The 57,671-nt window shown below is 61.5% G+C and carries 48 protein-coding genes and 1 riboswitch (1 of these 49 running past the window's edge); of the genes, 17 read left to right on the top strand and 31 right to left on the bottom strand.

The features are described from left to right. Window positions 1-1,570 carry the end of a glutamate synthase large subunit gene (gene gltB, locus O9K64_RS16275; RefSeq protein WP_275099163.1) on the top strand. Its footprint begins 4,385 nt before the window's first position, so only the last 1,570 of its 5,955 coding nucleotides appear in the window; its start codon lies off the left edge, out of view; its stop codon occupies window positions 1,568-1,570. A gap of 256 nt (window positions 1,571-1,826) precedes the next feature. Continuing rightward, window positions 1,827-2,426, top strand: a complete 600-nt coding sequence (locus tag O9K64_RS16270) for a short chain dehydrogenase (RefSeq protein ID WP_275099151.1) — start codon at window positions 1,827-1,829, stop codon at window positions 2,424-2,426. Window positions 2,427-2,614: 188 nt separating this feature from the next. Here O9K64_RS16270 and O9K64_RS16265 read toward each other — a convergent pair whose 3' ends face one another. The 10 genes from O9K64_RS16265 to atpD all read right to left on the bottom strand — a co-directional run bounded on the left by O9K64_RS16265 (window position 2,615) and on the right by atpD (window position 12,310). Beyond that, on the bottom strand, window positions 2,615-5,161 hold the full coding sequence (locus O9K64_RS16265; protein WP_275099150.1) for an EAL domain-containing protein: 2,547 nt from the start codon (window positions 5,159-5,161) through the stop codon (window positions 2,615-2,617). Window positions 5,162-5,167: 6 nt separating this feature from the next. Next, on the bottom strand, window positions 5,168-5,935 hold the full coding sequence (modA, locus tag O9K64_RS16260) for a molybdate ABC transporter substrate-binding protein (RefSeq protein WP_275099149.1): 768 nt from the start codon (window positions 5,933-5,935) through the stop codon (window positions 5,168-5,170). A gap of 243 nt (window positions 5,936-6,178) precedes the next feature. Continuing rightward, window positions 6,179-7,039 carry a F0F1 ATP synthase subunit gamma gene (locus O9K64_RS16255; RefSeq protein ID WP_275099148.1) on the bottom strand — a complete coding sequence of 287 codons (861 nt, stop codon included), beginning with the start codon at window positions 7,037-7,039 and terminating at the stop codon, window positions 6,179-6,181. Then, entirely contained in the window at window positions 7,023-8,516 is a 1,494-nt protein-coding gene (locus O9K64_RS16250; RefSeq protein ID WP_275099147.1) for a F0F1 ATP synthase subunit alpha, read from the bottom strand. The genes O9K64_RS16255 and O9K64_RS16250 overlap by 17 nt, the downstream gene beginning before the upstream one ends. Beyond that, window positions 8,506-9,255: a F0F1 ATP synthase subunit delta gene (locus O9K64_RS16245; protein ID WP_275099146.1), complete on the bottom strand. Its 750-nt coding sequence runs from the start codon at window positions 9,253-9,255 to the stop codon at window positions 8,506-8,508. The genes O9K64_RS16250 and O9K64_RS16245 overlap by 11 nt, the downstream gene beginning before the upstream one ends. Before the next feature lie 12 nt (window positions 9,256-9,267). Continuing rightward, complete coding sequence (gene atpE, locus O9K64_RS16240; RefSeq protein ID WP_275099145.1) at window positions 9,268-9,534, bottom strand: ATP synthase F0 subunit C; 267 nt, start codon at window positions 9,532-9,534, stop codon at window positions 9,268-9,270. Continuing rightward, window positions 9,531-10,226, bottom strand: a complete 696-nt coding sequence (locus tag O9K64_RS16235) for a F0F1 ATP synthase subunit A (protein ID WP_275099144.1) — start codon at window positions 10,224-10,226, stop codon at window positions 9,531-9,533. The genes atpE and O9K64_RS16235 overlap by 4 nt, the downstream gene beginning before the upstream one ends. Further along, the gene (locus O9K64_RS16230) at window positions 10,219-10,497 is read right to left on the bottom strand and encodes an AtpZ/AtpI family protein (protein WP_275099143.1); all 279 of its coding nucleotides are present in this window, start codon (window positions 10,495-10,497) and stop codon (window positions 10,219-10,221) included. Before O9K64_RS16230 ends, O9K64_RS16235 begins: the two co-directional genes overlap by 8 nt. Next, a complete protein-coding gene (locus O9K64_RS16225) occupies window positions 10,494-10,904 on the bottom strand; it encodes a F0F1 ATP synthase subunit epsilon (protein WP_275099142.1) in 411 nt (136 codons plus the stop codon). Before O9K64_RS16225 ends, O9K64_RS16230 begins: the two co-directional genes overlap by 4 nt. Further along, window positions 10,901-12,310: a F0F1 ATP synthase subunit beta gene (atpD, locus tag O9K64_RS16220; RefSeq protein ID WP_275099141.1), complete on the bottom strand. Its 1,410-nt coding sequence runs from the start codon at window positions 12,308-12,310 to the stop codon at window positions 10,901-10,903. Before atpD ends, O9K64_RS16225 begins: the two co-directional genes overlap by 4 nt. Before the next feature lie 266 nt (window positions 12,311-12,576). On the opposite strand from atpD, the gene nhaA reads away from it, so the two are divergent. Next, complete coding sequence (gene nhaA, locus O9K64_RS16215) at window positions 12,577-13,950, top strand: Na+/H+ antiporter NhaA (protein ID WP_275099139.1); 1,374 nt, start codon at window positions 12,577-12,579, stop codon at window positions 13,948-13,950. Between the two features lie 71 nt (window positions 13,951-14,021). On the opposite strand, the gene O9K64_RS16210 is transcribed toward nhaA, so the two are convergent. The 4 genes from O9K64_RS16210 to O9K64_RS16195 all read right to left on the bottom strand — a co-directional run bounded on the left by O9K64_RS16210 (window position 14,022) and on the right by O9K64_RS16195 (window position 18,619). Beyond that, window positions 14,022-15,875: a SulP family inorganic anion transporter gene (locus O9K64_RS16210; RefSeq protein ID WP_275099138.1), complete on the bottom strand. Its 1,854-nt coding sequence runs from the start codon at window positions 15,873-15,875 to the stop codon at window positions 14,022-14,024. A gap of 147 nt (window positions 15,876-16,022) precedes the next feature. Then, on the bottom strand, window positions 16,023-16,373 hold the full coding sequence (locus O9K64_RS16205; protein ID WP_275099137.1) for a hypothetical protein: 351 nt from the start codon (window positions 16,371-16,373) through the stop codon (window positions 16,023-16,025). Window positions 16,374-16,671: 298 nt separating this feature from the next. Then, the gene (locus O9K64_RS16200; RefSeq protein ID WP_275099136.1) at window positions 16,672-17,949 is read right to left on the bottom strand and encodes a sensor histidine kinase; all 1,278 of its coding nucleotides are present in this window, start codon (window positions 17,947-17,949) and stop codon (window positions 16,672-16,674) included. Then, on the bottom strand, window positions 17,939-18,619 hold the full coding sequence (locus O9K64_RS16195; RefSeq protein WP_275099135.1) for a response regulator transcription factor: 681 nt from the start codon (window positions 18,617-18,619) through the stop codon (window positions 17,939-17,941). Before O9K64_RS16195 ends, O9K64_RS16200 begins: the two co-directional genes overlap by 11 nt. Before the next feature lie 118 nt (window positions 18,620-18,737). On the opposite strand from O9K64_RS16195, the gene O9K64_RS16190 reads away from it, so the two are divergent. Beyond that, window positions 18,738-19,664, top strand: a complete 927-nt coding sequence (locus tag O9K64_RS16190; RefSeq protein WP_275099134.1) for a DUF6782 family putative metallopeptidase — start codon at window positions 18,738-18,740, stop codon at window positions 19,662-19,664. Window positions 19,665-19,696: 32 nt separating this feature from the next. Here the strand turns inward: O9K64_RS16190 and O9K64_RS16185 are convergent, their stop codons facing one another. The 3 genes from O9K64_RS16185 to O9K64_RS16175 form a co-directional block, all read right to left on the bottom strand. Then, a complete protein-coding gene (locus O9K64_RS16185; RefSeq protein WP_275099133.1) occupies window positions 19,697-22,018 on the bottom strand; it encodes a DNA polymerase II in 2,322 nt (773 codons plus the stop codon). Beyond that, a complete protein-coding gene (locus O9K64_RS16180) occupies window positions 22,018-24,507 on the bottom strand; it encodes an ABC transporter permease (RefSeq protein WP_275099132.1) in 2,490 nt (829 codons plus the stop codon). The genes O9K64_RS16185 and O9K64_RS16180 overlap by 1 nt, the downstream gene beginning before the upstream one ends. Window positions 24,508-24,712: 205 nt before the next feature. Continuing rightward, window positions 24,713-25,411, bottom strand: coding sequence for an ABC transporter ATP-binding protein (locus tag O9K64_RS16175; RefSeq protein WP_275099131.1), 699 nt, complete (start codon window positions 25,409-25,411; stop codon window positions 24,713-24,715). Here O9K64_RS16175 and O9K64_RS16170 point away from each other — a divergent pair. Then, window positions 25,410-26,063: an arylesterase gene (locus O9K64_RS16170; protein ID WP_275099130.1), complete on the top strand. Its 654-nt coding sequence runs from the start codon at window positions 25,410-25,412 to the stop codon at window positions 26,061-26,063. The two genes, O9K64_RS16175 and O9K64_RS16170, sit on opposite strands and share 2 nt — an antisense overlap. Here the strand turns inward: O9K64_RS16170 and O9K64_RS16165 are convergent. Further along, the gene (locus O9K64_RS16165) at window positions 26,039-27,022 is read right to left on the bottom strand and encodes an esterase-like activity of phytase family protein (RefSeq protein WP_275099129.1); all 984 of its coding nucleotides are present in this window, start codon (window positions 27,020-27,022) and stop codon (window positions 26,039-26,041) included. The genes O9K64_RS16170 and O9K64_RS16165 overlap by 25 nt on opposite strands. A 148-nt stretch (window positions 27,023-27,170) precedes the next feature. On the opposite strand from O9K64_RS16165, the gene O9K64_RS16160 reads away from it, so the two are divergent. The 3 genes from O9K64_RS16160 (at window position 27,171) to O9K64_RS16150 (ending at window position 29,684) form a co-directional block, all read left to right on the top strand. After that, a complete protein-coding gene (locus O9K64_RS16160; RefSeq protein WP_275099128.1) occupies window positions 27,171-27,734 on the top strand; it encodes a DUF2889 domain-containing protein in 564 nt (187 codons plus the stop codon). A gap of 96 nt (window positions 27,735-27,830) precedes the next feature. Continuing rightward, window positions 27,831-28,178 (top strand): hypothetical protein, encoded by a 348-nt coding sequence (locus O9K64_RS16155; protein ID WP_275099127.1) that lies wholly within the window; start codon window positions 27,831-27,833, stop codon window positions 28,176-28,178. Window positions 28,179-28,208: 30 nt separating this feature from the next. Continuing rightward, entirely contained in the window at window positions 28,209-29,684 is a 1,476-nt protein-coding gene (locus O9K64_RS16150) for a metal ABC transporter solute-binding protein, Zn/Mn family (RefSeq protein ID WP_275099126.1), read from the top strand. Window positions 29,685-30,023: 339 nt separating this feature from the next. Here the strand turns inward: O9K64_RS16150 and nudC are convergent, their stop codons facing one another. Then, complete coding sequence (gene nudC, locus O9K64_RS16145; protein WP_275099125.1) at window positions 30,024-30,944, bottom strand: NAD(+) diphosphatase; 921 nt, start codon at window positions 30,942-30,944, stop codon at window positions 30,024-30,026. A gap of 46 nt (window positions 30,945-30,990) precedes the next feature. Next, window positions 30,991-31,215 (bottom strand): helix-turn-helix domain-containing protein, encoded by a 225-nt coding sequence (locus O9K64_RS16140; RefSeq protein WP_275099124.1) that lies wholly within the window; start codon window positions 31,213-31,215, stop codon window positions 30,991-30,993. Between the two features lie 159 nt (window positions 31,216-31,374). Continuing rightward, window positions 31,375-31,576, bottom strand: a riboswitch (cobalamin riboswitch). Between the two features lie 464 nt (window positions 31,577-32,040). Between O9K64_RS16140 and O9K64_RS16135 the strand changes: the two genes are divergently transcribed. Further along, complete coding sequence (locus O9K64_RS16135) at window positions 32,041-32,925, top strand: hypothetical protein (protein ID WP_275099123.1); 885 nt, start codon at window positions 32,041-32,043, stop codon at window positions 32,923-32,925. A gap of 40 nt (window positions 32,926-32,965) precedes the next feature. Here O9K64_RS16135 and cmoB read toward each other — a convergent pair whose 3' ends face one another. The 4 genes from cmoB to O9K64_RS16115 all read right to left on the bottom strand — a co-directional run bounded on the left by cmoB (window position 32,966) and on the right by O9K64_RS16115 (window position 36,692). After that, window positions 32,966-33,943, bottom strand: coding sequence for a tRNA 5-methoxyuridine(34)/uridine 5-oxyacetic acid(34) synthase CmoB (gene cmoB, locus O9K64_RS16130; protein WP_275099122.1), 978 nt, complete (start codon window positions 33,941-33,943; stop codon window positions 32,966-32,968). Continuing rightward, a complete protein-coding gene (cmoA, locus tag O9K64_RS16125; protein WP_275099121.1) occupies window positions 33,943-34,680 on the bottom strand; it encodes a carboxy-S-adenosyl-L-methionine synthase CmoA in 738 nt (245 codons plus the stop codon). The genes cmoB and cmoA overlap by 1 nt, the downstream gene beginning before the upstream one ends. Before the next feature lie 79 nt (window positions 34,681-34,759). Further along, window positions 34,760-35,755, bottom strand: coding sequence for a YhdH/YhfP family quinone oxidoreductase (locus tag O9K64_RS16120; RefSeq protein WP_275099120.1), 996 nt, complete (start codon window positions 35,753-35,755; stop codon window positions 34,760-34,762). Window positions 35,756-35,897: 142 nt separating this feature from the next. Beyond that, the gene (locus O9K64_RS16115; RefSeq protein ID WP_275099119.1) at window positions 35,898-36,692 is read right to left on the bottom strand and encodes an alpha/beta fold hydrolase; all 795 of its coding nucleotides are present in this window, start codon (window positions 36,690-36,692) and stop codon (window positions 35,898-35,900) included. 259 nt (window positions 36,693-36,951) lie between these two features. Here O9K64_RS16115 and O9K64_RS16110 point away from each other — a divergent pair, with 259 nt between their 5' ends. The 8 genes from O9K64_RS16110 (at window position 36,952) to O9K64_RS16075 (ending at window position 47,327) form a co-directional block, all read left to right on the top strand. Continuing rightward, a complete protein-coding gene (locus O9K64_RS16110) occupies window positions 36,952-37,719 on the top strand; it encodes an AraC family transcriptional regulator (protein WP_275099118.1) in 768 nt (255 codons plus the stop codon). A gap of 425 nt (window positions 37,720-38,144) precedes the next feature. Beyond that, window positions 38,145-41,327 (top strand): bifunctional proline dehydrogenase/L-glutamate gamma-semialdehyde dehydrogenase PutA, encoded by a 3,183-nt coding sequence (gene putA / locus O9K64_RS16105; RefSeq protein ID WP_275099117.1) that lies wholly within the window; start codon window positions 38,145-38,147, stop codon window positions 41,325-41,327. 268 nt (window positions 41,328-41,595) lie between these two features. Further along, complete coding sequence (locus O9K64_RS16100; protein WP_275099116.1) at window positions 41,596-42,510, top strand: ABC transporter permease subunit; 915 nt, start codon at window positions 41,596-41,598, stop codon at window positions 42,508-42,510. Window positions 42,511-42,515: 5 nt separating this feature from the next. Further along, complete coding sequence (gene livM / locus O9K64_RS16095) at window positions 42,516-43,862, top strand: high-affinity branched-chain amino acid ABC transporter permease LivM (RefSeq protein ID WP_275099115.1); 1,347 nt, start codon at window positions 42,516-42,518, stop codon at window positions 43,860-43,862. Next, window positions 43,859-44,782 carry an ATP-binding cassette domain-containing protein gene (locus O9K64_RS16090; protein WP_275099114.1) on the top strand — a complete coding sequence of 308 codons (924 nt, stop codon included), beginning with the start codon at window positions 43,859-43,861 and terminating at the stop codon, window positions 44,780-44,782. Before livM ends, O9K64_RS16090 begins: the two co-directional genes overlap by 4 nt. Before the next feature lies 1 nt (window position 44,783). Continuing rightward, window positions 44,784-45,494: an ABC transporter ATP-binding protein gene (locus tag O9K64_RS16085; RefSeq protein ID WP_275099113.1), complete on the top strand. Its 711-nt coding sequence runs from the start codon at window positions 44,784-44,786 to the stop codon at window positions 45,492-45,494. Continuing rightward, window positions 45,491-45,817 (top strand): DUF6867 family protein, encoded by a 327-nt coding sequence (locus O9K64_RS16080; RefSeq protein WP_275099112.1) that lies wholly within the window; start codon window positions 45,491-45,493, stop codon window positions 45,815-45,817. The genes O9K64_RS16085 and O9K64_RS16080 overlap by 4 nt, the downstream gene beginning before the upstream one ends. A gap of 403 nt (window positions 45,818-46,220) precedes the next feature. Then, a complete protein-coding gene (locus tag O9K64_RS16075; protein ID WP_275099111.1) occupies window positions 46,221-47,327 on the top strand; it encodes a branched-chain amino acid ABC transporter substrate-binding protein in 1,107 nt (368 codons plus the stop codon). A gap of 253 nt (window positions 47,328-47,580) precedes the next feature. Here O9K64_RS16075 and O9K64_RS16070 read toward each other — a convergent pair whose 3' ends face one another. The 7 genes from O9K64_RS16070 to O9K64_RS16040 form a co-directional block, all read right to left on the bottom strand. After that, window positions 47,581-48,558, bottom strand: coding sequence for a DMT family transporter (locus tag O9K64_RS16070; RefSeq protein ID WP_275099110.1), 978 nt, complete (start codon window positions 48,556-48,558; stop codon window positions 47,581-47,583). 182 nt (window positions 48,559-48,740) lie between these two features. Further along, window positions 48,741-50,957 (bottom strand): polyphosphate kinase 1, encoded by a 2,217-nt coding sequence (ppk1, locus tag O9K64_RS16065; RefSeq protein WP_275099109.1) that lies wholly within the window; start codon window positions 50,955-50,957, stop codon window positions 48,741-48,743. A 208-nt stretch (window positions 50,958-51,165) separates the two neighbouring features. Beyond that, window positions 51,166-51,888 carry a hypothetical protein gene (locus O9K64_RS16060; RefSeq protein WP_275099108.1) on the bottom strand — a complete coding sequence of 241 codons (723 nt, stop codon included), beginning with the start codon at window positions 51,886-51,888 and terminating at the stop codon, window positions 51,166-51,168. A 175-nt stretch (window positions 51,889-52,063) separates the two neighbouring features. Continuing rightward, entirely contained in the window at window positions 52,064-52,471 is a 408-nt protein-coding gene (locus O9K64_RS16055; protein ID WP_335342309.1) for a chemotaxis protein CheX, read from the bottom strand. Window positions 52,472-52,818: 347 nt separating this feature from the next. After that, entirely contained in the window at window positions 52,819-53,265 is a 447-nt protein-coding gene (locus tag O9K64_RS16050; RefSeq protein ID WP_275099106.1) for a PaaI family thioesterase, read from the bottom strand. A 72-nt stretch (window positions 53,266-53,337) separates the two neighbouring features. Beyond that, on the bottom strand, window positions 53,338-55,125 hold the full coding sequence (locus O9K64_RS16045) for an acyl-CoA dehydrogenase C-terminal domain-containing protein (protein ID WP_275099105.1): 1,788 nt from the start codon (window positions 55,123-55,125) through the stop codon (window positions 53,338-53,340). Window positions 55,126-55,394: 269 nt separating this feature from the next. Further along, complete coding sequence (locus O9K64_RS16040) at window positions 55,395-57,023, bottom strand: electron transfer flavoprotein-ubiquinone oxidoreductase (protein ID WP_420493178.1); 1,629 nt, start codon at window positions 57,021-57,023, stop codon at window positions 55,395-55,397. Between the last annotated feature and the right edge of the window lie 648 nt (window positions 57,024-57,671).

Genomic DNA, 57,671 nt, shown 5'->3' with positions numbered 1-57,671 from the left:
GGTGATACCGGAGGCCTATGCCGAACACCTGGAGCGCCAACACCAGGAAGGCGTCGATCTGCCCGCGGCACCGCCGCTGCCGACCGCCGAGAACCACCCGGGCGGCTACCGGCGCCATGCGCGTGACCCTATCGGCTATCGTGCTCCGGCCGAGCGGCGACGCGATCATCAGGAGATCTACCTGCCGCGCTGGGACGCCGCGCAGCTGCGCGCGCAGGGCGAACGCTGCATGGACTGCGGTGTGCCCACCTGCATGGCCGGTTGCCCGATCGGCAACCTGATCCCGGAATGGAACGATCTGGTCTCGCGTGACGCCTGGCGCGACGCGCTGGCGCGGCTGCATGCGACCAATAACTTTCCCGAGTTCACCGGCTACACCTGTCCCGCCCCCTGCGAGCCGGCCTGCACCCTGGCGATCACCCGCGAGGCGGTGACCATCAAAAGCATCGAACGCGCCATCGTCGATCGCGGCTGGGAGGAGGGCTGGATCGTCGCCGAACCGCCGGTGCGGCGCAGCGGCCGCCGCGTCGCGGTAGTCGGCTCGGGTCCGGCAGGACTGGCCGCGGCGCAGCAGCTCAACCGCGCCGGCCACGCGGTGACGGTGTTCGAGCGCGACGACACCCCCGGCGGCCTGCTGGTCTACGGCATTCCCGATTTCAAGCTGGCCAAGCATCGGGTGGCGCGCCGGATCGCGCAACTCACCACCGAAGGGGTGCGCTTCCGCACCGGGATCAGCGTCGGCGACGACCTGCCGCTGGAGCGGCTGCGCCGCGACTTCGACGCGGTCTGCCTCAGCTGCGGCGCCCTCGCACCGCGCGAGGTTGCCATCCCCGGCCGGGAGCTACTCGGCATCCACTTCGGCATGGCGTTTCTGGTCGCCGAGAATCGGCGCCAGGCGGGGCGCGCAGTGGAGCGTCCAATCGACGCGGCGGGGCGGCGTGTGGTCGTGCTCGGCGGCGGCGACACCGGCGCCGACTGCGTCGCCACCGCGCACCGGCAGGGCGCGGCAGGCGTGGTGCAGGTGAGCATACGTGCGCGTCCACCCGACTTGCGCCCGACCGGCAATCCCTGGCCGGCCCATCCGCAAACCTACGAGATGACCTATGCCATCGCCGAGGGCGGTGATGAAGCCTTCGATCTCAACTCGGCCCGTTTCGTCGACACGGATGGCGACGGCCGCGTCAACGCCATCGAGTTTGAACGGGTGCTTTGGCGTTTCGATGAGTACGGTAGAAGGAGCGACAAGGAAGTGCTGGAATCGGGCATACGGGTCGAGGCCGATCTGGTGTTGATCGCCGCCGGTTTCAGCGGTCCCGAGATGGCGCCCTTCGCCGGTGCCGGGCTCGCCACCACGCCGGTCGGCACGATCGCCAGCGATGAATCGATGATGACCGCGCTGCCCGGCGTGTTTGTCGCCGGTGACGCCCGCATGGGCGCCTCCCTGGTGGTGTGGGCGATCGGCGAGGGACGCGACGTGGCCCGCGCCATCGATCGTTATCTGATGGGCGTGACCCGGCTGCCAGTCAGCCTGGCCACGCACAATGCGCCGCTGCGGCCACGTGGGTTGTAACTCAAGTTTCGGAGTTCAGCTCCAGACGCCGGGCGGGCTACCCCCTTGCCGGGACACGCTGTGAATACGTCCCTATACGCTCGGCGTCGGCATCCATGCCTCCGACGGTCCCGGAAAGGGGGTGGACCGCCCTGAACGATGCCATTTGAACTCCGAGACTTGAGTTGATTTCTACGGTTTTTCTGCAAAAAACAGGGGCTAACATCTTCTTCAGTGTAAACCATTGAATTCACCACCCGGATAGAGGAGAACTGAGATGAAAATTGTTGTTATCGGCGCGAACGGTACGATCGGCTCGGCCGTGGTTCAGGCCTTGGGACAGGATCACGAAGTGGTCAAGGTAGGCAAAACCCACGGGGACGTGCAACTGGATATCGCTGATCCGGACTCGATCCATACCGCTTTCGGCCAGATCGGCCCGTTCGATGCGTTGGTGGTGACCGCCGGCGAAGTGGCTTTCAAGCCTTTCAGTGATCTGGATGCCGAGGCGTGGTCCGTCGGGTTGAACAGCAAACTGATGGGACAGATCAATGCCGCGCGGGCGGCCGTCGATTATCTGAATCCCAACGGCTCCATTACCCTCACCAGCGGCATCCTGAGTGAGGAGTTTATCGCCTGGGGAACCAGTGCCAGCACCGTCAACGGTGCCATCGAGCACTTTGTACGGGCGGTGGCGACCGAATTGCCCAAGGGGATCCGTATCAATGTCGTCAGTCCCGCGCTGCTGGAGGAGAGCGTGAACGTGTTCGGTGGCTTTTTCCCGGGTTTCGAGCCGGTGGCCGGCACGCGTGTCGCCCAGGCCTATGTGAAGTCCATTGCCGGGGTGATGAGCGGCCGGGTGTTCAAGGTGACTTGAAGCGGAGCGGCGGCCGCGTCGGGCCGTTGCCTGAGAGGCTGTTTCCCGCCAGCTGTACCGAGCAGTTCTAGCCCGCATTTCTCACCACCGTCCTACTGCGGCTCGATACTCTCGTGACGAACAGTGGTGAGAAAACCGCGCCAGCCGGGAAAGGCGGGGATTCGTGGGGCCGTGATGGCCCGTGCGGGCTACCGGCAGGTCTCTGTTTCCCGGGGGGCGTGGCGCGCTTCGAGTAGCGCGCCGGCCGCTTCCGGCGGCACCGGTTTGCTGAACAGGTAGCCCTGCAGATAGTCACAGCGGTGTTCGGCCAGGAAGTCTCGCTGGGCGGTGGTCTCCACCCCCTCGGCGACCACTTTCAGGCCGAGGTTGTGGGCGAGGGCGATGGTGGCCATGCAGATCTCGGCGTCGTTGCGGTCGTTCTCAATGTCGCCGACGAAGGCTCTATCGAGCTTGAGAGTGTTGATCGGCAGCTTTTTCAGGTAGGCGAGGGAGGAGTAGCCGGTACCAAAGTCATCAATCGCCAAGCTCACCCCCAGCTGATTCAATCTGTTGAGCTGGCGTACCGCCAGTTCGGGATCGGACATCGTGGCAGTCTCGGTGATCTCCAGCTCCAGTTCCCCCTCCCGGATTCGGTGCTGCTCCATGACCTCGCGCACGGTCTCGATCAGCGTATCCGAGTGCAGCTGCTTGGCCGAGAGATTGACGGAGATCTGCAGGGGGTTGGTGGTGGTCTGCTTCCAGATCGCCAGTTGCCGGCAGGCCTCGTCGATAACCCAGGCCCCCAGTTGCTGGATTACGTCGATCTCCTCGGCGATCGGAATAAACCGGTCGGGACCGATGAAGCCACGTACCGGGTGATTCCAGCGGATAAGCGCCTCCATGCCGTAGATGTGGTTGCCTTGAGTGTGGACCTGTGCCTGATAGTAGAGTTCGAACTGGTCGAGTTCGAGGGCGCTACGCAGTTGGTGTTCGAAATCAAGCCGCTCCTCGGAGGCCACCAGCAGATGCTCGGTGAAAAACTGAAAGTTCCTTCTGCCCTGATTCTTGGCGTGATACATGGCGATGTCGCTGTTCTTCAACAGCTCATCGATGTTGTCGCCATCGTCGGGATAGATGCTGATACCGATACTCGGGCTGCTGTCGAATACGTTGTCATTGACGGTATAGGGTTGCGAAATACGATCGATGATATTCCCGGCCAGGGTGGGTACCCGGTTGGTATCCTTCAGCCCGGTGAGCACGAGGACAAACTCATCACCACCGATCCGGGCAACAATATCACTCTCCCTGACGCACTCCTTCAACCGGCTGGCCACCTCGATCAGCAGCTGGTCACCCACCTGGTGTCCCATCGAGTCGTTGATATATTTGAAGCGATCGAGATCGACAAACAGCACGGCCAGTTGCTGATTATCCCTTTTTGCCGCCAGTATGGCCTGTTCCATGCGGCTCTCCAGGCTGAAGCGATTGAGCAGTCCGGTGAGCATGTCATAGTGGGCCAGATGTTCGATTCTGGCTTCGGCCGCCTTGCGATCGCTGATATCGGTGAAGCTGGCGATATGGAACAGGACCTCGCCGTGCGGATCGCGGATGACGGAAATTGCCGCCCATTTGGGATAGAGTTCGCCGGACTTCTTTTTGTCCCACAGCTCGCCTTGCCAGAAGCTGTTTTTCTCCAGGGCCTGCCACATCTCGCGGTAGGTGCCGGTGGTGGTGTTGCCGCCCGAAAGTATTCGCGGATTCCTGCCGGCAATTTCCGCCAGCTCGTAGCCGGTCTGCCGGGTAAACGCGGTGTTGACGTTGATAATGTGATTATTCCGGTCCGTGATGAGAATCGCCTCGCCGCTGTTCTCAAAGGCGTTGGCATAGATCTGCAGGGCTTCGGCAATCGATTCCGCGTTTTTTTTCGCCGTCTCCAGCTTGCCATGTGCGTCGGAGACGCTGTCCGCCATCTCCATCATCGCCTGGGTCAGTTGTCCTACCTCATCGCTGGAATCCTGGGTGAGGGGGACGGAATAATTTCCCTCCGATATCGCCTGGGACCAGGTGAGCAGTCGCGACAACCGTCGGGTAACGCCGCGGATCACGGCAAAGGCGATCAACAGCAGCAGGCCTCCGCCACTGATGCCGATGGCGATAGTGATATAAAGATTTTGCGTGGCGACCGACATGAGCACTTGGCGCGAAACGGCAATGTCTTCGAACTCATGACGGATCAGTTGCGATGTGATCTCCATGATGCGGGGTACGTATTTCGATTCGACGCGGCTGAGCAGGATAAACGCGGCCTCTTTTTCAAACTCGGCACTCAGTTTGATCGCAACGCCGGTCTCACCAAAATAGCTTCGCAGGGCAGCGGCGAGGTCGTGAGTGTATTCGTCGCTTTCCGGCAACGGTTGTTCTGTTACCGCAGGGGCGGTGCGGGCACCCGGCAGGGCGTCCAGGATCTTCCGACGGGTCTGCTGCAGTTGCTGATTGATCTCCTCCATGCTGCTGAAACTTTCCGTCGTCAGGTGCCGAAGGCTCAGTGCCCGGTAAAAGGTGACCTGTTTCTCTATCTGTTCGAGGTTGTGCAGCCTGATGTCGCCGTCAACATAGACCGTGTCCAGCGCGGCCACCGACTCCTTGAGAATATTGGAGAAGTAGACGGTACCGAGCAGGGAGAACAGCCCGATACCGAACATGGGGATGATCAGTTGCCGATAAAGCGAGCAGTTTCTCAGCCTTTGGAGCATCCGGGGCTATCCGCTCACATCGAAGCCGGCGGATTGGAACGCCTCTCGCCCGGGATCACCGTTGATGAACTCGAAGAACCGGCTTGCCTCGGTCCCGGCTTCGGGGGCACCAAGCGGTGCCATGTAGTAGCGGATCTCCGGGTGCCAGGTCGGGTCGACGGGGTAGATCGAACGTAACCGGTCCGAGAGATTGGTTGAAAACAGGATGCCGACGGTCCGGTTGTCCGATTGCGCGAGTCGATCCGCCAGCAGGGTGATATGTCTTGTCGTGGTGATCTTCTGTTTTATTTGCTCCCAGATACCGGTCCGCTGCAGGGCCTGCTTTGCATAGCGGCCAAAGGGCGCCGTGCCGGGATCGCCTATGAGAATGGTTTTTACCTTGTCCGTTGTCAAATCATTCCACGCCTCAAGTTTCAGGGGACTGCCTGCAGGCGCACCGACCACCAGGCGATTGCCCCAGGGACTGACGACCTTATCGGCCGCTACCAGACCGCCTTTAACCATGTACTCCATCCAGCGCTGGCTGGCGGAGATGTAGATATCCGCCTGGATGGCCCCGCCGCGAATACCCTTGGCCAGCAGGCCTGAGGATTTGCAGAGATAGTTGATCTTGATGTCATGGGTTTCAACATACCGCGCCCCCACCGCCTGGACGGTGCCGCAGGTGGAATTGGCTACCGCGAGGGTGATTTCAGCGGCATTGCCGGGGTAGGTGGATGCCAATGTAACGAGTGCCAAAACCGGCAAGCAGACCTGGCTCACTAAACTGCGCATAAGCGATAACCTGTCAATTGGTCTTATAGAAGTACGACAAGCAATGCGCCGAGTCTACACGAAGAGTAGGGTTAATATCATCAAACTGGTGGATGTAGCGATTAACTTTTGATTATCGCGCGCCCTTTATTTAGTAGTGAAATGGTCCTGACAATCCAAGAAAATAATATGCCTATCAGAGTATTTAATTCGATGGATCGGTCATGCATTACTCCCGCTGACCCGACGCGCGGCGCGGTATCCTTACCTGTTCTCCCTGCGGACTGTGCCATTACTGTCGATTCCGGGTACGCAGACCGACTCGGCACTCAGCAGGATCACTTCGATCTCTTCAATAATCTCTTCCTGGCGGAGTATATTGCGGCGCTTGGCCAGTTCGTCCATCCGGCCTTCCAGATAATGGCTCGCCTGATCGAGATGCTGCATGCGGCGTTGGTTTTCCACCATCAGTGCGGCGAAGAACCAGGCGTTGGCAAGGGCGAAAAGGTACTGTTCCAGCAGCTCGCCGAGCAGTTGCCGGGGCGGCAGGTTGAGCAGCGGCGGCACACCCCGGTCAGCGCGTTCGGCCAATGACGGCAGGGCCGGTTCACAGAGAGGTGCCTGGCTGTCGGGGGTGAAATGGATCACCTCCAGGCGTAGCGGGCCCAGTTGCCGGCGCAGCCGGTTCAGGGTATCGATAATGTCCGCCAGCACTGCCGCCGCCTCGCCGGCCACCACGGCGCCTGTCAGGCAGACGGCATGGGGATACTTCTGCCGTATCAACCCGTTGAGGCGTGATCCGATGCTGATCAGCGGTGCGCGCAGATGATCGGGCTGCTGTTCCAGCCGGCTCAGCAACTGCTCGTTGTAGGCACCGCAGAAGCCGCGTTCCGAACCGAACAGCAGGTAGACCGGCGGCGCATCCGGCAACCCCGTATCGGGTGCGTTGAAGCGCCACACGTCATTGAGTGCATCGCGGATGGAGCTGACCACGCGCTGTTGGGTCTGGTGATAACGGGCCAGTTTACGGGTCTCCATCATGGCCAGGTTTTTCATGCTCTCCATGATGCCGCGGATCTCCTTGAACGCCTCGATACGCTCCTCTATATCATGCCGTCTGCTCATGGTCCGCTCCGCTTTCCGACCACCAATGACGAATCCATTTTTGCCAATCCTCGATCGGGGTATCGAGTGACAGTTCACTCTGCCGGATACCCTGATCCAGCCGTTCCAGGTGATCGCGCGCCCGTTCCGGCTCCGTAGCGTCCAGCAGGCCGTCATTGTAGGCGATCAGCCAGACCAGCAGTTCGGTTTCGCTGACCGGTTTGAGCCGGTCCTGTTTTAACAATTCGCGCAGTATACGGCCGCGTTGCAGGCGTTCCTGCATCTGCGGTTCGAGTCGGGCGCCAAAACGGGTAAAAGACTCCAGCTCCTGAAACTGCAGGTAGTCGAGCTTGATCCGTGCCGCCTGTTGCTTGATCAGCGGGTGCTGGGCCTTGCCGCCGATCCGCGAGACCGACTTGCCCACATCGATGGCCGGACGCACACCGGCGGCAAACAGTTTCTGCTCCAGGTAGATCTGACCGTCGGTGATGGAGATCAGATTGGTGGGGATGTAGGAGGCGATCTCGCCCTGCTGGGTCTCGACAATGGGCAGCGCGGTGAGGCTGCCGCCGCCCTGTGCGGGCGCCAGGCAGGTGGCCCGCTCCAACAGGCGCGCATGCAGATAGAAGATGTCACCGGGATAGGCCTCGCGTCCGGGGGGACGGCGCAGCAGCAACGAGAGTTCACGGTAGGCGCGGGCGTGGTGGGTGAGGTCGTCATAGATCACCAGGCAGTCATGGCCCTGACGCATCCACGCCTCGCCGATGGCGCAGCCGGCATAGGGGGCAAGGTATTTCAGCCCGGGGAGGGTGCTGGCCTCGCCAACCACCACCGTGGTGTATTCCAGTGCGCTGTATTCGCGCAGCCGGTCGATGATGTTGATCACCTCGGAGCGTTTCTGTCCGACCACCACATAGACACAGCGTGTTCCCCTCCCGCTCTGGTTGATGACGGTATCCAGGGCGATACTGGTGCGCCCCAGCCCTTCGTCACCGATGATCAGCTGGCGTTGGCCCTTACCGATCGGCAGCAGGCTGTCGATCAGGCGGATGCCGGTGTACAGCGGTCGCTGCACGAAGTCACGTTCGATCATCTGCGGTGACGGTCCCTCCAGATTGCGCCGCACCTGGCCGGGGGGCATCGGTTGGCCGTCCAGCGGTAGACCCAGCGGGTCGATCACCCGTCCCAGTAGTGCCTCATCCACCGGTACGCTGACCCGCCGCCCGCCGAGCCGGACCGTGGTGCCGGCGGTCAACTTTTCCGTCTCCCGCAGCAGCACGGCAGCAAGCAGCCGTTCTCCAAGATGCAGGACCTGGCCCAGACTGCCATCGGCAAAGTTGAGCAGCTCATCCAGTGCCGCGGACGGCAGTCCCTCGATCCAGGCGATACCATCACCGATCGAGACCAGGGTGCCGCGTTCGGCCAGCCGCAGCCCGGGCTGGTAGTTGTCCAGCCAGCGGCGCTGGCGCCGCAGCGCGGGGAACGGGTCATTCGGCATGGGCGGCCTCGCTGAAGAAGCGCAGTTCATCCTGAAGGTTGGCATGCAACAGCCAGCCACCGATTGAAATGCGCAGGCCGGCGATCAGCTGTGCATCCTGGCGAAACTGCCATTGACCCTGGCTTGGACCGATCCGTTGCTCCAGGGCCTGGCGGATCGCCTGCTGTTGCGATTCATCCAGCGGTAGGGCGCTGACCACCTCGATCCTTTGGGCTTCATCGAGTCGGCCCTGATGCAGTTGCTTGAGTGCGCTTTCCGGCAGCGTCGTCAGTTGATCGATAAAGAGCTGTCGCAGGCGCCGGTCCAGCTCGGGGCCGGCGAGGGTGCTGAGCAGGCGGCCGGCAAAGGCCGCCCCCAGCTGCAGCGCTTCGGTCTCGGCCTGCCGGCGCCACTGCGTCTGTTGTTGCAGATCGCGGGCCGCATGCTTGAGCCGCTGCCGGTCGAGCTCGTCGTCGAGCTGCCGTAGCCGCTTGCCGCGCTCCTGGACCAGTTCCTGCTCCAGGGCCGCCCGTGCCGCCTGTCTCTCCGTTTCCCAGTCGCTCAGGCGGGCCTCATACCGGCTCTTCAGCTGATCAGCCTCCGCCTGCTCCCGGGATGCCTGGCTCAGCTCCTCCCGGATCTGTCCCCGACGCTGCTCTATCACATTCAGTACCGGCTGGTAAAAGAAGCGTTTCAGCAGCCATATCAGGATCAGGAAATTGACCACCTCCAGGGCAAAGGTCGACCAGTCGAGTTCCACGATGCACGCTCCTTATTGCAGCAGGTATTCCAGCAGTGGGTTGCGGAACAGCACAATCAGTACGATCACCAGCACATAAATGGCCAGCGACTCGATCATGGCCAAGCCGATAAACAGGGTGCGGGTGATGGACTTCTCCGCTTCCGGCTGGCGGGCCAGCGCGTCCAGGGCGCGGCTGATGGCCCAGCCCATGGCGATGGCCGGTCCGAACACGCCGATACCGATGGCGACCAGCGCCCACATCGTGGAGTCGGTGACAAAGCTGCTCAGTTCACTCATGGCGCTTCCTTCTGTTGTCGTAGTTGTTGTGATTGCAGGCCGCCCGCGATATAGATCAGCGCCAGCATGCCGAAGATGTAGGCCTGTACCAGGGCCTCCACGATGTGCAGCATCAGGATCGGCACCGGGGCCAGCAGACCCGCCACCCAGAGAATCAGCAGCGCGGCCATCTCCAGGCTCATGATGTTGCCGAACAGGCGTACCGCCAGCGCCACGGTGCGGGTGATCTCGCTGATCAGGTGAAACGGCAGCAGCAGCGGGGTGGGGGTGAGATAGTGGCGCAGATAGGCGCGCAGGCCGTTGGCGCGGATGCCGAACCAGTGTACCGAGAGGAACACCAGCAGCGCCAGGGCGCTGGTAGCCGACAGGTCAGCGGTGGGGGAGTGGAGGCCGGGGATCAGACCGACCAGATTGGCCAGTACCAGGTATATCCAGAGCGTGGCCACAAAGGGCAAAACCTGGCGGGCCTGCTGTGGCGTCAGCAGCTCGCCGATGACGGCCGAAATCGTCTCGATGATTCCTTCGGCGGCGGTCTGCCAGGGGCCCGGCTGAAGGTGTAGCCCGCGCATTACCAGCCGGCTCGCCAGCCACAATATCAGCATCACACCCCAGGTGGTGAGCACGGTGGAGGTGAGGGCCAACGGACCCAAGTGAAACAGTATCGCCGTGCCGAGCGGGTTGGACTCATTCATGGCTCTTGATCATCCAGTAGACATTGAACGCCCCGACCAGCAGACCGAGAAACAGCAGGCTCAGGGTCCAGCGCATGGAGTAACCGGCCAGCCGGCCATCCAGCCAGTGGCCCAGATAGACGCCGCCAACCACCGGCAGGATAAACATCAGGCCCAGGCTGCCGAGATAGACGGTCTGGGCCAGCAGGGTCGGACGCTCGCGCTCGGCCCGTTGCATGCGTTTCGCCTGCTGTTCGACCCGCCTGGCCAGGCGGTCGTTGCCCGGTTTCATCCGCCGCGCCCCTCACCACGGCCGATGCGCCACAGGCGCAGCATCATGGTCTGCTCCAACTGCCCGATGCTGCGTCTGAACCCGGTTAGGATCACCTCCTCCTGCAGCAGCTCTTGCCGCAGCGCCTGGCTGATCCGGCTGAAGTCGCCGCTACGCAGATAGCGGCGGGTACTGATGGTCAGCTGATCGTTGTCGAAACTGGCCACCGCTTCGGGCAGTGCCAGATACTCCCGGCGTCCATCGTCGAAGCGCAGCCGTGCGAGACCGAACACCAGGGTCGTAACGAAGCGGGCATGACCGCGCATCAGACCGAAGCTGCCGCTGGCATCCTCGCCGACAAAGGAGACCATCCGGTCGAGCCGTTCGGACTGGGTGGCACTCTGCAACTGGATGCTGAAGCCGCTCATTGGGTTGGACGCTCCATGCTGCCGCGCATATAACACTGGGCTTCCGGTATCCCGTCATAGTGTCCGCGCAGAAACGCCTCGCAGTCGGTCAGGGTGTCGGCCAGCGTTACCGTAATGCCGGCGATGCCGGTGTGGGCCGCGGTGAGATGGAACGGCTGGCTCAGATAGCGCTGCAGTTTGCGTGCACGCTGCACAATGGCGCGGTCCTTCTGTGACAGCTCCTCGATGCCGAGCATGGTGATGATATCCTCCAACTCGCGGTAGCGTGCCAGATGTTCGCGCACCCCTTCGGCGATAGCGTAATGGTGATCACCCACCACATGCCGGTCCAGCAGCCGGCTGCCGGAGTGCAGCGGGTCCACCGCCGGATAGATGCCGCGGGCGGCCTGGCTGCGGGAGAGGATCACCTTGGTATCAAGATGACCGAGGATGGTGGTGACCGCCGGATCGGTCATGTCATCAGCCGGTACATAAACCGCCTGCACCGAGGTGATTGCCCCCTGGTCGGTGGAGTTGATACGGTCCTCCAGTTCCGCCACCTCGGTGCCCAGGGTCGGTTGATAGCCGACGGTGGCCGGCATGCGTCCCAGCAGGCTGGATATCTCGCTGCCGGCCTGGACGAAGCGGAACACGTTGTCCATCAGCAGCAGCACCTCGTGCTGCAGGCTGTCACGCAGATACTCGGCATAGGTCAGGGCGGAGTGGGCGATGCGGAAGCGCACCCCGGGCGACTCGTCCATCTCGCCGAACACCAGCAGTGCCTTGTCCATCACCTCCGCCTCGCGCAGTTCGTGCCACAGCTCATGCCCCTCGCGGATGCGCTCGCCGACACCGGCAAATACCGCGCTTCCTTGGTGGAGGGTGGAGACGGCGTGGATGAACTCCATGATCAACACCGTCTTGCCGACTCCGGCGCCACCGAACAGGCCGGTCTTGCCGCCGCGCACGAAGGGGCAGAGCAGGTCGATCACCTTGATGCCGACCGGCAGGATCTCACTCGCCCCGCGCACCTGGTGAAGCGGCCGCGTCACGCCGTGAATATTGTTCATCGTAACCGGGACAAAAGCGGGTTGACCGTCCAGCGGCCGGCCGAACATATTCAGCACCCGCCCCAGACAATCGGGGGCCACCGGCACGTGCAGGGGTGTCCCGGTATCGATGACCGGGATGCCGCGACTCAGGCCGGCGGTACTGTGCAGGGCAATGGCGCGGACGTGGTGTTCATCCAGATGCTGGTGCACCTCGAACAGCAGTTCCTCGCCATCCACCCTGGCAGAGAGGGCCTGGCGGAGGGGGGGGAGCCGCTCACAGCGGATCACCACCACGGGGCCCTGGACTTCGTGAATAAACCCGATTACCTCACTTGGGACAGGCGCGGGCAACGGGCTTGTGTCTGGTTTTGGCATGATTCGATTGAATAGCAGTGGGGAGGGTCATCCGGCCCTGTCTCTAATCAGTTATTCCCTATACAAATAGTAGACAACCCCGCTCGGCGGCGTGAGAAAAAAGCATAACGATCTAATGGTATTTTTACCATCGACAGGGCGGTCGAAGTGGGGCGTTATCCGGATTGCTGCACCGGGGAGCAACTATACTGGTGTGAAACTCCCATGCCGTTGTTCCCCATGGCGTGTATGGCCGATAGAGGATTTTCAGCCGGCGATAATAATTTATGGATAAACAGTCAACAGACGGGAGTTCAATTCAAACCAAACTGGAACGGCGATTTGAAAAGGTAGTCACGCCGTTTCAGTATTTCATCCGGGATCAAACCACCAGCAGTATATTGCTGATCCTCTGTACCGCTATCGCACTGCTGTTGGCCAATTCGCCATTCCGGGATGATTACCAGGCCTTTGTCGAGCTCCCCTTCGGCCTGGTGGTGGGCAACCGACTCCTGAGCATGAGCCTGCATCATTGGGTCAATGAAGCCGTCATGTCGTTGTTCTTTTTTTTACTGGGCCTGGAGATCAAGCGGGAATTGCTGGCAGGTGAACTGAGGAATCTGCAGCGGATGATGCCGGTGATTGCCGCTGCCATCGGTGGCATGCTGTTTCCGGCCTTGCTGTTTCTTTCGCTCAACTTCGGCAGCGCTACGGAACATGGCTGGGGGATTCCCATGGCCACCGATACCGCCTTTGCAGTGGGTATACTGGCGCTATTGCGGCGGCAGATTCCGCCCACGGCCTTCGTCTTCCTGACCGCGCTGGCCATTATTGACGATATCGGAGCCATCCTGGTGATTGCGGTCTTTTACACCGACACCATCGATTTCCTCTACCTGGCCGCAAGTGCCCTGGGCCTTGCCGCGCTTTTGCTGTTGAATCTCCTCGGTGTCCGCAAATCCTGGGCCTATCTGGCAGGTGGTGTGCTGATCTGGGGCACGCTGTACCAGTCGGGGGTTCACGCCACGGTGGCCGGCATCCTGGTGGCGTTCACCGTACCGGCGCGCCCAACGCGGGAGCCCTACTGGTTTTTGCAACGGGTACGGCGTCTGATGAGGCGTTTTGAACGCATTGAACGGCAGAGCGACAGCTCGGAAGACATCCTCAGCAGTAACGATCAGCACGATCTCGTCGAGGGGGTGCAGGTGGCGGCGGAGAAGGCCACCACCCCGCTGCGCCGTTGGGAGCGGGCGCTGGAGCACCCGGTAGCGCTGTTCGTATTACCGCTGTTCGCCCTGGTGAATGCCGGTATCCCGATCTCGCCCAACACAGTCCATGCCCTGTGGAATCACGACCTCGCCTCGGGTATCGTGCTGGGCCTGGTGCTGGGCAAGGGCATTGGCATCCCACTGCTGGCGTGGCTCGCGGTCAGACTCCGTCTGGGTCATTTTCCGGAGGGGCTTGATATGCGGCACATTATCGGTATCGGTATACTGGGTGGCATGGGATTTACCATGTCGATCTTCATTGCCGATCTCGGCTTCGCCCAGGCCGACCAGCTGGTCGCTGCCAAATCGGGGATTCTGGTGGCGTCCCTGTTGGCCGGGGTCCTGGGCTGGCTCTGGTTACGCTTTGCCTGCAATGACAAGGCGCGAGCTTAGGTTGATCGGCCCGCAATACCACATCCAACGATGTGGATATGTCGAAATGCCGTGACACCAGGCAACCATACTCATACGCCCACTACCGCGTCGGCCCGGGGCCGGTGGGCAATGCCGTCAGATGTGGTCAATTGTTCGCGCTGACATTCGATGAAGATGGGGTTGACGCACTGCCGGCAGACCTGCCGGTCGAGTTTGCGGTAGATGGCGCTGATGGCGTCGGATTTGTTGTCAAAGAAATACTGCGCACCGATGCTCCGCAGATAACCGCCTTCGGCCAGAAACTGCCAGAGTTCATCCTTCAACCCGTAGATATAGAGTCCGCCGCCCGTCGCCTTGAGGCGTTTTGCCTCCTGGGTAAGCAGCTCGGCACCCGCCATGTCGATATAGTTGATACGGGATGCAATGAGCAGGATATGCTTGACACCGTACCTGGCCTCGATCGTCTGCAGTTTCAGCTGCAGATAACTGACCGAACCGAAATAGATGGAGCGGTCCACGCGCACCACCTTGAGCTGTCCGCACTCCTGGAGCGGCTTGGTCTCAATATCGGTGAACACCCGGCTTTTCTGCGTCAAGTCAGGTGCCAGCAGGGTGATCTTGGGCTTTGAGGTGTTGGCCAGAAAGATCACCAGTGACAGCAGAACTCCGATATAGATGGCAAATTCGAGCTCCAGAAACAGGGTGGAGAAGAAGGTGACGAGAAAGATGGCCGTCTCCGGCCGGCTGGTTTTAAAGATGGCACGGATGTGGTGAAAATCGACCAGGTTGTAGGCCACCAGCAAAATAACACCACCCATCGCCGCCACCGGCAGATAGGCGGTCAAGGGGGCTATCAGCAGGACAATGATCATCAGCATGAGCGCCGCGAAAATGGCCGACATGGGGGTCTGGGCGCCGGCGTCATAGTTGATCCCGGAGCGGGTGAAGGAGCCGGAACCCGCATAGCTGGAGAAGAAGCTGCCGAAGATATTGGAGAGACCCTGCCCGATGAACTCCTGATTGCCGTCGATGCGCTGGTTGGAACGGGTGGCGACGGAGCGGGCGATGGATACCGCCTCGATCAGGCCGAGCAGTGCCACCGCGAACGCCTGAGGCGCCAGCATCCGAATGGCGTCCATACTGAACAGCGGGCTGGAGAGCGGCGGCAGCTGGGCCGGAATGCTGCCGACCAGGGCGACGTTGTGCGCGGCGGCGCCCACAAAGAGGGCGGCGAGTGAACCGACGACCAGGCCCAGCAGCAGATGCGGCATTCTGCGTGACAGGCGCCGGCTGAACAGTGCCACGCCCAGGGTGGCGATGGCGATGAACAGCACATAGCCGTTGGTCTGGTCAAGTTGCTGAAAGACACCGATCCAGGTGTCGGCAAAGGAGTGGCCGCGCGCCAGTTCCAGTCCCAGGACATGCTTGATCTGGCTGGTGGCGATCAGGATCGCCGCCGCGGCGGTGAAGGCCACCACCACGGTATGGGAAACAAAATTCACCAGCGCGCCGAGACGCGCCACACCGAAGGCGAACTGATAGACCCCGGCGAGGAAAGTCATGGTCAACACCAGTTGCACAAACTCCGGGGTGCCCGGGGTGGCGTATTGACTGACGGAGGAGAAGACGACGATGGAGATGGCCGTGGTCGGGCCGGATACCAGATGCCGAGACGAGCCGAACAGCGCGGCGATGATGGGGGTGATCATGGCCGTGTAGAGGCCGTACTGCGGCGGCATGCCGGCGATGGTGGCAAAGGCGACACCCTGCGGCAGTACCACGACCGCCCCGGTCAACCCGGCCATCAGGTCAAGTCGAAGGCTCCGGCCGGTGACTCCGGGCAGCCAGCGCAGGAACGGCAGCAGAAGCAGCAGGCGCTGGGGAATCGAGAGCGGTTGATCCGCCCCGGTAAAGGTGTTTGCATCAGCAGAGAGTGCTTTCATCGTGGTAAGGGCCTGGAAAGAAATAAAGGTTACAGATTGCGCCGGATTTTCGTTTGCCTTCAAGGCGCGGCAAGGCGCGCATAGTCGTTCTATGTAAGTCTTGCCGTAACGTCGAAGGCGGACGAAAAGACCAGCAAGATGTGACCTTTATTTCTTGACAGGCCCTAAGCGCGCACGTTCAAAGCTGCCACCGTCATGGACGACCTTGCCGCCCGCCCGCGGACGCGCAGGCCGCGGTTCTGTCGAAAATGCGCCGCCATCGAAGGTTTTCAGGGTGCGGGTGCCTGGGCTGAACCGCGCGGCGGCATGCTCTAAATTATTGATCCGCTCAACAAAACCCAGCGCAAGTCCGAACGCCAGGGCGAGCAGCATCAACTGGCCGACACTCAGTGTGTAGGCGGCCAGCAGCAACAGCGGGATCGACAACAGGTAGCGGTTACGGAGAAACCGCAGACCATTTTTCAGCGGGGCGCCGGGTAAGGCATGAACATACTGCATGGTAAATCCTGAAGTGGTGGTTCAACCTAATAAACCGAAGGGGATAGCGGACACGCCCTCCCGACTCGTATTTTCCGTGTGCGCCATGCCCGTGCAGCGCCTCGACAAGGGGAGGATCCGTTCCCGGTATAGGGCCGGCGGGTGTCTGCGGGGTAGACAGTTTGTAGGTCGGGGTGAGCTTGCGAACCCAACCTAACGGACTTGGCATTCACACCGCGTTACCCTACAGAATCGGTGGTATAAGGAGTGGATAGGCAATGTTAAGGGAGTGTATAAAGCGATCTGGGGGCTGAAAAAATCAGCGGCTGGGGGGTGACAGGTCGAGTTGGGCCAGGGTTCCGCCGCCAGGAAGATTCTCCAGCGTAATTTGCCAGCCTTGGTGTTCGCACAGGCGCCATACCAGTGAGAGTCCCAGGCCTGCCCCGTTGCTCTGGCCGCCCCGCACGTAGGGCCGAAACAGTTCCGCCGGATTCGCGGTGTCCAGTCCTGGTCCCGAGTCTTCTATACGGATGGTCTCGGCATCAAGACGGATGCGCACCTTGCCCTGCGCGGTGAAGCTCAGGGCATTGCGCAGCAGATTGCCCAGCACCATGGAGAGGATGGCGTGATCCACCTGCTTGTCCGATAACGCCCCGACCTCCAGCAGCAGTTCGACCGGCTTGTGACTGAAGAGGTCGCGATAGCGCGTGATCAGTTCCTGCACAATCCCCAGGATGTCGCATTCCGCGGATTGGCTGCTGGCATCACCCTGTTCCCGGGCCAGCGCCAGCAGGGCGGCGGAGATCTCGCCCATCTCGGTGGCGGCACGGGAGATACGGGCAACCCGGTTGCGGTTTTTTTCGTTGAGTATCGGATCGATCATCAGCAATTCGGTGGCGCCGTTGATGACGGCGATGGGGGTGCGCAGTTCATGACTGACATCACCGGTGAACAGGCGCTCGCGCTCGATGAAATCGTGTAACCGTTTGAGATAGGTGTCGAAGTCCCCGGCCAGCTGGTGAATCTCCAGCCAGGGAAACTCACGCGCCAGCGTGGTCGGTTCATCTTCGGGATGGAGCCGTGCCACCCGGCGTGCCAGCTCGGTGACCGGTGCGATGATCAGCGCCGCCAGCCAGCGTCCAGCCAGGGCGGAAATCAGGGTGACGATGAGTACGCTGCCGGACAGCAGGAGCAGGAAACCCCGCTCCCGACGTTGCAGCGCGCTGGTGTCATAGAGTACGACGAAGCGTTGTTCCCGCACCTCGCGCACGGCGGCACGATAACTGATGCCGTCGACCTTCAGACTGTGGCGCCCCGGACCGAGTGCGCTGACTTCCTCGGGGATGGGGTGGGTCCCTCCCTGTTCGGCGACCACGTAGGTGCGGATCGTGGCCGTGCGCACGGGCAGGGAGAGTGGATTGCGCTGCCGCCGCGCCACATAGTCGTCCAGCTCCGCCACCAGGGTGTCATCGATCAGTCGCGTCTCCAGATCGTGCGAGGTGAGATAGATGATGACGGCCAGTGCCAGGCTGACCACGGCGCCGAACAGGGCGAGGGTGACGGCAACCCGGTTGCGCAGACTCCAGTTACTGGCCATTGGGCCCGGCGATCCGATAGCCCATGCCGCGGATGGTGTGCAGCAAAGTGGATTCAAAGCCGCGGTCGATGGCGGTCCGCAGGGCGTGCAGATGGGCACGCAGGGTGTCGCTGTCGGGGGGATCGTCGCCCCAGATCTCGCGTTCGATCTCTTCGCGCCGCACCACGCCGGGGGATCGGCGCATCAGCAGGGCGAGAATCTTCAGCGGTATGGGGGCGAGCTCGATGCGTCGTCCGGCGCGTTCCACGCGCAGCGTATCGGGATCATACTGCAGGTCCGCGACAATCAGGCGTTGCTGGGTGATCTCCCGGCGGGCACGCCGGGCCAGGGCGCCGACGCGCGCCCCGAGTTCGGGCAGGGCGAAGGGCTTGACCAGATAATCGTCAGCCCCGCTGGCGAACCCCTCCAGCTTGTTGTGCAGTGTGTCGCGCGCGGTCAGCATCAGTACCGGGGTATCGCGGCCTTCCCGGCGCAACCAGGCGCAGACCTCCAGACCATCCAGGCCGGGCAGCATCAGGTCGAGGATAATCACGTCATAGCTGTTCTCTATCGCAAACCCCAGGCCGGTGATGCCGTTGTAGGCGATATCCACCGTGTGCCCCGTGGACTCAAGGAACTCGCACAGGTTCTCGACCAGATCGGGATTGTCTTCAATCAGTAGTAGATGCATGCCGTTACTTTAACACTTCTCTCCGGGTCGATCATGGCCTTGAGTGGCGCTTGCATGTTATAGGTATCAGTGATTTATGCTGATCCGGAAATCGCGGAATCCAGGATGGAATGAACCTATGCCAACTCGTGCAGCACATGACTTGTACCGCAATCGACTCTGGTCGGGGGTACTCGTTGTGCTCTCTGTCCTCTACCTGGAGCCGCTGCGTGGCGACACCCTTGATCAGAATTGGGATTCCCGGGAGGCGGAAGGGCTGAGGCAGTGGCACCCGGACGCCGCATCACGCTGTTACCGGTTTGACAGACCGCATGAGGTCAACCAGGCCGCCAGCCGGTTTGGGGCTATTTTCGCCTATCTGAGACGGGATCGGGAGCTTGCCGGCTACCTGCTGGCAACAGCCCGCCGGGCCGGTGTCGCCTTCTGCATCGAGGATCGTGCCGACGGTACCCGGGGTTATTATGACTACAACCATAACGTGATCGCCGTCAGGGAGCAGCTGAGCCTTCAACAGCAGACGGCCATTGTGGTGCATGAACTGCGGCACGTGGCCCATGTGCAACAGGGTTACCGGCAGTCACTGGATTATGCCATGCCTGAGGTGGTGCGCCTCACCTTCGCGGTGGAGGCGGATGTCCAGGCGTTCTCCGCACTGTTTGCCTGGCGCCTGAAGCAGCGAGGCGAGACCGGGCTCTGGCACACCCTGCTGGGCTTCGCGAAGTATGCCGATATTGCCCGGGCGTTCGAGAGCGAGATCGGTAAGTCGGGTGATGAGCTGGCGGCAATGCGGGCGGCGTTTCGCCAATGGTACACCTCCCCCTGGCGTACCACCGGCTATTATCGGAACGCCGTCTCGGGCTACCTGGACATGCTGGATGAATCCCATCTTATCGAGCAGTACCGGCGGTTACCCGGGAATTTTTTCGATCGGCTTTGCGTACTGCCGGATGGCCGTAATTATGGTTGTCAGGACCTGGATGTGATCGGGACAATCCCCGGGCCGCCCGCGTCGAACTGCCTGCCCGAAGAGCGCATTAACCGGTAGGAGACCCGCCCCGGGCCGGGCATGTTCCTGATTCAGAACAGCGTCAGCTGGTCCGCGGTGATGCGCTCGAAGCTGTCGTCGAGAAAGTGCAGGATGCCGTCGGCCACCGGGGCGATCTGGCGGTCGATATAGTGCTGGTAGTCGATGGGGCTGGTCTGCCGCTCCACCGGTTCCGGTCCGTTCAGGGTGATCAGGTAACTGACGGTGCGGCGTGGCTTGTCCAGTTTTCGCGCTGCCTGTACATGGGGCGGGACATTGCGCAGGTACTCGTCCAGCTTGCGGCGCAGCCGCTTGCGGTAGACCAGTTCCCGGTCCAGCTCACCCCGTTTCAGGCGCTGGACCAGGTCGCTGATATAGGCCGCGTAGGGTTCGTTGAAGAAGATCCGCCGATAGAGCTCGCGCTGGAAGCGCTGGGCCAGGGGTGTCCAGTCGCTGCGCACGCTCTCCAGCCCCTTGAACACCAGCTCGTATTCGCCGGATGCGTTGCGGATCACCCCGGCATAGCGCTTCTTGCTGCCGGTTCCAATATCGATCCTGGCGCCGCGGATGGTGGGCATGATGAACTGGATGAAGTGGGTCTCGAACTCGATCTCCAGGGCCGACTCGACGCGGAACTCCCGGGCGATGGTGTCGCTCCACCAGCGGTTGAGATCGACGGCCAGCTGTTGACCCGTCCGCTTGGCCCGGGCCTCGTCGAAATCCTCCCCGACCAGCACGAACAGCGAATCGGTATCGCCATAGATCACCGGATAGCCGGCCTCCTCCAGCCAATCGCGGCTGCGGGTGATGATCTCATGGCCGCGTCGGGTGATGCTGCTGGCCAGGCGCGGGTCGTAGAAGCGACAGCCGCTGGAACCGAGCACCCCGTAGAAGGAGTTCATGATGATCTTGGTCGCCTGGGAGAGCGCCTTGTCCTGGCGCAGCTTGGCGCTATCACGTTTGGCCCAGAGGGCGGAGATGATCGAGGGGAGTAGATGGCGCTCCCGGGAAAATTCCGCCTGCAGGAATCCGGGGATGGGATCGTCACCGGGAAAGGCCATGCCCAGCGGGTCGATGCGGAAGGTGCGGATGATGCTGGGATAGAGGCTCTTGAAATCGAGCACCAGCACGTTGCGGTAAAGTCCCGGCTGGGAATCCATCACATAGCCGCCGGGGCTGGTTTGCGAGTGCCGGAAGGCGCCGATGTCATGGGCCACCACCCCTTCGCGGTGCAGTAGTGGCAGGTAGAGGTTGTCAAACGCCGCCACCGATCCCCCCTGGCGGCCGAGCGCCAGGCCGGTCATGGTGGCGCGCTGGCGCACGAAGTTGATCAGGTCGGTCTTGTGGACGATATCCTCGACCAGCCGGCAATCCTCCAGGTTGTAGGCGGCCAGCGCCGGGCGCTCCTCGCGGAACTGGCGGCGGATCTCGGCCACCTTGTCCTGACCGTCACTGATCAGCTTCCTGCGCCCCAGCAGTTCGCCCGCCACATGGTTCAGCGAGAAGCTCTCGAACGACCAGAAGGCGGCGCGCAGGTTGTCGATGCCATCCAGTGCCACCCGGCCGGGAATACTGGCCACCCGCCCCTGGCCGCTCTGCTGCGGCTGCAGGACGGCGGCCGGCTCGCCGCCGCGTCCCAGGTTGAAGGGGATGTGGTGCGCCTGGCAGCGCCGCTCCAGGTAGTCGAGGTCGAAATTGATCAGGTTCCAGCCCAGGATCAGGTCCGGATCGAGTTCCGCGAACTGCTGCAGGAAGGTCCGCAGCAGCTGCGCCTCGTCGTCGAGCCAGTGGATCGGCTGGTCGCTGGGCCAGTCGGCCGCCGCGCCCTGCATCAGGATGCGCGCCACCCCGGGACCGCAGAAGGCGATGGAGAGGACCTGGTTGGCGGTCCCGTCGGTCTCGATGTCCAGGCTCAGGTAACTGAGTTCCGGCTGGTAATCGGCGGGCCGGATGCGCGGATTGACCAGCTCAAGATAACCGTTGCGCTGGACCGGGTCGCCGCTCACCTGCAGCGGTGCGGTGACGAAGCGCTCCATCAGGAAACGGTCGACCACCTTGATGTCGGACTCCAGCAGCAGGGTGCTGCTGCCGGCGGTACGTTCGCGGAACTGCTGCAGCTGGCGCTGCTGGTGGAAATAGAGCCCATCCACCGGTTGGCCGTGCAGATCGGTCAGTTGCAGTGGCTTGCGCGCCACCATCAGTCCATCCAGCGGCAGTTCACAGTCCCGCGCGATGAAACAGACCGCCTGCTGCCGCGGATAGATCAGCCGCAGCGGCCCGGCGGGTGAATGAGCCCAAAACTGCAGCTCGACCCCCTGGGGGGTGTCGCGCCAGTGCCGGGTCAGCAGGAAGGCGTTGTAGTGCTGCCGGGTCATTAGCCGTCCTGCAGCATCCGCAGCGGCGGCCGCACTGTCAGCGGCCAAGTGGCCAACACCCCGGCGATACCGATGGCGGAACCGCTGCCGAGGATGCCGACAATGGCGGTCCAGGGACTGGGCTGGAAATTGAAGCCGAACACCTCGGTGGCAATGAACCAGCCGGTGGCGGTGGCGCACAGGCTGGCCAGGGTGCCGGCCAGCAGGCCGAGGGTGACGAACTCGATCCCGGCCGCCTCGATCAGCCCGCGGCGCTGCATCCCCAGGGTGCGCAGCACCACCGACTCCTGACGGCGGTGTTCGCGGCTGGCCTGGATGCCGGCGTAGAGCATCAGCAGGCCGGCCGCCAGGGTGAACAGGAAGACATACTCCACCGCCAGCGAACCGCGCTGCATGATCTCGCGGATCTGCCGCATAATGGCGCTGACGTCGATAATGGTGACCGAGGGGTATTGGCGTACCAGTTGCGCCAGCAGCGCCTCCCGGCCCGGCGGCAGATAGAAACTGGTGATGTAATTGGTGGGATGATCCCGCAGCAGGGCCGGGGTGCCGATGACGAAAAAGTTGGGCTGGAACGAGTCCCAACGCACCTGCCGCAGGTTGGCGACCCGGGCCTCGATGGGCACCCCGGCGAGGTCAAAACCGAGCCGGTCGCCCAGCTTGATGCCGAGGGTCTCCGCGATCCCCGTCTCCACCGAGAACAGGGGCGCCTCCCGGTTCTCCTCCCCCCACCAGCGGCCGGAGACAATCCGGTTACCGGTTTGCGGCTCGACCGCCCAGGAGAGATTGAATTCCCGCTCCACCAGTCGCTGGGCGCGGTCATCCTGATACTGTTCGGGAGCCACCGGCTTGTCGTTGATGCGGGTGAGGCGGGCGCGCAGCATGGGGTAGATGCCGGCCGGTTGGATCTGCTCGCGGCGGAGGAACTCGCGCATCCCCGCCACGTTCTCCGGTTGGATGTTGATCAGGAAATGGTTGGGGGCCTGCTCCGGGATGGTGCGGTGCCAGGCGTCCAGCAGATCCGTGCGGATGATCCCCAACAGCAGCATGGCGAGTATCCCGAGGCCGAAGCCGGTGAGCTGCAGGGTGGTCATGGCGGGGTCCCGCAGCAGTCCGGCGAGCCCCTGGCGCCAACGCGTTCCGCCGCGATGGCGCAACGGCCGCAGCAGGCGGATCAGCAGCCAGCCCGCCAACAGCAGCAGGGAGACCGTGCCGAGGGTGCCGAGCAGGAACCAGCCGGCCAGGGTCGCATCGCCGGCCTGCCAGCGCATCAGCAGCGCCATGGCGCCGATGGCGCAAACGGCCAGCAGCCAGGTGCTGACGGGCGGTGCCCCGAGGTCGCGGCGCAGCACCCGGAGCGGCGGCACGGCGCCCAGACGCAGGGCCGGCGGCAGGGTGAAGCCGACCAGGGTGATCAGGCCGGTGCCCAGCCCCACCAGGATCGGCCAGGGGGTCGGTGGCGGCAGGGTGCCGCCGAACCAGTCGCTCAGCAGGCCGGCCAGCAGGTACTGGGCCAACCAGCCGACGGCGATCCCCAGCAGGCTCGCCAGCAGGCCGAGCAGCAGCAGCCGCAGCAGCAGCACCCGCAGGATCAGCGACTGGCTGGCACCCAGGCAGCGCATGATGGCACTGGTGTCCGACTGGCGTTCGACAAAGCGGCGGGTAGCGAGGGCGACGGTGGCGCCGGCCACCAGCACCGCCACCAGCGCCGCCAGACTGAGGAAGCGGCTGCCCCGGTCCAGGGTGTTGCGCAATTCGGGGCGGGCGCTGCTCAGGTGCTCCAGGCGCACCCCGCGCGGCAGCCGTGTCCGGGCCCAGCGCTGGTAGCTCTCCACCTGGTTCCGCTCGCCGGCCACCAGCAGGCGATAGTGCACCCGGCTGGCCGGGGTGACCAGGCCGGTTTTCGGGATATCCTCCAGGGCGATCAGCACTTCCGGGCCGAGGCGGAAGAAGTTGTTGCCGAGGGCCGAGTCACGGCTCAGGATCTGCTCCAGGTTCAGGCCCAGCTCACCCAGGGAGACCCGGTCTCCCGGCTGCAGTTCGAGCGCCGCCATCAGCCGCGCCTCGCCCCACAGGTTGCCCGCCGCGGGTGGACGGGTGACGCGCTGCTCTTCGGCGGCCGCCTGGGGCCGGACACGCAGCTCGCCGCGCAGGGGATAGTCGCGGCTCACCGCCTTGACCTCCACCAGTTGGGTCTCGTCCCGGTGCAGGATGACGCTGGGAAAACTGAGGGTGTGGGCGGTGCGCAGGCCCAGTTCGGTCGCCTGCTGTTCAAAGGATTCTGGAATCGGGCGGTGGCTGAAGAGTACCAGATCGGCCGCCATCACCTGGTTGGCCTGCAGCACCATCGCCTGCTCGACCCGGTTGGTGAAGAATCCCACCGCCGTCACGGCCGAAACGGCGATAATCAGGGCCAGCACCAGCAGCCGCAGTTCACCGCTGCGCCAGTCGCGGCGCAGGAAGCGCAGGGCCAGCAGGAGGGTGTTCATGTGTCGTATCTCGCTCGGTCTGTAAGGGATTGGCCTGCCTTGTTGGACGATCTTGATGGCGCCTCGAATCCGGCCCCTTTTTCAGATTCAAGCCTGCCCTTGTTTGAGCGAAGCGAGTTTGGGCAGGCGCTGAAATAGGGGCCGGATTCGAGGATACAAGCCATCGTGTGAGGCCGGCAAGGCAGGCCAATCACCCCGTGAGTAGTTACCATGTGTCCTGCTCCAAACGTCCGTTCTCGATCTGCAGGCGATGATCGCAGCGCGCCGCCAGCCGCTCGTCGTGGGTGACCAGCAGCAGTGCCGCCCCGGTCTGCTCGCGCATCCGGAACAGCAGGTCGATGATGCGGCTGCCGGTGGCCTGATCGAGACTGCCGGTGGGCTCATCGGCGAACAGCACCTTGGGGCCGGAAGCGAAGGCGCGGGCGATGGCGACCCGCTGCTGCTCGCCGCCGGAGAGTTGGGCAGGGTAGTGGTGCAGTCGATCGGCGAGGCCGACCTGGCGCAGCGCCTCGCCGGCCCCCTGCGCCGGGCGGGAAACCCCCGCCAGCTCCAGCGGCAGCATCACGTTCTCCAGGGCGGTCATGCCGGGCAACAGTTGAAAGGATTGAAAGACAAAGCCGACCTTGCCGGCCCGCAGGGCGGCGCGCTGGTCCTCATCGAGCGTGTTCAGCGGGGTGCCGAACAGTTCGATCTGGCCACTGCTCGCCTCGTCCAGTCCCGCCAGCAGTCCCAGCAGGGTGGACTTGCCCGAGCCGGAGGTGCCGAGGATGGCGGTGACCTCGCCGCTGGCCAGCCGCAGCGAGACATCCTCCAGGATGGTCAGGCTGCCGCCCGGCCCGTTCACCCGTTTACCCACGCCGGTGGCCTTTACCAGGATGCTGTCTGGGGTATGATCTGTGTCCATGAAGAGACTATTCCTGTTGTTGATTTTCGCTATGTCCAATGTATCGGCTGCCGAGCCGGTGATTCTTGTTCTGGGTGACAGTCTGAGCGCGGCCTACGGTATCGAGCGTAGCCGCGGCTGGGTGGCCTTGCTGCAGAACCGCCTGCAGGAGACCGGTTACCCTCATCGGGTGGTCAACGCCAGTATCTCGGGTGACACCACGGCCGGTGGCCTGGCACGGCTTCCCCGGGCGCTCGCACAGTTCCAGCCGGAGATCCTGATTATCGAACTGGGTGGCAACGACGGTCTGCGTGGGCTCGGCAACCATCAGACCCGCGACCACCTCGATCAGATGATAACACTAGCCCGGAACGCCGATAGCCGTCCGTTGCTGTTGGGGATGATGTTGCCTCCGAATTTCGGCAAGGCGTTCACCGAGAAGTTCCTGGGAATCTACCGGGAGCTGGCGGCGCGGCATCGCGTACCGCTGGTGCCGTTCTTTCTGGCGGGGGTGGCGGATCGGCCGGAGTGGATGCAGGGGGATGGGATCCATCCCACCGCGCAAGGCCAGCCGCTGATGCTGGAGCATGTCTGGGGGCGGCTGCGGCCGATGCTGGACGGCGAGGTTGCCGGCGACACTGCGACAACTCACTCCGGGACGATTCTGAAATAGACCAGTTGGGTCTGGGCCCAGGGTTTGTCGCCGTCGTCGCTGACCATGAAAAAGTGCATGCCTTGGTGGCGGGTCAGCCCCTCCATGTTCTGTACCAGCCAGCCCTGGCCGCTGTCAAAGCGGGCGATCAGTTCGGTTGTCAGCGTTCCGGGAGAGGCGAGCTCGGCGGCGCGCAGGCGGGTGAGGCTGATCACCCAGGGGGAGAAGATCGAGGTGTAGGCCCGCTCCAGCAGGATCAGATCGCCGTTGGGCAGCGCCTCCAGCGCCACCAGGGCGCCATCCGGTTCCCCAGGCCGGTAGTGCCAGGTCTGACCGGCCGTACCCAACAGATTGTTGGCCAGATAGTGGGATTGACCCTTGGGCGGGTACTCCGGGCCGGTGATGATACCGTGTTGCGGGTGCAGGGTGACCGCCTCCAGGCCATGATTGCTTTTCGGTCGGTAAGCGGCCTGTCGCAAGCGCCCGGGCAGGGGGAGCGTGGCGAGCCAGGTGCCGTCCGCCCGGTAGCGTTCGATGCGGTGATGCCGTTCGAAGGAGACGATCAAGCGACTGTCTCCGCGGATGCCGTTGGCGCTGTTCTCCAGGGCCAGGCCCTCGGCGTCGCGCCAGCCCCGGCTCAGCGGATGGCCTTGGGGGTCCAGCAGGGGATGCACCGCCATCAGTTCCACCTGACGGAGACGGCCATCGCTGAGATCGGGCTTCAGGTGCAGCACCCGGCCCTGGTCGGATATCGCCAGCAGGGTCTGTTCGTCCTCGTCCCAGGCCAGCCCGGAGAGTTCCGCCAACGCCGGATCCCCCTTCAGCGACAGGCTTCCCAGCAGCTCGACGCCCATGAAGCGGTCGCCGTTGCCGATCTTTTCCGCGATCTTGATCGGTTCACCGACCGGCGCGGCGACGCCTCCCGGCAGGTGCGACAGGAACAGACTCAACAGCCAAGCAACAGGTTGAAATCGAGGCATATTCGCCGACAATAGGCGCCTGTCGGGGGCGCCGTCAAGTCACATGGCGAACGGTCTCCCGCGTCCACATAGTCCATTACCGATTTGATATCCGTTGCAGTTGATATTATCTTCCCCAGTCCCCGTAGGCCGATGAGATTGAACCGCCGTGCCGTTACCCCGACCTGTTGAACGCGAACATCTCCATACCCGCAAAATCACCTGCGAGGGCTATCTGCGCCAGGATGGGCTGTGGGATCTGGAAGCCCATCTGACCGATACCAAGACCTTCGGCTTCGATACCCGCCACCGTGGCTACATGCAGCCCGGCGCGCCGGTGCACGGTCTGCATCTGCGGCTGACCCTGGATCTCGATTTTGTCATTCACGATGTGATTGCCGTCTCCGACGACACCCCCTATCCGGTGTGCAAGCTGACGGCGGAGGCGATGCGCCGGCTGATCGGCCTGAAGATCGGTCCCGGCTGGATGCGCGAGGTGAGGAGCCGGGTGGAGCGCCGGGCCAGCTGTACCCATCTGATGGAGCTGCTGGGACCGCTCGCCACCACCGCCTATCAGACCATGCATTCGGCCCTGGAGGAGCGTGCCAGCCGGCAACCACAGCGCAGCCGGCCGCGCATCCTCGACACCTGCATCGCCCTGATCAGCGACGGTCCGGAGGTCAAACAGCGCTGGCCGGAGTTCTATACCGGTCCCAGGGATGACGAGGGCTGACCAGTCCGCGATTGATTTTGGGCAATTACCCCGTTGTCAGGGATCTCTATAATCGGCGCTTGGATTTTCCTTATTTAATGCGCGAGAGAGAGACAGATGACGGGATTGAGGTTGATTGTGCCAATGCTGGTGGCGTTTTTGTTCAACGGCGTGGCACAGGCGGAAGGCATGGATGACAAGCAGTTCAACGCCATACAGCAGCTGGGTGGACTGAACGGCGTGGCACTCAACTGCCGTTTCCTGAGCGAAACCCAGCGCATGAAAAAGGCCTTGGTGCTGGCGCTTCCCAAGCGCCGGCAGTATGGCGAGGCATTCGACCAGGAAACCAATACCGCCTTCCTGAAATTCATTGAAACCAAGGCGAGCTGCCCCGTGGAAGCGGACTTCAGCAAACAGGTCGACGCGGCAATCCTGGTACTGGATTCCGTATTCGCCGGGCAATAGATCGTGGCAACCGCAGGTGGGCAGGTATTCGTGAACAGATTCAGCGCAGTTTTTTTCCGTTCGACTCTTCATTCATCGCTGGCGCTTCTGCTGTTGCTGGGCAGCCAGTCTCTGCTGGCGGAGACGGCCTTCCGCGTGGTTACCAGCATCAAACCGATCCACTCCATCCTGGCCGGCCTGATGGTTGGCACCGAGGGACCGGAGCTGCTGTTGGAAGGGGATGCGCTGCCGTTCGGCTACCGGATGAGCGAGGCGCAGCAGGCCAGCCTGGCCACCGCCGACCTGGTCATCTGGGTGGGACCTGAGCTGGAGAAGTTTCTGATCGGACCGGTGGCCCGGGCGCAACAGTCGGGCAGGCAGGTGGTCACCCTGCTGGACAATCCGGAACTGAAGATTCTGCCCTCCCGCTGGAGCAAGAGCGACGATTCGACGGAGCGTGACCCGTTTATCTGGATGGACAGCCGCAATACCCTGATCCTGGTGGATGAACTGGCCCGGGCGCTGATGGACGCGGACAATGGTCGCGCCCATCTCTATAGGAGAAACCGCGCCAAACTGCTGGCGCGGATGGCCGAGCTGGACCGCCGCCTGGAGTACGGTTATCGGGGGCTGAAAAGCGGCGTGGGGATGGCCTACTTTGACACCCTGCAGTATTTCGAGCAGGCCTATGCGCTGAAGATCCGCGGGGTGCTGACGCAGTCGCCGGAACAGCCGCTGGAGGCGATCAAGCTGCTGCAGAGTCACGCCCGGCTGAAGGAGGGGTATTACGCCTGTCTGCTGACCGAACGGGGTATGCCGATGCCGGAGCTGCCGCTGCTGACCGGGGGGGTCGATATCAATATCGGCATCCTGGACAGCTTCGGCAGTGCCATCGCCGCCGGGCCGGAACTCTATTTCCAGCTCATGGAGGAGAACACCCGGACCATCAAGCGCTGTCTGCAGTACAGCGGCGAACCGGTCAAGGTGGCGGCCGCAGAGTCGTTCGAGCCGGAGACCGCGCGGATCGGCGGCAAATTCATGCTGATCGACCACAACGGCAAGCTGGTCACCGAGAAGGATCTGCTGGGCAAGTACCAGATGCTCTATTTCGGTTACACCTTCTGTCCCGATATCTGCCCCACCTCGCTGCAGGTGATGTCGCTGGCGCTGGATATGCTCGGCGACCGGGCCGCGCTGATCAAGCCCTACTTCATTACCGTGGATCCGGAGCGGGACAATGCCCAGGTGATGAAGAATTACGTCAAGTACTTCAATCAGGAACTGGTGGGACTCACCGGCACCAAGGCGATGATCGAGCGGGTGGCCAAGGCCTACAAGGTGAGGTACGAGAAGGTGATCGAGGAGGGCGGCGACCCCGATCTCTACATCATGGATCACTCGGCCAGCGTCTATCTGATGGCGCCCAACGGCGAATTCATCACCAAGTTCGCCCATGGCATCTCGGCCAAACAGATGGTGGATGGGCTGAACGCCTATCTGCCGAAACAGACGGCTGCTAAACCCTGATCAAGGCGGGTAGGGTGGGCACGTAGTTTGTGCCCACGCGGATACCGCGCATGGGAGTCCCGTAGGTTGGGTTAGCGGCGCACAGGCACTGCGCATCCAGACCACGATAAGGCTCGGGCGCCGCGTAACCCAACACATCGGCGGTGGCCAAAACGGTGGGTTACGGTGCGCGCATGGAGCGATGCAGACCGCCACCCCCTGCGCTGGGCGCACCTAACCCACCCTACACGCCTTATTCGCGTTTATTCCATCCTTAGGTTCGTAAACGGTGCATTGCATCCTCGGCTCCGTTATCGGTACATCCCTGTACCACTCCTCCTGCACCACTCCTCGCGGCCCTCAGCCACAATGCTCCCCGCGCATCCAGGTCTCGATCAGGCGCCAGGAGATGGAGTCACGTCTGGGCAGATGGAACTGCTCATTCTCGGGTGAGTTCAGCAGCTGATCCCGGTGAAACCAGCCGGCGCTCTCCAGTTCCAGCCCATCCACCTGGATAGCGGTAGTGGCCGCCCGGGCGTAAAAACCGAGCATGATGGAAGAGGGGAACGGCCAGGGCTGGGAGGAGTGGTAGCGGATCTCCGTCACGCGGATGCCGGCCTCCTCACTCACCTCACGCGCCACCGCGTCCTCCAGGCTCTCGCCCGGCTCGACAAAACCGGCCAGGGTGGAGTGCATCCCCGGCGGCCAGCTCGGTTGCCGACCCAGCAGGCAGTAGTCGCCGTCATGTACCAGCATGATCACGGCGGGGTCGGTGCGGGGATGGTGCGGGTGTCCGCAGGCCGGGTTGCCGCAGATACGCATGTGCCCGGCGCGGGTCGATGCCGTCGCGCTGCCGCAGACGCCGCAGAAGCGGTGATGCCGGTGCCAGTAGGTCATGGCCCGGGCATGGGCCAGCAGGGCGCCGCTGTGGCGGTCCAGCAGCGGGCCGACCACGCGGAGATCCTGGAAACTCTGCTCTTCGCGGTCGGGCAGAAGCGCCGTCGGCTGTTCCAGGTGGGAGATGTCCAGGGCCAGCCAGACGATGCCGTCGGGATCGCTGCCCAGCAGCACCAGTTCCCCGTCCAGGGCCAGTAGCCCGGCATCCCGGTTGCCCGGAAAGGAGACCGGCCGCTGCTGGCGGTTGACCAGATGTTTATTGCGCCATACCGGCAGCAGGCGGCTGTTTTCCGCGTTCAGCATCGCCTGCAGCCACTCGGGATCATCCCGGTAACGATCCAGTCGGTCAAAGCCCTGGCTGCTGTAGTAGTTGGGTTGTTTCATCGCCTGTGTAGCATGGCCAATATCGGGCGCGAATGCAAAATCGCGATCAACCCTCTTTCAGCCCCATCAGAAAACGGGGATCGGCGCCCGGCAGGGAGCGACAGATCTTGGTGAAGTTGCGGAGATTGGGTAGCCGTCTGCCGCAGCAGAAGTGGTTGATCTGACTCGGCTTGAGACCGGTCCGGTTGGCCAGCTCCAGTTGCGAGATACGGGCCTGATGGAGGCAGCTGTTCAGGCGTTGGGCAAACGCCTCGGGGTCACTGTAATGCATGTTGCTTCCTGCGAAATCGGGAATGAAGGCGGCCGCGACGGTTTACAGAGCGTCGGTCAGCGGATGGCGCAGGCAGGTAAGATGTTGGCGGGTCAGGCACACCGCCGGATAGTGCAGGTTCGTCATGGTCTGGTTCCTTTGGGACACCCCGCCCCAGTGAAAAGGTGAATGGTCGATGGCAGGTCTCCTGGCTCGCGGGTCGCTGTTCGGATGTCGCCTTCCCGGATCTCTCCAGTGGCAAGATGACATGAACTCTCCGCCTACAGTTGCGGGGGCAGCCACGGCTCGGGTTTCCCCTCCCGTGTTCCCTTTTTAATCCCATCGGCTGACGCCGGTCGGAACCATCGCGCCCATTCTAGCGACAGCCCGCTGATCAACGCAAGGTGCGTTGCTCCACGCAGCAGGACGACGTCATCTAACTTCGGGCGGGGCGAGTATCTGTCTGCTTGCTTGCCGGGACGCCGTAAACCCATTGCATCCTCCGCTCCGTAAACGGTACATCCCTGTACCACTCCTCCTGGGGGCTTGCCGCGGCCATCCATGGCCGCGGACACCCGCCAATCAAGCAGTCATATCCTCTCTTTCAAGCATTTGCGCGTTTAGATGACTTGGCCCTGCTCTACTCAGTGGTAGTGCCGTTGCCCGGTCCCTGGCCGGCATACAAAAACCTGTCAATCCCAGGGTCTTGGTGTTCGACGGCTTATTGCCAAATCAAAAATATCGAATGTCATTCTCAGGATCGATCTGCTAGATTTGTATCGCTCACCCCCGTGAGCAGATAAAAGAGGCCGGTGCAAAGGCCCATCACAATCTTGGGAGGAAACCATGCGATCTGTTCATCTTGCAGCCGTGCTGCTGTCACTCTTGTTAACCAGTTTTTCCCTCATGGCCCAGGACGCGGAGCGGCTCAGGCCCTTTGTCCTGGCGGAGACGAGCCAGACTCCGCTGGAGGCCAAGCTGCAATCGGTCCAGGCGGCACTGGGTCAGGCGGGTTTTTCCATCGCCGGTGAATATGTTCCCTATGCCGGGGCGCATATCCTGATCATTACCGATGAGAGTCTGCGCAAGCAGGCCGCGGGGTCCCCCCTGGGTGGCTATGGTGCGGCCCTCCGGGTCTCCCTGACGGAGCAGGGCGGGGCCGTACAGGTCAGCTATACCGATCCGCGGTGGATGGGCAATGTCTACCGCATGGCGGGTGATTTCAAGACGGTGTCCGACCGTCTGCAGGCTGCCCTGGGGCGGGAGAAAACCTTCGGTTCGGAGGGTGGCCGCACGGTGGAGAACCTGCGCGAATATCACTACATGATGTTCATGCCCTATTTTGACGATCAGGTGGAGCTGGCCAGCTATGATTCTCACCAGGCGGCGCTGGACGCCGTCGAGGCGGGCCTGGCCGCCGGTAAAGGGGGGGTGACCCTGATCTCCCGGGTGGATGTGATCGGCAAGGAGGAGTCACTGTTCAATGTGGCGGTGAAGCAGGGCACCGGGGCGGACGCGCCGGTGATGCAGATTATCGATCAGGCCGAGATGCGGCATACCGCCCATCTGCCCTATGATCTGCTGGTCTCGGGCGGCAAGGTCTACATGCTGCACGGCAAGTTCCGTATTGCCCAGAGCTTCCCCGATCTGACCATGACCACCTTCATGAAGATATCCGATGCACCGGATGGCATCGAGCAGGCCCTGAAGCTGGCGGCGGGGGGCAGATAGCGCTGTTGGCGTAACGTAACGTGCGACCTACGAACCAACTTCAGGGTGCGGTGGCCACCAGGACCGCCCGCGTGGGTGCCGGATGACCCTCTAGCGTGCGGCCGGGATCGGCCGGATCGAGATAGTCGGTCAGGGATTCGAAGCGCATCCAGTCGGTGGCACGCTGTTCCCGGGTACTGGTGGGGGTCACATCCACCACCCGCACGTCGCGGAAGCCACAGCGTTCCAGCCAGCCCGCTAGGGTGGCCGGGGTGGGAATGAACCAGACGTTGCGCATCTTGGCGTAACGGCCCTCCGGTACCAGTACCCGACCCTGCTCGCCCTCGATCACCAGGGTCTCCAGAACCAGTTCGCCCCCTGCACGCAGGGTCGCCTTCAACTCATAGAGGTGGTCGATGGGGGAGCGTCGGTGATAGAGCACGCCCATGGAGAAGACCGTGTCGAAGGCGCCCAGGTCGGGCGGCAGATGCTCGATGCCCAGCGGCAGCAGGTGCACCGGCCAGGAGTTCCCCAGAAAATGGCGTATGGCGAGGAACTGGGCCAGGAACAGCTGGGTCGGGTCGATGCCGATCACCAGACCGGCCCCCTCACCGGCCATGCGCCAGCAGTGATAACCGTTGCCGCAGCCGATATCGAGCACGCTTCTGCCCGCCAGCGGAGTGATGTGGGGGCTCACCCGGTCCCATTTCCAGTCCGAGCGCCACTCGGTATCGATCGGGATACCGTGGATCCGGTACGGTCCCTTGCGCCAGGGGTGCAACTCCTGGAGCAGTGCCTGGATCGTCCGTTGTTCGGTCTCCGTCAGCGGCCGGGTGCCGGCGGCACCGACCTGGGAGCGGTCCAGTGTCACCACTCCCGGTTCCAGTACCGGAAGTCGGGCAATGACAGAGAGCCAGTGCTCCAGATCGCCATGCGGACGCTGGGTGAAATGCTGTTCCAGCTGCCCCGGCAACTGTTCCGCCCAGGCTCCCAGCCCGTGGGTCTGCATCGACCGATAGAGTGCCTGATAGTCGATCATCACCCTCGTGCCACCAGGGAGACAAAGTTGAAACACTGGAACCAGAGATCGGCGCGCCGGAAGCCGGCCTGTTTCAGCCGGGTCCGGTGCTGTTCGAGCGTCTCCGGGATCAGGACATTGTCCAGGGCGCTGCGCTTCTGGCTGATCTCCAGGTCGTTATAGCCATTGGCCCGTTTGAAGGCGTGGTGCATCTCGATCTGCAGCTGCTCCTCCTGCGGGTCATCGAAGCGGATCTTCTCCGAGAGGATCAGGATGCCGCCCGGCCGCAGTCCGGCGTGGATACGGCTCAGCAGCGTACTGCGCTGTGCCAGCGGGATAAACTGCAGGGTAAAGTTGAGGGTCACCAGGGAGGCGTTGTCGAACGCCATCTCCGCGATGTCGGCGCAGATGAAATCGATGGGTGTCCGGTCCGCCGCCGCCGGCAATCGCTTTACCGCCTGCTCCAGCATGGCCGGTGAATTGTCCACCGCGACGATGCGGCAGCCCGGCACCCGGATGCCGTGCCGCAACGCCTGTGCGGTAGCACCCAGGGAACAGCCCAGGTCGTAACAGACGCTGTCCGGTTGTACGTATTGCGCCGCCAGCACGCTGCTGAGGTTGATCACGCTGTCATAGCCGGGCACCGAGCGCCCGATCATGTCGGTAAATACCCGCGCTACCTGCCGGTCGAAGACGAATTCGTCCACCTGCTCTCTGCGGGTCGAGTAGACCTTGTCCTGTTCTGCGTCACGCTTCATGCTGGTGGTCGATGGTCTGGAAGAGGGATGGCCACCCGCGCCGGGCGGGTGGCCGATTATAACCCCAAATGGGCAGCTGTCAGGCTATCCTGACCAGGTAGTGGCCGTGGCTCTGGCCCTGGAGGATGGCCTGCAACCGTTCCGCCACCTCGTCCAGGGTGATTTCGGTGGTCAGGGTCTCCAGGCAGTCCGGTTTCCACTCGCCGGCCATGCGCTCCCAGACCGCCAACCGGGTTGCCATGGGGCACTCGGCCGAGTCGATACCGATCAGCGAGATGCCGCGCAGGATGAACGGGAACACGGTAGTGTGGAGTTCCGGGGAGCCCACCAGCCCGGCACAGGTGACGGTGCCGCCATAGCGGGTCGCCTTGAGGGCGCTGGCGAGCATGTCGCCGCCCACCACATCGATGACCCCGGCCCACTGCTCCTTGAGCAGCGGGCGTTCGGTCTCGATAACGGTCCCCCGGGTGACCACCTCGCCGGCGCCGAGGGACTTGAGGAAGTCGGCGGCATCCGCCTTGCCGGTGACGGCGGTGACTGTGAAGCCGGCCTTGGCGAGCATCGCCACCGCCAGGCTGCCCACCCCGCCGGTGGCACCGGTGACCAGCACCGGCCCGCGTTCGGGGGTGACGCCGTGCTTTACCAGGGCATCCATCATCAGCCCGGCGGTCAGGCCGGCGGTACCGAACATCATGGCCTCCCTCAGGCTCAGGTTCGGTGGCCGCTGGATCACCCAGGCCGCCGGTACGCGGATATACTCGGCCAGGGCGCCGTCGGTGTTCATGCCCAGGTCATAGCTGGTGACGATCACCTCGTCGCCCACCGCGAAGTCGGCGTGCTCGCTGGCGGCGACGGTGCCCGCCGCGTCGATCCCCGGGGTATGGGGATAGTGGCGGGTCACCCCCTTGTTGCCGACCGATGAGAGGGCATCCTTGTAATTCAGTGCGGAGTAGTGCACCCGTACCAGCACTTCGCCGGCCGGTAGATCGTCAATTGCGCGGGTTTTGATGCCGCAGAGGTATTTTTTCGCTTCGGCCTCTTCAACGACCAAGGCGCGAAATTGGTTTTCGCTCATCATCCATCTCCTGTCAGTACGGTGGGGGTTAACCTGTCGCGTGCGGGTCAGCGCCACGAGTCCGAGATCTGTTATCAAACTAGCAACCGGGGGTGCTCCAGGCAAGCCGGTGGTAGTGATCGACTGGGTCGCTCGCGGGCCCTTAGGCGCAGATGCGATCGAGAAAGTCTATCCAGTGCGGATTCACCTCCCCGGCGTTGCTGATCGGGGCCATGTGTCCGCCGCGGACCCAGTGGGACTCCAGCCGGGGCAGGGTCTGTTCCAGGATCTCGGCGATGCGGCGGGTCGGCAGGGGGCTCTCCCGACTGCGCAGCAGACAGACCGGCGCTGTCAGGTTCCGGTAATCCGCCGCCTTGAGGGGTTCCCGCAGCAGCGCCTGAAAATCCAGGGACACCTTGGCAACGTAACGGTCCAGCATCTGCTGCCGCTCCGCCGGGAGCCCCTGGTAGGTACCCGGACAGCTCCAGAAGTCGATAAAGTGCGCGGTGGCGGCGGCCGTATTCCCGGCCGCCAGGCATTCCGCCACCCGCTCCGCCACCTGGCGGATGATTCGGTGCGCCGGATCGTCGTCCTCCAACAGGTGAAACGCCACCGGCTCGTACAGCCCCAGAGACAGGACGCTGGACGGCTGTTCATGGGTGAGACGGAGCGCGATGGCGCCGCCGTATGAGTGACCGATCAGGTGGAAGCGGCGATCCCCCAGGCGTTGCCGGATGATCGTGGCCACCCGCTGCGCCTCTTCGTCCAGGGTGAAGCGCCCGGGAGCGGGCGGGTATTCGCTCTTACCGTAACCGTACAGGTCGATGGCGATCACCCGGTAGCGGCTCAGCAGCTGTTCGCCCAGCTTGCGCCATTGGGTCCGGTCACTCATGGAGCTGTGCAGCAGGATCAGGGGCGTGCCCACTCCCCGGTCGTCGCTTGCCTGTTCGGAATACATGGGTGTGTGACGGCCTTTCGCTGAAATGACCGCCCACTTTAACCGCTGGGTTGCAGCGCAACAACCGGGTTTCGAACATTGTTTTCCCGGTGTCCACCGGACGGTTGACGCCCCGGGATGGGGTGTTGGCATTAATGGGTTTATTGATACAGCTAATGGGGGTATTCTTTAGCGTCCGGCCTACCGGTCGGATCGAGCAGGCTTGCGAAGCGGCCAAAAACCGCGGCTAATGTTTGGTCATAGGTTCAGAAGAGCACATATGCTGAACACACAAGTTATCCAGTTACCGAAACAGAGTGTCGAACATGACCATCTGTACCACCAGATTATCCTGGGCGTGCAGGGGCGGGCGGAATTCGAGGTGGAGGGCCGCGGCGATCTGGTCTGCAATCAGCTCGGTTGCCTGATCCCGTCCTCGCTGAGCCACACCTTCAGTGGTCTCGACAGTAACGAAATCCTGGTGCTGAATGTGCCGGTGCAGGATCGACCGGCCGAGCCGCTGGACCAGGTGGAGTTGAACTGCCTGTCGGAACTTTTTGATCGATCAGGTTTTTTCAGGGTGGATCCCATGGTGCGCCAGCTGCTGCAGCTCTCGGTCAAGGAGATGCGAAGCTACCCCGAGGATGAGTCCCTGGCGCGCAGTTTTGGCGTCTGTCTGCTGCAACTGCTCTCCCGGCGCGCCGGCCGGCAAGCGGAGCGACGCCCTTCAAAACGGCTCAACATGGAAGTGCTCGACGCCTATATCCAGGCGAATCTCAATCAGAAGATGCTGGTGCGGGAGCTGGCGCTGCTCTCCTGTATGAGTCCGAGCCACTTTTTCAGCGTGTTCCGGGAGGAGGCCGGGGTAACCCCGAATCAGTACATCACCCGGCAACGTCTGCAACATGCCAAATTTCTCCTGGAGAGCACCCGGCTGCCGTTGAGCGATGTCAGTGTGCAGACCGGATTCTCCAGTCAGAGCGCCTTCGCCCATGTGTTCAAACAGCACAACGACATCACGCCGCGGCAATATCGGCTCAAGCAGTAATTCCGTTTTTTATTTTTTCAGCAATAACTGATACTCGGGAAAGCCGATCCCCGGGCGCCCGTTTACCGGCGTTATTCGTGCGTTGTGGGCTATCTGGCATAGGATTCCGATAAAAAAACGTAGCATTCTGTAAGAAGTGCGCCATGCTCAACGCTAGTCTGGCGCATCCGAGATTGCATGTTACAGTTTTACTAAAGGTGACAGGCCGATTTTCCAGTTAAGGGCCAGGAAAGAAATAACTGTTACAGATTGCGCCGGCCACAGATTTTATTGAAGCGGCCGTTTGCCTTCAAGGCACGGCAAGGCGCGCATAGTCGTTCTATGTAAGTCTTGCCGTAACGCCGAAGGCGGACGAAAAGACCAGCAAGATGTGATAGTTATTTATTGACAGGTCCTAAGTCCGTCCCGAGGAGTCAGGTGTTGTGATGCCCTTATTTAACGTCAGTTCCGCCTTGGATGCCGCCACCATCCAGCAAGCTCCCGACCAGCTCAAGCCCCATATCAGCGCTATGTATTGCATGGATGAGACGCAACTGCTGGAGGAGCTGATTCCGCTGGTCACACCCACCCAGGAGCTGCTGGACAAGACCACCCGGGAGAGCGCCGCGCTGGTCAGGGCCGTGCGCGAGCGGGACGACGCCATGCACATGATCGACGCCCTGCTGCTGGAGTACAGTCTGGATACCCGTGAAGGGGTGTTGCTGATGTGTCTCGCCGAGGCGCTGATGCGTATCCCCGACAGCGCCACCGCCGATGCCCTGATCAAGGACAAGCTGACCATTGCCGATTGGAAGATGCACCTGAAGCAGAGCAAGTCGCTGCTGGTGAATGCCTCCACCTGGGGCTTGTTGCTGACCGGCAAGGTGATCACCCTGGATGCCGGGATCGAGGATGAGCCGGCCAGTATTATCAACCGGCTGGTCAACCGGCTGAGCGAACCGGTGGTGCGTCAGGCGATGCATCAGGCGATGAAGATCATGGGCAAGCAGTTTGTGCTCGGTCGCACCATCAGCGAGGCACTGACCAACAGCCGCAAGAACCGCGAGGCCGGTTATACCTACTCCTACGATATGCTGGGGGAGGCGGCCCTGACCGGCCAGGATGCTGAGCACTATTTCCAGGCCTATTCCCGCGCCATCCAGGCCGTGGGCAAGGATACCTTCCCCGCCGACAAGTCCCCGCGTCCCACCATCTCGATCAAACTCTCCGCCCTGCATCCCCGCTATGAAAAGTCGCAGGAGCAGCGGGTGATGAGCGAACTGCGCGAGCGCATGCTGGCGCTGATCGAGATGGCCCGGGAACTGGACGTGGGTATCACCATCGATGCCGAGGAGGCCGACCGGCTCGAGCTGTCGCTGAATCTGTTCGAACGGCTCTACCGCGAGGGAATCAGTCGCGGCTGGGGCAATCTGGGCCTGGTGGTGCAGGCCTATTCGAAGCGCGCGTTGCCGGTGCTCTGCTGGCTGGCGGCACTGGCCAACGCGCAGGGCGATCCAATTCCGGTACGTCTGGTGAAAGGGGCCTACTGGGATAGTGAGATCAAACATGCCCAGCAGCTGGGCCTGGAGGGTTACCCGGTGTTCACCCGCAAGGAGGCGACCGATGTCTCCTATCTGGTCTGTGCCCGCTTCCTGTTGAGCGAGCAGGTGCGGGGGCGGCTCTATCCCCAGTTCGCCAGTCACAATGCCCACACGGTGGCCAGTGTCATCAGCATGGCGAGCCACAATGAGTATGAATTTCAGCGGCTGCACGGCATGGGCGATGCCCTCTATAACACGGTCATGGAGCGTTACAACTGCCATGTGCGGATCTATGCACCGGTCGGCAGCCACAAGGATCTGCTGCCCTATCTGGTACGCCGGCTGCTGGAAAACGGTGCCAACTCCTCTTTCGTGCACCGGCTGATCGACCAGAAAACCCCGGTGGAGTCCCTGACCGAGCATCCGGTGACCCAGCTCTGCCGCTACGCCACCCTGGCCAATGAGCGGATTCCGTTGCCGGAGCATATCTATAGCCAGGGGCGCGTCAACTCCCGTGGCGTCAATATCAATGTGGATGATCAGTGGCTGCCACTGCAGCGGGAGGTGCAGGCATTCTTCAGCCACTCCTGGCATGCCGCCCCGGTGATCAATGGTCAGCGGATCGAAATCGGCGAGCTAAGGCAGGTTCACGCGCCGTTTGACCGGGTGATCCATGTCGGCAGTCTGTTCGAGGCGGATGCGCAGACCACTGAACAGGCAATCGCCGCGGCCCATGGGGCCTTTGCCGGCTGGAACGCCACCCCGGTGGAGAAGCGCGCCGAGGCCCTGGAACGGGCGGCGGAGCTGTTGGAGAGCCACCGGGCGGAGCTTATCGCACTCTGCCACCTGGAAGCCGGCAAGGCGATTCAGGATGGCATCGATGAAGTGCGCGAGGCGGTGGATTTCTGCCGCTATTACGCCCAGCAGGCGCGGCAGTTGTTCGGCTCGGCGCTGACCCTGGATGGCCCCACCGGCGAGTCCAATGAACTTTACCTGCAGGGCCGGGGCGTGTTTGTCTGCATCAGTCCCTGGAACTTCCCCCTGGCGATCTTCACCGGCCAGATCATGGCCGCCCTGGCGGCTGGCAACTGTGTGATCGCCAAGCCGGCGGAACAGACCAGTCTGATCGCCGCCCGCGCGGTGGCGCTGTTCCATCAGGCCGGTATCCCGGGCCGGGTGTTGCAGCTGCTGCCGGGCGCGGGCAGCCGCATTGGTCCGCTGCTCACCGCCGATGAACGCATCACCGGTGTGGCCTTTACCGGTTCCACCGAGACGGCGCGGCTGATCAATCGCTCACTGGCGGAGCGCAACGGTCCGATCGCCACCCTGGTGGCGGAGACCGGCGGCCAGAACGCCATGATCGTCGACAGTACCGCGCTGCCGGAGCAGGTGATCAAGGATGTGATCTCTTCCGCCTTCACCAGCGCCGGGCAACGCTGCTCCGCCCTGCGGGTGCTGTTCATTCAGGAGGATGTGGCCGGGCGCATGCTGGAGCTGCTCAAGGGGGCGATGGCGGAACTGAAGGTTGGGAATCCCTGCGAGCTGGATACCGACGTGGGCCCGGTGATTGACGACGCGGCACGTCGCGCGCTGCAGCAGCATATTGCCGAGATGCGCGAGCAGGCGAGCCTGATTGCCGAGGCCCCGCTGCCGCTGAATGCCGAGGCCGGCAGCTTTGTGGCGCCGGTGGCGTTTGAGATAGCGGGCATGGGGCAGCTCGACAAGGAGCATTTTGGGCCCATCCTGCATGTGATCCGTTACCCGGCGTCCCGCCTGGACGATGTGATTGCCCAGATCAACGACTCCGGTTATGGCCTCACCCTGGGCATACATTCACGTAATGAAACCACCAGCCGCCGTATCGACACCAAGGTACGCGTAGGCAATGTCTATATCAACCGAAACCAGATCGGTGCGGTGGTCGGGGTGCAACCGTTTGGCGGCCTCGGCCTCTCCGGCACCGGTCCCAAGGCGGGCGGTCCGCACTATCTGCTGCGCTTTGCCACCGAAAGAACACGCACCATCAATACCACCGCCATCGGTGGTAATGCCACGCTGCTCTCTCTTGAGAACAGCGTAATCCGCTAATCCCTATACCGGGAACGTATTTATCCAGGGATGGAGTTATACCGCGAAGGCCGTGGGTGGCCGGGAGCGGATGTGCCCAGGGAAGGCGTTATACCACAGAGCCCATGGATGGGCGTGAGCATGTGACAGTTGGCATTATTGTCAATAATAACTATAAAGCGGTAGAGTACCGCACGGCCACAAGCCATCAAAGGCATACAGTGTTGACCGTTATCCACCGGGTCGATCTGCAACTGTATGATGAAAATAATAGACGGGTGAGGAGCTCATGGAATATTTTATCCAGCAGTTAATCAACGGCGTCACGCTCGGGTCGATTTACGGTCTGATCGCCATTGGTTACACCATGGTCTACGGTATCATCGGCATGATCAATTTCGCCCATGGCGATATCTTTATGATCGGCGCCTTTCTATCGTTGATCGCTTTTTTGGTTCTCGGTATTGTCGGCATCACCTGGATTCCACTGGCGCTTTTGCTGGTGCTGCTGGTCTCCATGCTCATCGCCTCCATCTATGGTTGGACCGTCGAACGCCTGGCCTACCGACCGCTCCGCGGCTCGTTCCGGCTGGCGCCGCTGATCTCCGCCATCGGCATGTCGATTTTTCTGCAGAACTATGTCCAGCTGCTGCAGGGGGCGCGGGTGCGGCCCATCCCGCCGGTCATCTCCGGCGGCTTTACCTTTCTGGAAGGGGGCATCTTCTCCATCACCGTCAGCTATCTGCAGATCGTGATTGTGCTGCTGACCATCATACTGATGACCGCCTTCGCCCTGCTGATTTCGCGTACTTCACTGGGCCGTGCGCAACGCGGCTGTGAGCAGGACCGGACCATGTCGGCGCTGCTCGGGATCAATGTCGACCGGACCATCTCCCTGACCTTCGTGATGGGTGCCGCACTGGCGGCAGTCGCCGGTATGCTGTTCGTCCTCTACTATGGCGTGATCGATTTCTATATCGGTTTCCTGGCCGGAATCAAGGCGTTTACCGCGGCGGTACTCGGCGGTATCGGTTCACTGCCCGGGGCCATGCTGGGTGGCCTGCTGATCGGCTTGATCGAGACCTTCTGGTCCGCCTACTTCACCATTGAGTACAAGGATGTGGCGGCCTTCGCTATTCTGGTCCTGGTGCTGATATTCAGGCCGACCGGTTTGTTGGGTAGACCGGAAATCGAGAAGGTGTAGGCATCATGAATGAAAACAACAACAGGCTGCGCGGCATCGATATTACCGCGTTGTTGAAAGAGTCCGCTATCGCCGCCCTGGTGGCATTGGGACTGACCATAGTCATGCTCGGACTGCGCACGGTGGATACCACCACGGGGCTCGGTATTACCACGCGCTGGCCACTGGTGGTGCTGGCGGTGGTGTCGGTATTCGTCGGGCGCCTGCTGTTTGCCCTCCGGCGTGAATGGAAAGCGGGCGGACAACCCGTGCAACGGGATCGGAAAAAAGCCGAGCATCGTGCGGCGATCATCGTGCAACGCTTTTCCACCATCGGCGGGCCCCTCTTCATCGCTTTTGCCCTGGCCCTGCCGCTGCTGCCCTTTGCCGATCGCTATGTGGTGGATGTGGCCACCTATGTGCTGATCTATGTGATGCTGGGCTGGGGGCTCAATATCGTTGTCGGACTCGCCGGATTGCTGGACCTCGGCTACGTGGCATTCTATGCCGTGGGGGCCTACTCCTACGCCCTGTTTGCCTTCTATTTCGATCTCTCCTTCTGGGTCTGCCTGCCGCTGGCCGGACTCTGTGCCGCCGGCTTCGGTGTACTGCTCGGGTTCCCGGTACTGCGGCTGCGGGGTGATTATCTGGCCATTGTGACCCTGGGCTTCGGTGAGATTATCCGGGTGATCCTGCTCAACTGGTATAGCTTCACCAATGGGCCGGACGGCATTTCCGGTATCCCGCGCCCCACCTTCTTCGGACTGGAACTGAAACGCACGGCGGCGGAGGGTGAACAGACCTTCCATCAGTTTTTCAATCTCGATTACTCCACCATGCATCGCCTGATCTTCCTCTACTATCTGATTCTCATATTGGCGCTGTTCACCAACTTCTTTACCCTGCGTATCCGCAAGATGCCGATCGGACGTGCCTGGGAGGCGTTGCGGGAGGATGAGATCGCCTGTCGATCACTGGGTATCAACCCGACCAACACCAAGTTGACCGCCTTTGCCCTGGGCGCCATGTTCGCCGGTTTTGCCGGCTCCTTCTTCGCTACCCGGCAGGCCTTCATCAGCCCGGAGAGCTTCACCTTTATCGAATCGGCGGTGATTCTGGCCATCGTGGTACTGGGTGGCATGGGGTCCCAGGTCGGTGTGGCGATTGCGGCGGTGCTGTTGATTGGCGGCACCGAGCTGTTCCGTGGCCTCGAGGAGTATCGCATGCTGGCCTTCGGGGGACTGATGGTCGCCATCATGGTGTGGAGACCGCGCGGACTATTGGCGCACCGTGAACCCACCATTAAATTGCATTCGGGCAAGGCGCCGCCAGAGGAGGTGATCAAGGCGGTTACCCAAGGGGGTATGAAATGAACCAGGTTTCATCCATACCACCTGAACTAGTCATTCCCAGTGGCGCCGAGCCGCTGCTCACCGTCGAGCACCTCACCATGCGATTTGGTGGCTTGATTGCGATCGATGACGTCTCCTTTGCCGCGGGCAAGGGTGAAATCACCGCGATCATCGGTCCCAACGGGGCCGGCAAGACCACCCTGTTCAACTGTATCACCGGTTTTTACACGCCGACCGTGGGCAGATTGACCCTGCGGGCCCGGGGTGAATCCTTTCTGCTGGAACGGATGGACGGGTTCCGCATTGCCCAGAAGGCCCATGTGGCGAGGACCTTCCAGAATATCCGTCTGTTCTCTGAGATGTCGGTACTGGAAAACCTGATCGTCGCCCAGCACAATGAACTGATGAAGGCATCCGGTTACACCGTAACCGGCCTGTTCGGTCTCGGCGGCTATCGTAAGAAAGAGCAGGAGGCGACCGATCTGGCAAGCTACTGGCTGGACAAGGTGGGGCTGACCCCGCTGGCCGATATCAATGCCGGTAATCTCCCGTATGGCGCTCAGCGTCGGCTGGAGATCGCCCGGGCGATGTGCATCAGGCCGACCATACTCTGCCTGGATGAGCCGGCCGCCGGCCTTAATCCCACGGAATCACACGAACTCAATAAGCTGCTCAACTACATCAAGGAGGAGCACGATATCGGGCTGTTGCTGATCGAGCACGATATGAGCGTGGTGATGGAGATCTCCGACCATGTGATTGTGCTCGATTACGGCGTCAAGATCTCCGACGGCACGCCACTTTATGTCCGTTCAGATGCCAATGTCATCCGCGCCTATCTCGGTGAGGAGGAGACCGAAGAGTTGCCTCCGGAGATCATCGAAGACATTAGCAAGGATTATGATCCAGATAGCATTGATTCAGATAAAGGGGGCGTCTGAGATGTTGGAAGTATCCGGTTTACATACCTTCTACGGCAGCATCGAGGCGTTGAAAGGCGTCGATCTTAGGGTCGACGCGGGTGAAATCGTTACCCTTATCGGCGCCAACGGTGCCGGCAAGAGTACCCTGCTGATGACCATCTGCGGTACGCCGCGGGCGGCAAGAGGCTCGATCCATTATCTGGGACAGGACATTACCCACCTGAGTACCCATGCCATCATGCGCCTGGGGCTGGCCCAGTCGCCGGAAGGGAGACGGATCTTTCCCCGTATGACGGTGATGGAAAATCTGCAGATGGGGGCGATTGTCGCCGACGAGGAGTATTTTGACCAGGATCTGGAGCGGGTGACGACCCTGTTCCCGATCTTGAAAAAACGCGCCAACCAGCGGGGAGGGACCTTGTCCGGTGGTGAGCAGCAGATGCTGGCCATTGCCCGGGCGATGATGAGTCGGCCGAAACTGCTGCTGCTGGATGAGCCCTCATTGGGCCTGGCGCCGTTGGTGGTGAAACAGATCTTTGAAGTGATCGAGGAGATCAACCGGAAAGACAAGGTGACCGTGTTGCTGGTTGAGCAGAACGCCTTCCATGCACTGAAACTGGCCCACCGGGGCTATGTCATGGTGACCGGGGAGATCACCCTGTCGGGAGAAAGTAAGGAGCTGTTGGAACGACCGGAAGTGCGTGCGGCCTATCTGGAGGGCGGACATTGAACATACCTGTATTTATCGGCGTCACCCTGGTGCTGTTCGGTGGTGCCGGCTACATGATGGGGCAAGCGGTGGCGATCACCTGGAGACCCCTCCGGCAAGTGTTTATCTATGCCCTGCTGCTGGGGGCCGGTGACCGTTTTCTGGTGTTTGCCCTGTTTGGCGGAGAGTTGATCTCGCCCGGCGGCTACCTGATAGACACCACCGCCATCACCCTCATCGCCCTGCTGGCGTTTCGTGTTACCCGGGTGAACCGGATGATCAGCCAGTATCCCTGGCTCTACCGACGCACCGGTCTGCTGAGCTGGACGGAGATTAAAGAATAATCAGACGAAACCGACTAGACTTAATCGTGTTCTTTGATTGTGGGTCATCGGGTTATGCAGGAAGCGCATTTCCTCATGATTCGAGTGATTGCCCGATAAGGATCTGGAAAGAAATAACTGCCGCCTATTGCGCCGGGCTTTTTTTAACTTGAAGGGGCGTTTGCCTTCAAGGCCGCTCCTGGGCATCCCTGCCCCTGCGGCATTAGTGAATCCGTTCACGTCGCACGGCAAGGCGCGCATAGTCGTTCTATGTAAGTCTTGCCGTAACGCCGAAGGCGGACGAAAAGACCAGCAGGATGTGGTAGTTATTTATGGACAGACCCTAAGTCCCTATCGGGCGGAAATAAGAAGATTGGAATAAATAAATTTTTGACTGGGAAAGTACTAGAGGAGATATGTTGAGATGAAAAAGACATTCAAACTGTCCATGATTGCCGCGGTGACCGCTGCAACCATGAGCTTTGGTTCGCTGGCCGCGGCCGATATCACGATTGCCACCGCCGGCCCGATGACGGGGCAGTACGCCAGTTTCGGCGCGCAGATGAAGGCCGGAGCCGAGCAGGCGGTTGCCGATATCAATGCGTCCGGCGGTGTCCTGGGCCAGCAACTGGCGCTGGAGGTGGGTGATGACGCCTGCGATCCGAAGCAGGCCGTTGCCGTGGCCAACCAGATGGTCAATAAGGGCGTCGTGTTCATGGCGGGGCACTTCTGCTCCGGCTCCTCCATTCCGGCATCCAAGGTGTATGAAGAGGAGGGCATCGTGATGATCTCTCCGGCCTCCACCAACCCGAAACTGACCGAAGAGGGTGGTGACAACGTATTCCGCGTCTGTGGTCGCGACGACCAACAGGGTGTGGTTGCCGGTAAATTCCTCAAAGAGAACTTTGCCGATAAGAAGATCGCCTTTATCCATGACAAGACCGCCTATGGCAAGGGGCTAGCCGATGCCACGCTGGCCGAGTACAAGAAACTCGGTGGCGAGCCGGCCATGTACGAGGCCATCACCGCGGGCGAGAAAGATTACACCGCGCTGGTCTCGAAGATGAAGCAGAGCGATATCGGAATCATGTATCTGGGCGGTTACCACACCGAGGGCGGTCTGATTGTCCGGCAGATGCGCGAGCAGGGCATGGATACCGTACTGGTATCCGGTGATGCCCTGGTGACCAACGAGTACTGGTCCATCACCGGCCCCGCCGGCGAGGGCACCCTGATGACCTTCAGCCCGGATCCACGCAAGAACCCGGTGGCCGCACCGCTGGTGGAAAAATTCCGCAGCAAGGGTATTGAGCCGGAAGGTTATGTCCTGTACACCTATGGCGCCGTCCAGGCCTGGGCACAGGCAGTGACCACCGCCGGTTCCACCGACACCGGGAAGGTGATCAAGGCGCTGCAGGATGGTGAATTTGAAACCGTACTGGGCAAATTCGGTTTTGATGAGAAGGGCGATGTCACCGCACCGGGTTACGTGCTCTATGAATGGAAAAACGGTACCTACGACTATCTGTAAACAGCGAGTATAAACGCCACCAAAAGCCCGGCATATTGCCGGGCTTTTTGTCTGGGGGGCTGTCAGGCTTCATGGAAGGGGTTGTAGGGTGGGTTAACGGTGCATAGTTACAAACCACGACAAGGGCCGGACGCTGCGTAAGCCACCGATGCCGCAATCGCCAAACGTTGGGTTACGGCGCGCGCACCGCACAATGCAAACGGCCACCCCCTGCGCAGGGCGCGCCTAACCCACCCTACGGGAGCTGGGTGTGTTACTCCAGTCCGGCAAGCAGATGGCGGCTGCGCCAGAGATCGAGCAGCGTGTAGCCGACGTTGGAGGCGAGAATGATCGTCATCCCCAGGAGCAGGGTGGGGGTGAACTGTTCCGCCAGGATCAGGATGGCCAGGCCGAACCCGAAGATCGGTTCCAGGTAGGCCAGCACCGGTGCCAGGGTGATGCGAACACTGCCGAATCCCTTGAAATAGATCAGTCCACCCAGGGCGGTGGCAACAAAACCCATGCCGACGGCGTTGTACAGATTTGCGCTGCTCAACTCGATCGGTAGCAGAAACAGCGCCGGCAGCATGATCAGCGAACCGATGAAGGAACTGGCAACGATCATCTGCTCGCATTTGATCCCCCGGGTCTTGATCACCCGGACCAGCACCATGCTGAAGGAGAAGGCGATGCTGGCGGTGACCGCGCAGATCAGCCCCAGCACCGACGACAGCGAACCGAAGCGGGGGAGCTGGGTGGTGCCGAGGATGATGGTCACCAGCCCCAGCAGGTTGACGCCAACCGACAGGTAGTAGGCACCGCTGAACTGGGTGGGTCGCAGGTCGGGGAACAGGTAGCGGCAGGCCAGTTTTTCGGTGAGCGGAAACCAGATGGCGGCGGTATAGAGCAGAATCACGCTCAGACCCACCGACAGCAGGACCGCGCCCAGGGTATAGAGGGCCACCACCAGCGCCATGGAGATTCCGACCACGACCCACAGGCCGGGCTGGTTTCTTGCGAAAGCAATCGACTCCGCGATCTTGGCCCGGGTTGTTCGGGGAAACAGCGGGTAACAGATCAGCGCAATCAGCGGAAAACTGAGTACACAGAAAAAGAAGCGTAGAAAGACCACATTCACCGGGTGTGTCTGCACGATCTGATTGGCAAAGATACCCATCGAACTCATCATCAGGCAGCCCAGCACGAGCGTACCGATATGTCGGTTTTCGGATTCACGGAAAAGGCTGAACACCCAGGATCTCCCGGCAGGAGGACAGTTTTTGGACTGGCTGAAAGCGGAGGATTATAGAGGGTTGTGGTGGTGAGACAAACCGATAAAACGCACGCTTGGCGTTATTTCGTGTACCACCGCTGCCGTCATCGAGCGGTGTTTTCTCCCTGTACCGTCATTGCCAGGTGTTTTCTCCCCTGTGGTCAGATCAGATTTCTTCTCAGATGGTGTTTTTTCTTCTTTCCCTTGATCAGCTTTGCTGCCTGTTTGGCGCGTTTCTCGGCGGACTGGATAAGCAGTTGCTGACAGCCAACGGCTTCCACATCGGTGGATGGCTGGCGCTGGATGAAACTGCCGTCCGGTTGCATCTCCCAGGCGCTACGCTGATCATTGATCTGGGTGTCGAGGATGAGACGGAGCTCGTCGCACAGTTTCTTCTCGGTTACCGGGGTAACCACTTCCACCCGTGATTCCAGATTCCGCTTCATGGCGTCGGCCGAACCGATGAAATACTCCTCTTCGCCGCCATTCTGGAAATAGTAGATCCGGGTGTGTTCCAGAAACCGCCCGACAATGCCGATGACCCGGGCGGTCTCGCTGAGCCCCGGTATCCCGGGGCGAAAGCGGCAGGTGTCGCGCACGATCAGGTCGATGCGCACGCCATCGCGCGCCGCTTCGTAGAGGGCGCGGGTAATATCGACATCTTCCAGTGCATTCATCTTGAACTGGATCAGCCCCGGCGTTTCGCTGCTGTGCAGCTTGCGTTCCCGTTTGATCTTGGCCAGCAGGGCGTACTTGAGCATCTTTGGCGAGGGTAGCAGTTTCTGGTAACTGCGCTCCTGGGTGTAACCGGTGGTCAGATAATTGAACAGCTCGGTGGCATCCCGGCCCAGCGCCTCATCGTTGGTGAGCAGGCCGAGATCGGAATAGAGGCGTGCCGTGCCGGCGTGGTAGTTGCCGGTGCCGATATGCAGATAGCGCTTGATGCCGCTGTAGTCGTTACGCACCACCAGGATGATCTTGGAATGGGTTTTGAGGCCAACCACGCCATAGGTTACGTGGATGCCGGCCTCTTCCATGCGGTTTGCCCAACGGATATTGGCCGCTTCATCGAAACGCGCCTTCAATTCGACCACCACCGCTACCTGCTTGCCGTTGCGGGCCGCGCTGATCAGGTATTCGACCACCTTGGTATCGCTCGAGGTGCGGTACAGGGTCATCTTGATGGCGCGCACCTTGGGGTCGATGCTCGCCTCTTTCAGGAAGCGCTCAACGGAGGTCCCGAACGACTCATAGGGGTGTTGCAACAGCAGCGGACCGCGTTCCCGGATGATATGGAAAATGTTGCGGCTGTCCACCAGTTCCGGGTGATCTATCGGCTTATGGGTTGGATCACGCAGTTCCGGAACATCCAGGGAGGCGAGTTCGAACAGGTCCCGCATGGCCGGCATGCTGATGATCTCGTATACGTCATTCTCTTCATCCAGAAACAGCTCGGCGGCGAGCATGCCCCGGTGGACCGGTGCCATATCCTTCTGTACCTGCAGGCGCACGATCGGGGCGAAACGGCGCTCACGGAGTTCCGATTCGATCAGCGAAAGCAGGTCGTCGGCATGCTCTTCACTGCGTTCGGTGTTGGCATTTCGGGTGACCCGGAACACTTCACAGCTGAGCACCTCCATCTCCGGCAGCAGCATGTCCAGGTTATTGGCGATCACATACTCCAGCGGTACGTAGTGGCGCCGATTCTTCAGCTTGAGAAAGCGTGGTATTCCTGCGCCCACCGGCACCTTGATACGGGTCAGGGAGGTCTTGTTGGAGTCCCCCGGGTAGCGCACCAGCACCAGCAGGTTCAGTGACAGATTGGAGATGAACGGGAACGGATGGGCCGGATCGATGGACTGGGGGGTGACCAGCGGGTAGATGTTTTCGTAGTAGTAGTTGCGCAGATAGCCGCGGTCCGATTTATCCAGTTCATCGTAGCTGAGAATGGCAATGTCGTAATCGCGTAACAGTGCGGTAACCGCCAGATAGTTTTCGCGCATCTGCGCTTCGATTTCCCGTACCACCCGGCTGGATTCGTCGATCTGCTGCTGGGGCGTGCGGCCATCCACCGTCAGGGTGGTTACACCGGCGCCGACCTGCTGCTTCAGGCCGCCCAGCCGCTTCATGAAAAACTCATCCATGTTGGAGCTGACGATGGCAATGAATTTGAGGCGTTCGAGCAGCGGTGTGCGCTCGTCCGCCGCCTCGTGCAGTACGCGCTTGTTGAACTCCAGCCAGGTCAGCTCACGGTTGAGGTAAAACTCACTGGAATCCAGGTCCAGCGGGATCTTCTCCTGGGTGGGTGATTCGGCTTCGCTGACCGGCTGGAGCGGTTTTGCTGATTCGGTAACCATCTTTTTTGCGCTATCTGACATCGTCATTTCCATGGGTGAGGGCGGGCGGTTGCTGCTGAATGTACAGTTAGGGTCCGCGTAAGAATAATTCCGTAGTACCGAGGGCGTTCCTGGGCCCCGCTGGCAAGGCACGCTTTGCAGGCAATGGCCGCTCCCTTGCCAAAAAGCGTAACACCGCCAGCGGGGTCCAGGGGCGACCGAATACCGGAACTTATTCTTGCGCGGGCCCTTAACCGAAGTAGTGTCGCAATGTTTCTAGGGAGAGTCGATAGTGATACTGGACCTGCTCCAGAGTATAACGCTGTTCGATCGATACAGGGCAACTGAGACGCGCCAGACAGCGATCGGCACAACTGGAATCGGGGCTGAGCCGGTAACCGGCACATAATTCCATGTCGATGGTCGCCGTTTCACTCAACGCCCCGGCCGGACAGACGGAAAGACAGGGCTTTTCGCGACAGGAGGCACAGGGGGGGAGCGGTGCCGGTTGGCGCATTTCCGGCAGCGGGTCATTGGTCAACAGCGCCGCGCGGTAGGCGTACCAGAGCCCCCATCGTGGATTGATACCCAACCCCAGCGGTGAGGCGGTATGCCAGCCGGCGCTGGCCCCCAATTGCTGCAGGGCGACCGGGGTGTCGCCGGGGTAGAGGAGCTGGTAGTTACCCGGGGTCAGTACCTGGCCGGCAAAGTGGCGAGCGGCCTCGCTGCTGTAGCGATCGATCGGATCCGGGTGTTGCCACTGTTCCGCGGGCAGGGCTTCCCAGAGGCTTCGTCCACCATTGCCGATCAGTATGATACGGCTCCGGTGGGAGAGCGGGAAGGCGAAATCGGCGAGCCGGCTGGTCACCCGATCCGGCAATCGCCCGACCTCGAGAATGGCAAAAAGATTCAATCCCGCTTCCTTGAGGTATTCAATGCCAAGCTGGAGTTTTTGCGGCAAACGGTTATCCATGGGTGGGTTTCCTGTATGCGGATACGCGACGTACCCGGAAAGCGTGGTTCGGTGAGTGTCCAGAATCAAATTACGGCGACATCTCCGCTGGGGGTTTACGACAGACCGATTATCGTCAGTTTAAACACTGCTGGAAAGCCGGGCTGAAAATAGTGCGAACGGGCGGGGAACGAGATCAACCCTCGAAGCAGATCTCGACAAAAAAGTCACCCTGATCGGTATGAAAGGGGAGAATAATGGTCTGGCCGCTGGTCTTGTGTGTAATCACATGGTCCTTGCCTGCCACCACGCCCGGGATTGCCAGGTCAAAGTCATAGCCCATCTCGCTCAGCGTCCGCTTTGCGCCACCGGTTACCATATTGGTGATTTCACCCACCAGGTCGGTGACCAGGTCATTTACCGAGTCAACCCGCTCGCCCAGCATATTCTCCGCCACCTGAAAAATGACCGGTTCGGAAAACGAGATGGCGAGCGACCCTTTCATCTGGTTGCCGGTCAGGCCGATCAGGCCGCTGACATCGCCAAGCGAGGTACGTTCGTTTTTGAGATAGGGCTTGCCAGGTCTGGCTTCTATGCGGGCCATCGTAGCGAGAACATCAAGGATTGCGTTCAGGAATGGATTGACGAATTCCGCTTTCATGCGTGGGATTATAAGTCACTGGCGGATGTTTTGGAATGCCGCTCCCGGCCATCCCTGGCCTTTACGGTATAAGCTCGTCACTGGGCAAAAAAAATGCCCGGCGAGGAAGCCGGGCAGAAGTAACCGTTTAACCACCAAAGGAGGATGGAGATTTGAAGGAACAGCAGGACTTGACGCTACTACGATACTGCCTTTGGCCAAGTCCCGCCGACCTGTGGCTATTGAAGCACACGGGGAGAGTGTACCGCATTGATAATGAACAATCAATAAAATTATAATATTCTTAATTACTATTCAAGCATGCTCGTCAGATCAGTATGCTCCCTGGGTGGTATCGAGTAGGTTCCGGTGGCGTGGGCCACCAGCTTGCCGCTGGTCTCGGCGCTGATGGAGACCTCCATAATGGCCAGCCGTTTGCCGAGCTTGATGATCTTGCCCTCGGCCAGGAGATCGGTCTCCTCCGGTTTGCGCAGGAAATTGATGTTGAAATTGGTGGTGACCGCCAGTTTCACCTGGCCGATCAGGCCCAGCACCACCGCGTACATGCAGGCGTCCGCCAGCATCATCATGTGCGGGCCGGAGATGCTGCCGCCCGGTCGGGTACTGCCGTGGTGATAGGGCAGGCGCATGACCGCCAAACCGGGCTCGATACGCTCCAGCCGCATGTCCGCATCGCTGGCCCAGGTCATCTCGCTCTGCAGAATGTGATTAAAATCCTGGCAGGTTATTTTCGGCATAAGGACTCCTGATGGTGGAAGCAAGTATCGCTGGGCATCGTGGCATTGGCTATGGCAACCGCCGGTCGTAAATCAGAACTCGGTTTCGTCAAACGCCATCATCAGGCCGGAACCCGAGCGGATGCCGATATTCAGCCCCTGTATCTGGGGCAGGAGACGTCCCATGAAAAAACGCGCGGTGTTGATCTTGGTCCGGTAGAAATCGCTGCTGTCGTCGGCCAGCCTCGCCCGTGCCAGCTGCGCCATGCGTGCCCAGAGCCAGGCAAAGGTGGTCAGGGCGAAGATGCGCAGGTAATCGGTGGCGGCGGCCCCGAGCTCATCCGGATTCTGCTGACTCCCGGCTACCAGCCAGGCGGTCAACTCCTGCAGCAGGGTGTTGGCCTCGCGCAACGGGTCAATGAATTCCGCAAGCGCTTCATCGCCCCGGTTATCGGCAATATAGTCGTCCAGCAGGGCGAAGAAGCGCTTCGGTAGCCGGCCGTCGTGGATGAACAGTTTGCGCCGCACCAGGTCGAGTGCCTGGATGCCGTTGGTGCCTTCGTATATCTGGGCGATGCGGGCATCCCTGACGAACTGCTCCATGCCCCACTCCTGGATATAGCCGTGGCCACCATAGACCTGCTGGCAGAGGGTGGTGGTCTCGTAGCCGTAATCGGAGAAGAACGCCTTGACGATCGGCGTGATCAGGGCGACATAGTCATCCGCCGCCTCGCGCTGCTGCGGGTCGGGATGGCGGTGGGCCAGATCGATGTTGATCGCGGTCCAGCTGGCCAGGGCGCGGGCGGCCTCATTGTAGGCGCGGGTGGTGAGCAGCATGCGGCGGATATCCGGGTGCACCAGTAGGGGATCGGCGGCCTTGTCAGGTGCCTTGATGCCGGTTGCCGCGCGGCTCTGGACGCGCTCCTTGGCATATTCAGCCGCGTTCTGGTAGGCCACCTCGGCCAGCCCCAGGCCCTGCATGCCGATGGCCAGGCGTTCGGAATTCATCATGGTGAACATACAGGCGAGACCCTTGTTCTCCGGACCCACCAGGTAGCCGGTGGCGCCGTCGAAGTTCATCACACAGGTGGCCGAGGCCTTGATCCCCATCTTGTGCTCGATCGAACCGCAGCTGACGGCATTCTCTCCGACTGCTTCGTTGTTGGCGTCGGGGAGCCGTTTCGGCACCAGGAACAGGCTGATGCCGCGCACCCCCTCCGGGGCGTCCGGCAGCCGTGCCAGAACCAGGTGGATGATGTTCTCCGTCAGGTCATGCTCGCCGCCGGTGATGAAGATCTTGGTGCCGCTGATGGCGTAGCTGCCATCCCCGTTCGCTACCGCCCGTGTGCGGACCAGGCCGAGGTCGGTGCCGCAATGTGGTTCGGTCAGGCACATGGTGCCACTCCAGGTACCCTCCACCATCTTCGGCAGATATTGTTTCTTCAGCTCATCACTGGCGTGGTGGCTGAGGGCGGTGATGGCGCCCCGGGTCAGGCCGGGGTAGAGGCTGAAAGAGACGTTGGCCGAGCAGAGCATCTCCTCCAGCATGAAGCTGAGGGTCTCCGGCAGGCCCTGGCCGCCCAGTGCCGGATCGGCCGCCAGCGAGGGCCAGCCGCCCTCGATGAAGGTGCGATAGGCCTCCTTGAACCCCGTGGGCGTGGTCACCTTGCCCTCCTCGAAACGGCACCCCTCCAGGTCACCGCTCTGGTTCAACGGTTGCAGCAGCTCCTCGCAGATCTTGCCGCCTTCCTGCAGAATCGCGTCCACCAGATCCGGGCTCACCTCGTCGAAGCCGGGGAGGGCGCTCAGGGTCCTGTCGGCCTCGTGCAGTTCATGGAATACAAACTGCAGATCACGGATAGGGGCTTTGTAGCTGGGCATGGATGACTCCTCTTGATAAGGCCTGTTTGGATGACGGTTTTCTATGACCGGCAATGCAACTACTCACCCGGTCTGTAAGTGATTGACCTGCCTTGCCGGCCGATCTTGATGGCGCCTCGAATCCGGCGCCATTTTCAGATTCAAGCCTGCCCTTGTTTGAGCGAAGCGAGTTTGGGCAGGCGCTGAAAATGGGGCCGGATTCGAGGGGACGAGCCATCGTGTGAGGCCGGCAAGGCAGGACAATCGCCCCGTGAGTAGTAACCCGGCGGTCACATATTCGGATAGTTGGGACCTCCGCCGCCCTGCGGGACGGTCCAGTGGATATTCTGGGTCGGGTCCTTGATGTCGCAGGTCTTGCAGTGCACACAGTTCTGGGCGTTGATCTGCAGCCTGGGCTCCGCGCCTTCCTCGCGGATGATTTCGTACACCCCGGCGGGGCAGTAGCGCTGTTCGGGGGCGTCATAGAGCGCCAGGTTGACCCGGATCGGCACCTCCGGGTCCTTCAGTGTCAGGTGCACCGGCTGATCCTCCTCATGATTGGTGTTGGAGATAAACACCGAGGAGAGCCGGTCAAAGGTGACCTTGCCATCCGGCTTCGGGTAGTTGATCCGCGGGTAGTCGGCCGCCTTGCCGAGCTGTTCGTGGTCGGCGTGGTGGTGCAGAGTCCAGGGGGCCTTGCCGCGAAACAGGTAGGTCTCCAAGGCCGCGTTGAACAGACCGAACCAGAGCCCCTTGCTGAAGCCGGGACGAATGTTCCGCACCTGGTTCAGCTCCTCCCACAGCCAGCTCTGGCGCAGGCGCTGCGGGTAGCCATCCACCTCTTTATGGCCCTCGCCGGCGATCGACTCGAAGATCGCCTCCGCCGCCACCATGGCACTCTTCATGGCGGTGTGGGTACCCTTGATCTTGGGCACATTGAGGAAACCGGCGGTATCGCCCACCAGCAGTCCACCGGGGAAGGTGAGTTTGGGGATCGACTGAAAGCCGCCCTCGGAAAGGGCGCGGGCACCGTAACTGATGCGGCGGCCGCCCTCGAACAGCGGCCGGATATCGGGGTGGGTCTTGAAGCGCTGGAACTCCTCGAACGGATTCAGGTGCGGATTTTTATAATCCAGGCCGACCACGAAGCCGACCACCACCTGGTTCTCCGAGAGGTGGTACAGGAACGACCCGCCATAGGTCTGACTGTCCAGGGGCCAGCCGATACTGTGCATGATGGAGCCGGGTCTGACCTTGGCCGGATCGATCTCCCACAGCTCCTTGATGCCGATGCCGTAGGTCTGGGGATCGACGCCGTCGCGCAGCTTGAAGCGTTCCATCAACTCCTTGGTCAGCGAGCCGCGGCAACCCTCGGAGAAGATGGTCTGTTTGGCGTGCAGTTCGATACCGGGTTCATAGTTGTCGGTCTTCTCGCCGGCGCGGTTGATCCCCATATCGCCGGTGGCGATGCCGCGTACCGCACCCTGCTCGTCATAGAGCACCTCGGCGGCGGCAAAGCCGGGGAAGATCTCCACTCCGAGTTGCTCCGCCTGCTCCGCCAGCCAGCGGCAGAGGTTGCCCAGGCTGATGATGTAATTGCCGCTGTTGTGCATCTGCGGCGGGTTGGGCATGGCGATGGATTTTTTTTCCGTCAAATAGAGGAAGCGATCCTCCAGGGCGGGGGTATCCAGGGGCGCGCCTCGCTCCTTCCAGTCCGGAAACAGTTCATCGAGCGCACGCGGCTCGAGGACGGCCCCGGAGAGGATATGGGCTCCCACCTCCGAGCCTTTTTCCACCACGCAGATCGTCAACTCCTGCTCTTTTTCACCGGCCAGCTGGGCCAGTCGAATGGCCGCGGAGAGACCCGCGGGGCCCGCACCAACAATCACAACATCAAATTCCATCGCTTCGCGTTCCACAGCGACTCCCCCTTTAGTGTTTGTCCCGGCTGTTGTTTCCGGATGATCCAAGGTAGCAAAGTTGACGTTAACGTAAACGTCATTATACTGAGTCGGGCAGACGGGTCAATTTCCTTCAACATCCGAGACTGTTCCATCGATCGCTGAAGTGTAGTGCACCCGCTTATCTACCCCGCTTCCCTACTTAGCGGCGTAGTTTACTACCTAATGTAATCGGATACGTAGACTCCTTTGCGCACCATAAAAAGTTATTATGAGATACCAAAGAGTCGGGGTAACTGCTCACGGGGTGATTGGCCTGCCTTATCGGCCTCACACGATGGCTTATCTCCTCGAATCCGGCCCCATTTTCAGTGCCTGCCCAAGCCGCTCCCGGCCATCCATGGCCTCCGCGGCATAAGTCCATCCGTGGACAAAACTCGCTTCGCTCAAACAAGGGCAGGCTTGAATCTGAAAAAGGGGCCGGATTCGAGGCGCCATCAAGATCGGCCAACAAAGCAGGCCGATCACTTACAGACCGGATGAGTAGTTACGAGTCGGTTTTTAATTGATTTCTCCATGGAGATAGGCAAAATAGTGCAGCTAGTATAATTAAAACATGAAAAATAATTCATTATTGTTTCCTGTAGGGATTGATACCCGTATCAG

It is taken from the genome of Sedimenticola hydrogenitrophicus (assembly GCF_029017505.1).
Classification (GTDB): domain Bacteria; phylum Pseudomonadota; class Gammaproteobacteria; order Chromatiales; family Chromatiaceae; genus Sedimenticola; species Sedimenticola hydrogenitrophicus_A.
This window is presented reverse-complemented; position numbering and strand designations above follow the sequence as displayed.

Coding starts and splice junctions, on each gene's coding strand:
- cmoA (WP_275099121.1), bottom strand. CDS start 34,680: ATGAAGCGTGACGCAGAACAGGACAAGGTCTACTCGACCCGCAGAGAG.
- O9K64_RS16140 (WP_275099124.1), bottom strand. CDS start 31,215: ATGCATTACAGTGACCCCGAGGCGTTTGCCCAACGCCTGAACAGCTGC.
- O9K64_RS16110 (WP_275099118.1), top strand. CDS start 36,952: ATGCTGAACACACAAGTTATCCAGTTACCGAAACAGAGTGTCGAACAT.
- O9K64_RS16265 (WP_275099150.1), bottom strand. CDS start 5,161: ATGCTCCAAAGGCTGAGAAACTGCTCGCTTTATCGGCAACTGATCATC.
- O9K64_RS16045 (WP_275099105.1), bottom strand. CDS start 55,125: ATGCCCAGCTACAAAGCCCCTATCCGTGATCTGCAGTTTGTATTCCAT.
- O9K64_RS16225 (WP_275099142.1), bottom strand. CDS start 10,904: ATGAGCGGCTTCAGCATCCAGTTGCAGAGTGCCACCCAGTCCGAACGG.
- O9K64_RS16075 (WP_275099111.1), top strand. CDS start 46,221: ATGAAAAAGACATTCAAACTGTCCATGATTGCCGCGGTGACCGCTGCA.
- O9K64_RS16135 (WP_275099123.1), top strand. CDS start 32,041: ATGCGATCTGTTCATCTTGCAGCCGTGCTGCTGTCACTCTTGTTAACC.
- O9K64_RS16255 (WP_275099148.1), bottom strand. CDS start 7,039: ATGAGCAGACGGCATGATATAGAGGAGCGTATCGAGGCGTTCAAGGAG.
- O9K64_RS16205 (WP_275099137.1), bottom strand. CDS start 16,373: ATGCAGTATGTTCATGCCTTACCCGGCGCCCCGCTGAAAAATGGTCTG.
- livM (WP_275099115.1), top strand. CDS start 42,516: ATGAATGAAAACAACAACAGGCTGCGCGGCATCGATATTACCGCGTTG.
- O9K64_RS16085 (WP_275099113.1), top strand. CDS start 44,784: ATGTTGGAAGTATCCGGTTTACATACCTTCTACGGCAGCATCGAGGCG.
- nudC (WP_275099125.1), bottom strand. CDS start 30,944: ATGAAACAACCCAACTACTACAGCAGCCAGGGCTTTGACCGACTGGAT.
- nhaA (WP_275099139.1), top strand. CDS start 12,577: ATGGATAAACAGTCAACAGACGGGAGTTCAATTCAAACCAAACTGGAA.
- ppk1 (WP_275099109.1), bottom strand. CDS start 50,957: ATGTCAGATAGCGCAAAAAAGATGGTTACCGAATCAGCAAAACCGCTC.
- O9K64_RS16115 (WP_275099119.1), bottom strand. CDS start 36,692: ATGTATTCCGAACAGGCAAGCGACGACCGGGGAGTGGGCACGCCCCTG.
- O9K64_RS16190 (WP_275099134.1), top strand. CDS start 18,738: ATGCCAACTCGTGCAGCACATGACTTGTACCGCAATCGACTCTGGTCG.
- O9K64_RS16155 (WP_275099127.1), top strand. CDS start 27,831: ATGACGGGATTGAGGTTGATTGTGCCAATGCTGGTGGCGTTTTTGTTC.
- O9K64_RS16165 (WP_275099129.1), bottom strand. CDS start 27,022: ATGCCTCGATTTCAACCTGTTGCTTGGCTGTTGAGTCTGTTCCTGTCG.
- O9K64_RS16050 (WP_275099106.1), bottom strand. CDS start 53,265: ATGCCGAAAATAACCTGCCAGGATTTTAATCACATTCTGCAGAGCGAG.
- O9K64_RS16180 (WP_275099132.1), bottom strand. CDS start 24,507: ATGAACACCCTCCTGCTGGCCCTGCGCTTCCTGCGCCGCGACTGGCGC.
- cmoB (WP_275099122.1), bottom strand. CDS start 33,943: ATGATCGACTATCAGGCACTCTATCGGTCGATGCAGACCCACGGGCTG.
- O9K64_RS16195 (WP_275099135.1), bottom strand. CDS start 18,619: ATGCATCTACTACTGATTGAAGACAATCCCGATCTGGTCGAGAACCTG.
- O9K64_RS16270 (WP_275099151.1), top strand. CDS start 1,827: ATGAAAATTGTTGTTATCGGCGCGAACGGTACGATCGGCTCGGCCGTG.
- O9K64_RS16210 (WP_275099138.1), bottom strand. CDS start 15,875: ATGAAAGCACTCTCTGCTGATGCAAACACCTTTACCGGGGCGGATCAA.
- O9K64_RS16200 (WP_275099136.1), bottom strand. CDS start 17,949: ATGGCCAGTAACTGGAGTCTGCGCAACCGGGTTGCCGTCACCCTCGCC.
- atpD (WP_275099141.1), bottom strand. CDS start 12,310: ATGCCAAAACCAGACACAAGCCCGTTGCCCGCGCCTGTCCCAAGTGAG.
- O9K64_RS16175 (WP_275099131.1), bottom strand. CDS start 25,411: ATGGACACAGATCATACCCCAGACAGCATCCTGGTAAAGGCCACCGGC.
- O9K64_RS16090 (WP_275099114.1), top strand. CDS start 43,859: ATGAACCAGGTTTCATCCATACCACCTGAACTAGTCATTCCCAGTGGC.
- O9K64_RS16170 (WP_275099130.1), top strand. CDS start 25,410: ATGAAGAGACTATTCCTGTTGTTGATTTTCGCTATGTCCAATGTATCG.
- O9K64_RS16230 (WP_275099143.1), bottom strand. CDS start 10,497: ATGAAACCGGGCAACGACCGCCTGGCCAGGCGGGTCGAACAGCAGGCG.
- O9K64_RS16055 (WP_335342309.1), bottom strand. CDS start 52,471: ATGGCCCGCATAGAAGCCAGACCTGGCAAGCCCTATCTCAAAAACGAA.
- O9K64_RS16235 (WP_275099144.1), bottom strand. CDS start 10,226: ATGAATGAGTCCAACCCGCTCGGCACGGCGATACTGTTTCACTTGGGT.
- O9K64_RS16250 (WP_275099147.1), bottom strand. CDS start 8,516: ATGCCGAATGACCCGTTCCCCGCGCTGCGGCGCCAGCGCCGCTGGCTG.
- modA (WP_275099149.1), bottom strand. CDS start 5,935: ATGCGCAGTTTAGTGAGCCAGGTCTGCTTGCCGGTTTTGGCACTCGTT.
- O9K64_RS16060 (WP_275099108.1), bottom strand. CDS start 51,888: ATGGATAACCGTTTGCCGCAAAAACTCCAGCTTGGCATTGAATACCTC.
- O9K64_RS16185 (WP_275099133.1), bottom strand. CDS start 22,018: ATGACCCGGCAGCACTACAACGCCTTCCTGCTGACCCGGCACTGGCGC.
- O9K64_RS16100 (WP_275099116.1), top strand. CDS start 41,596: ATGGAATATTTTATCCAGCAGTTAATCAACGGCGTCACGCTCGGGTCG.
- atpE (WP_275099145.1), bottom strand. CDS start 9,534: ATGAGTGAACTGAGCAGCTTTGTCACCGACTCCACGATGTGGGCGCTG.
- putA (WP_275099117.1), top strand. CDS start 38,145: ATGCCCTTATTTAACGTCAGTTCCGCCTTGGATGCCGCCACCATCCAG.
- O9K64_RS16120 (WP_275099120.1), bottom strand. CDS start 35,755: ATGAGCGAAAACCAATTTCGCGCCTTGGTCGTTGAAGAGGCCGAAGCG.